Raw genomic sequence first — 53933 nt, forward strand, 5'->3', positions numbered from 1 at the left:
TAACTAACTAACTAAACTAAAACTACTATATAGTGTGTGATTTTTTTTATTTTTTATATGGCAAACCTTCATGTTGCCATTTGGAAAATCCTCCTTGCATATCATATATTTTTTTAAAACCTAAGTCAATCATTTTTTTTGCGCATTTAGCACTTCTACCACCTTTTTCACAATATAATAACACAGGCTTTTCTTTATCCAGTATCATGATATCGCTTTCAAAAGTTGGAGACATAAAGTCTATATTTTGGGCTTCAGCTATATATCCTTCTTTAAACTCGGCATCAGTTCTGACATCTACTAATTGGACCGTATCCAATTGTAATAAAGTTTGCATCTCTTCTGGAGACACCATTTTTATTTCGCCTTCAATCTCTTCTTTACAACTAAAAACTAATAAAACCATTAGGCTTAATAATAGTGATACTTTTTTCATAATTAAAAAATTTATTCGACGTCTCCTGTCCACTCATTAAACCCTCCTAAAAGGTTATAAGTTTTCTCAAAACCTAATTGATTCATAATATTGCATGCCTGTGCACTTCTACCTCCTGATCTACAATATACATAAAAGCTTTTGGACTTATCTAAAGCATCTACCTCATATACAAATCCTTGACCTTTATAAATATCTATATGTAGCGTGTTTGGTATTTTACCTTCGGCTACTTCTGCTGCTGTTCTAACATCTAGAATTACTGCATTTTCATCTTCTTTTAATTGGTTTACCCAATCCGATTGTGTTAAATCTGCCATTTCAATATACGGTTAATTTGTTGTCAAAATTAAGGTTTCTTTAATAGATAGACGTAAAAAAATCCGAAATGTTACATTTCGGATTTCATTTAAATATCAATCTCTATTATATTATACCTTAATAGAGCATCCAATAGCCTTAGTTTCTTTAACTTTAATTTCTCTACCTGTTAAAAGTGCATCAACAGCATCTTCTACATATTTGTTTTTTACCTGACTTGCATCTTGGTAATTGTCATCAATAGCTCCAATATATTTAACAATATTACCTGTTTTAGTTTTTTCTAAGATATATATATGTGGTGTTTTTGTTGCACCATATTGTGGATAAATATCTTGTCCTGCATCTAATAAATAAGGAAATGTAAATCCCTTTTGATCTGCTCTTTTTTGCATAGCCTCTATATTATCTCCAGGTTTTACATCTGTATTATTAGGCATTATGGCTATTACAGGATAACCTTTTGAAGCATATTTTTTATTTAACGCCTCTATTCTATCTTCATAAGCCACAGCATATGGACAAGTATTGCATGTAAAAGTAACTATAAACCCTTTAGCGTCTTCAAAATCTGACAAAGACACCATTTTTCCGTCTATATTTTCTAGCTTAAAATCGGTTGCTACATCTCCAATTTTGTAACCTGATTTTTCTTTTTCTGTTTTGTTAGTAAATGCGCTAACAACTACTAATAATAGTAATGCTGTTGTAATTTGGATTACTTTTTTCATTGTAAGAAATTATTTTAAGAATGTTTTTAATGTATTTTCTAAATCATTGTAATCAAAAGATTGTTCGTAAAACTCAGATTTTTCACTATTGTAAATTAAAGTTGCAGGTATTGCTCCTGACCAATCTTTATTAACTTTTGGTATCCATGTATTAGTATCAACATCATTTAATAAAACAACTTCACTTTGTAGTTTATTGTCTTTTAAAAATGGTTTTAACCTAGTATCAATTTGTTTAGGAAAATCTAGACTAACTAGAATGACTTCTACATTTTCTGAAGCATAGTCAGTATTGATTTTCTCAAAATAAGGTAACTCTTTTACACATGGAGCACACCAAGTCGCCCAAAAATTAATGACATAAGTTTTGCTTTTATCTTTAGTTTTCAGATAATCTTCAAACTGTTTGTAATTAAAAATTTTAAACTGCTTACTAATAGACTTATTCTCAATTGGCTCAACACTAATATATTCTCCTTTAGTTGATTGAGTAATTTTCACAGATTGTGCTTTACTAACAAAAGACAACGTAGCTAATAAAATTATAATAAAATATCTCATACAGTAAATTTAATAAATAATTAAATACAAAAAACATTTGAAAACTAAAATTTGATTTATATCTTTGAACTTTACAATAATTATGAACACAATTTTAAATCATACTTGGTGGTGGAACTCTCGAAACTCAACATTCGTGAACTAACGCTATTCGTATTATTTAAATAACTATACAAAAAAAGCTTGTCAGTCACGACAAGCTTTTTTTTTGTTATACTCTGAACATAATAAAAATATATCAACCAACAATTAACGTCTCTATAAAGTGACAATAAAGGAATAAATAAGACCTGAAAAATGAAAACATTTAGTCTATACACACATTACAAAAAAATATTAGCCGATACCATTACACCAGTAAGTATCTACCTTAAGATTCGGGATAAATTTCCTAACAGTATATTGCTTGAGAGTAGTGATTATCATGCTAACGATAACAGTTTTTCATACATCTGTTTTAATCCAATAGCTTCAATTAAGGTTGATGACACCTCAATTACTCAAAAATTCCCTGATGGAAGCGAAATGAAAAATAAAGTCCGTAATGTGACTGAAATGATTCATAAATTCACTAAAAGATTTAAAGTTAAATCTGAAAAAGAATTTAAATTTATTAATAACGGAATCTTTGGTTATACAGCTTATGATGCGGTTAAACATTTTGAAGATGTCGAAATTACAAAAAAACCAGATTCGTTAGACATACCAGATGTATATTATGCAGTATATCAGAACATTATTGCTATAAATCATTTTAAAAACGAAGCTTATATTTTTGCGCATTGTTTTGAAACAGAAAATAATATTGACGAAATATTACAACTTATAAAGTCTAAAAACTTTGCGTCTTATAATTTTAAAACAGACTCTGATATTAGCTCTAATTTAACAGATGACGAATATAAGTCACATGTTGAATTAGCAAAAAAACACTGTGCAAGAGGAGATGTCTTTCAATTAGTATTATCTAAAAAATTCTCGCAAGGTTTTAAAGGTGACGAATTTAACGTGTATCGTGCTTTACGTAGTATTAATCCATCTCCTTACTTATTTTATTTTGACTACGGTAATTTTAAAATTTTTGGTAGTAGCCCAGAAGCACAATTAGTAGTTAATAAAGGCCAAGCCGAAATACATCCCATTGCAGGAACTTTTAGAAGGACTGGTAATGATGAAGATGATCAAATTTTAGCTAAAAAACTTGCTGAAGATGTTAAAGAAAATGCAGAGCATGTTATGTTAGTTGACTTAGCGCGTAACGACTTAAGTAGACATGGTAGTCAAGTTAAAGTAGTTACATATCGTGAAGCTCAGTTTTTCTCTCATGTTATACATTTAGTTAGTAAAGTTACTGGTAAAGTGCATAAAAACACACCAACAATGCAAGTAGTTGCAGATACATTTCCTGCAGGAACGCTAAGTGGTGCACCAAAGCACAAAGCCATGCAACTTATTGAAAAATACGAAAAAACAAGTCGCACCTTTTATGGAGGAGCTATAGGATTTATGGATTTTGATGGTAATTATAATCATGCGATAATGATTAGGACATTTATGAGTAAAAACCACCAACTACATTGGCAAGCTGGTGCAGGATTAGTATCTAAATCTGTACCAGAAAACGAGCTTCAAGAAGTGTACAATAAACTTGGAGCTTTAACCAATGCTATACAATTAGCCGAACAGATTTAGGTTTCCACAACATAAATTGACAAAAAAATAAATCGTAAAAAACCCTAAGTTTCCGTTAAACGGAAATTAAAAAAAAGAAAAATGAAAGTATTAGTAATAGACAACTACGATAGCTTTACATACAATTTAGTTCATTATCTTGAAGATTTAAATTGCGAAGTTACTGTCAAACGTAATGACAAACTAACTCTAGATGAAGTGGATGCTTTTCAAAAAATAGTATTATCACCTGGTCCTGGTATACCTGATGAAGCTGGTTTACTAAAACAAATAATAAAAACCTATGCTCCTACTAAAAGTATTTTAGGGGTTTGTTTAGGTCAACAAGCAATTGGTGAAGTATTTGGAGGTTCGCTTATAAACCTACAGCACGTTTATCATGGTATTGCAACAGACGTTAATATAACTGTAGATGATGAAGTGTTATTTAAAAACATGGACAAAACCATTGAGGTTGGTCGTTATCATTCTTGGGTTGTTGATGCCAATTTACCAGACCAATTAGAAGCAACTTCCTTTGACAACAACGGTCAAGTCATGTCGTTAAGACATAAAGTTTATGATGTTAGAGGTGTACAATACCATCCTGAAAGTGTACTAACACCTAACGGAAAGCAAATTTTAAAAAACTGGATTAATAGTTAATATGAAACAAATACTAAATAGATTAATAAATCAAGAAAGCATCTCTACAGAAGAAGCTAAGTTATTATTAGTTAATATTTCTGAAGGTGCTTACAACCAAAGTCAAATTGCATCCTTTTTAACTGTTTACATGATGCGAAGCATTACCATTGAAGAACTTCAAGGGTTTAGAGACGCCTTATTAGAACTTTGTATATCAGTAAATTTATCAGAATTTAATGCTATTGATTTATGTGGTACAGGAGGTGATGGTAAAGACACATTTAACATTTCTACATTATCTTCATTTATTACTGCAGGAGCTGGTGTTAAAGTAGCTAAACATGGTAACTACGGAGTTTCATCTGCATCAGGATCTTCAAATGTTATGGAAGAGCTAGGAGTTAATTTTACTAATAACATAGACACGTTAAAACAAAGCATAGACCAAGCAGGTATTTGTGTAATGCATGCGCCTTTATTTCATCCAGCTATGAAAAACGTAGCTCCTATCCGAAGAGAACTTGGCGTCAAAACCTTTTTTAATATGCTAGGACCAATGGTAAATCCAGCGTTTCCTAAAAACCAAATGGTAGGTGTTTTTAACTTAGAACTACAACGTATTTACGGGTATTTATACCAAAACACAGATCGTAACTATAGTATTGTACATGCGTTGGATGGTTATGATGAAATTTCATTAACCGGAAAAACAAAAATCATTACTAATAATTCAGAAACTATGTTAAGTCCTTCAGACCTTGGTGTAGAACAAATAGAACAATCTGAAATTTTTGGAGGCTCAACGGTTAACGAAGCTGCTAAAATTTTCAAAAAAATAATCACAGGTAAAGGTACTGAAGCACAAAACAATGTAGTTTGCGCAAATGCTGGTTTAGCAATTGCAACAGTAAATAAAATTTCGCATCAAGAAGGATTTCAACTAGCAAAACAAAGCTTAGAAAGCGGAAAAGCAAAAGCAAGTTTACAAAAACTGATAGATTTAAGTAAATAATGGATATACTAACCCAAATAGTTAACGACAAACGCATTGAGGTTAACTTGCGTAAGCAACTAATACCAATCAAACAATTAGAACAATCAATATTGTTTGAACGAGAAACAGTTTCACTTGCAAAAAAATTAAAAAACAGTACCTCAGGTATCATTGCAGAACACAAAAGGCGTTCACCTTCAAAACAAGTCATAAATCACGATTTAAACGTTTTTGATGTCGCCAAAGGTTATCAAGATGCTGGCGTTTGTGGTATGTCTGTACTTACCGATGGAAAATATTTTGGAGGAAGCCTAGACGATTTACTAACCGCAAGAGCTAGTAGTAATTTACCTTTATTAAGAAAGGAGTTTATCATAGATATCTACCAAATTATTGAAGCTAAAGCTTATGGAGCTGACGTTATTTTACTGATTGCAGCTATTTTAACTAAAGAAGAAATAAAGACATTTTCAGAACTAGCAAAAAGTCTAAATATGGATGTGCTTTTAGAAGTCCACAACCAAACGGAATTACATAAATCAATAATGCCAAGTCTTGATATGCTTGGTGTTAATAATCGTAATCTAAAAACCTTTGAGGTTAGTTTAGAGACCAGTAAGCAATTAAGCGATTTAATACCTAACGATTTTGTTAAAGTATCAGAAAGCGGAATTAGCAGTATTCAAGCCATAAAAACATTACAACCTTTTGGTTACAAAGGCTTTTTAATTGGCGAAAATTTTATGAAAACTAACAATGCTGGTAAAAGTGCCAAACAATTTATCCAAACATTAAACAACTAAGACTATGAAATTAAAAATATGCGGAATGAAAAATGAGAACAACATCTTGGATGTTGCAGATCTAAATCCAAATTATATGGGTTTCATTTTTTACGAAAAATCATCACGTTATTTTAATGGTATTATTCCAGAATTACCAGAAAGCATAAAAAAAATTGGAGTCTTTGTTAATGCGACTTTTGACTATATAAAAGGGAAGGTAGACAAACATGATTTACAAGGTGTACAACTTCATGGACAGGAATCACCAGAACTATGTCAACGTTTAAAAGATTTAGACATCACTGTAATAAAGGTGTTTTCTATTAAAAACCAATTTGATTTTTCGGTTTTAGAACCTTATGAAGAGGTTTGTGACCATTATTTATTTGATACCAAAGGAAAAGAACCAGGTGGTAATGGTTACACTTTTAATTGGAATGTATTAAAAAACTACCCATCTTCTAAACCCTATTTTTTAAGTGGCGGAATTGGTTTAAAAGAAATGGATGCTATACTGTTATTTTTAAAAAGACCAGAATCTTACTTATGTTTTGGATTTGATGTTAACAGTAAATTCGAAACTGCAGCAGGATTAAAAGACACTACAAAATTAAACGACTTTAAACAAAAATTGATAGCACACAATTATGAGTTTTAATATTAACGACAAAGGATATTACGGAGACTTTGGAGGTGCATACATCCCAGAAATGCTATATCCAAACGTAGAAGAGCTACGTCAAAATTATTTAAAAATAATGGCAGAGCCTTCTTTTAAAGAAGAATTTGACCAATTATTAAAAGATTACGTAGGACGTCCTTCTCCACTCTATTTTGCAAAACGCTTAAGCGAAAAATATAATACTAAAATCTATCTTAAACGCGAAGATTTAAACCATACAGGTGCGCATAAAGTAAACAACACCATTGGTCAGATTTTAATGGCACAACGTTTAGGTAAAACACGTATTATTGCCGAAACTGGAGCAGGACAACATGGTGTAGCAACAGCAACTGTATGTGCTTTAATGGGAATGGAATGTATCGTGTATATGGGAGAAATTGACATAGCACGTCAAGCACCAAATGTTGCCAGAATGAAAATGCTAGGTGCAGAAGTCCGTCCAGCATTATCTGGAAGTCGCACCTTAAAAGATGCAACAAATGAAGCCATTAGAGATTGGATTAATAATCCTGTAAACACACATTACATTATTGGTAGTGTGGTTGGACCACATCCTTATCCAGATATGGTGGCACGTTTTCAAGCAGTCGTATCAGAAGAAATCAAATGGCAATTAAAAGATAAAGAAGGTCGTGAAAAACCAGACCATGTTATAGCCTGTGTTGGAGGTGGTAGTAATGCTGCAGGAGCTTTTTATCACTATTTAGACGATACAGATGTTAACCTTATAGCTGTTGAAGCAGCAGGAAAAGGGATTCATTCCGGAGAAAGTGCTGCAACTTCTGTCCTTGGTAAAGAAGGCATAATTCACGGAAGTAAAACCCTATTAATGCAAACTCACGATGGACAAATCACAGAGCCCTATTCCATTTCAGCAGGATTAGATTATCCAGGTGTTGGACCAATGCATGCACATTTATATAAAACTGGTCGTGCAGAGTTTATATCTATCACAGATGATCAAGCCATGACAGCAGGATTGGAATTAAGTCAATTAGAAGGTATAATTCCAGCAATAGAAAGCTCGCATGCATTTGCAGTATTTGATCACAAAAAGTTTAATCCAGACGACGTAGTTGTTATTAATTTATCAGGTCGTGGTGATAAAGATTTACAAAATTATATCGACTATTTTAAACTGTAATATTTGGGCGTTACCACAAGGGTCAGGCTTTCAAGGCTCGCTCTCTGCGAGGAGCTCAGACAGACCTTTCAATCCTTAACGCGAAACAATTAGCAAAACTAATGTGAATCTGAAACAAGTTCAGATTGACGTAACTTAATAACAAAGTAAGCCACAAACACAACGTCATACTGAACTTGTTTCAGTATCTCACTAGAAGAGTCAAAAAATAACAAAACTAGTTCCTGTATCTCATAACAATGAAAACAAGCTACACTTACATAATCACCAATAAGTACAGAACAACATTTTATGTAGGCGTAACAACAGATTTAAACAAGAGAATTACTGAACATCAAAACGGAATTGGTTCGGTGTTTACAAAAAAATATAATTTAAAAGATTTGATTTACTACGAAATATTCACCGATATTAATCAAGCTATATTGAGAGAAAAACAAATTAAAAATTGGAAAAAGGAATGGAAACTAAATTTAATTAAAGAACAGAATCCAACCCTAAAAACACTAACAATGTGAATCTGAAACAAGTTCAGATTGACGTAACTTAATAACAAAGCAAATTACAAACACAACGTCATGCTGAACTCGTTTCAGTATCACACAAGAAATAAAAACGACATAATAAACACTGCAATTGCAACACTAAAACAATGTGAATCTGAAACAATTTCAGATTGACGCAACTTAATAACAAAGCAAGCCACAAACACAACGTCATACTGAACCCGTTTCAGTATCACACAGGAAACAAAAAATTCATTTAAAAATGAACAGAATAAATCAAAAACTAAAAGAAGACAAAAAGCTATTAAGCATATACTTTTCAGCTGGATATCCAACGCTAAACGACACTGTTTCGATTATAGAAGACCTTGAAAAAAACGGAGTAGATATGATAGAAATTGGACTTCCGTTTAGCGATCCATTGGCAGATGGACCAACAATACAAGCTAGTTCTACACAAGCTTTAAAAAACGGAATGACAACAGACACGTTATTCAATCAACTTAAAGACATCAGAAAAACGGTCTCTATTCCTTTAATAATAATGGGCTATTTTAACCCTATGTTACAATATGGTGTTGAAGCTTTTTGTAAAAAATGTCAAGACATCGGTATTGATGGTTTAATCATTCCGGATTTACCTGTAGATGTTTATAATGAACAATACAAAACTATTTTTGAAAAATATGGCTTAATAAATGTCTTTTTAATCACTCCACAAACTAGTGTAGAGCGTATTAACTTTATTGATTCGATCTCTAATGGTTTTATTTATATGGTAAGTAGCGCAAGCGTTACGGGAAGTAGCTCTGGTTTTGGAACAGAACAGACCGACTACTTCAAACGTATTGCAGACATGAAACTTAAAAACCCACAAATAGTAGGTTTTGGTATCTCTGACAATAAAACATTTACTCAAGCCACAACATACGCTAAAGGAGCAATTATTGGTAGTGCATTTATAAAACACTTAACAAAACATGGCAATACCAATATTGACAATTTTACAGATTCTATTTTAAAATAAAATTCAAGTATGGCTGCAATTACGTTTAGAGAAGCAACTTTGGAAGATAAACCAAAATTATTACAATTTGAACAACAATTAATTGCCTATGAACGTCCATTTGATTCCGTTTTAAAAGAAAATTGTACTTACTATGACTTAGATTATTTAATACAGTCTAATGACACTAAATTAATTGTTGCGACAACAAACAACCATTTAATAGCCTGTGGATATGCCAAAGTTGTTAAAGCTAAACCGTATCATAACATTGACACATATACTTATATGGGTTTTATGTATGTAAATCCAAAATTTAGAGGTCAAGGTATAATTCAAGATATAATCGAGCAACTAAAACAATGGTCTATTAGTTTAAATATTTTTGAAACTAGACTTGAAGTTTATAGTGATAACGAGTCTGCAATAAAAGCGTATCAAAAAAAAGGGTTTAAAAACAGGATGATTGAAATGAAAATGACACTTAAGTAACCTTTTAAGAGAGTTTAACACTTAGGCTAAAGACTTTAACTAAGCCTTGTGAGACAATAGCTTAAGTAAACAGTATCTTTATTACGAACCAAAAAAAAATAAATTATGGGAATGATAAAAGATAGAAAGAAATTTAAAACTACTGTTAGACAAACTAATCCGACAAATCCAACAGCGAACACAAAAATGGATACAAACGATTTTGATATTGATAAAGCAACTATCAAAAAACAACAAAATAAAACGATTAGCTAATTTAAAATTAGCTTTATATTTAATGCCTATTCAGTATATTTGAATAGGCATTTTTTTATGAAACTACTTAACGATTTTAGATTAATAATATTATTGTGTTTAACTCTTGGATTAGCTCCTTTTTTTCCGGAACCACACATTTGGGGCAAAATTAAATGGATTGCTGGAGGAGCCAATGGCATGCAACTAAAAGATTGGTTTGACGTGATCTTGCATGGACTTCCTTGGGTGTTGTTAGTTAGATTAATAATTGTCACATTAACTAAAAAATAAATATGTTAAACATTGTTTTAATAGAACCCGAAATACCAAACAATACAGGAAACATAGGCAGACTAGCCTTAGCGTCTGGAAGCACATTACACTTAGTTAAACCTTTTGGTTTTGAATTAAGTGACAAGCGTTTAAAACGTGCTGGATTAGATTACTGGAAACATTTAAATGTTGTAATGTATGAATCAAAAGAAGATTTTTTTGAAATTAATAAAAACGAAAAATTTGCTTTCTTCTCAAGTCACGGAACAAAATCGCATTGGGATATTCCATTTGAAGACAATCAGTTTTTAATTTTTGGAAAAGAATCTGTTGGATTAGATAAAAACATTATTGAAACGCATTCTGATTCTCTTTACAAAATACCGCTTTACAGCGAACATATTAGAAGTTTAAACCTTGCCAATGCTGTAAGTATAGTTATTTACGAAGGTTTAAGACAGTTACAATAATAGCTTGACTGTGTCAAAATTTTACACTAACCTCGATTAACACTCCATAAAGTGAATTAGAAACTCACCTTATCTATACATTGTATGTCATTATCAAAACACCTTGTAAATGAATAATTGGTTTCAAAAATTAACCTCAAAAAAGGAAAAAAATAACTTAAAGAAAATTCTTCATAAATCTGAATTAATTAGATTGAGTGACATTGATACAAATCGTAAAATATGGAATGATTTACAAAAGAGTGGAATCAATAATTATGATGAATTTTATAATGTTTGCCTCTATTCATCAATTGTATATAATGATATATCTATTCTATTTGACAATTATCAAACCTCTGAAAGTCCGACTCAAAAGAACTTATTTGGACGTTTATTGTGTATGACAATAATTGAATTTCTTGATGACATTAATGAACTAATTGGTAAAAACTTGAGACAAGAGCTTGAATCCAATAATATGTCTGAATTTATAGACGAATTAAAAATAATTGGTAAAGAGTTTTCGTCCTTAAAAAAGGAAAATAATACTGAATTAAGAAAAATACGAAATAATTCGGCTGCCCATAAAACAAAAATGGCAAAGGATTTAATAAATTTCACGAAAGAGAACCCTTTTAAAAATTTAAATGAAATAAACACAAAAATTAGTTTAATAAATGATAAACTAACGAAGTTGAATACAACAATAATATTAAAAATAACAGAAGTACTAACTTTAAAATTTGAGAAACAGAATAATCAAAAGTAAAAAACGCTATACAATACTATATATAGTAAATTGGGTAATTGTTACTTAATCGAAAGGTTGTTGTCTACCTTTTTACAAAGTCGTAAAATCTTTAGATTAGTATTTAAAAAAAAAGATTTGGCTTGTGGTTAAACCGAAAGTATCGTTTATCTCCTGTCCTAGGCTTCCCAAATTAAACATCAAACAAACCTCAAAAAACTACTTGCTATTTTTCTTCAAGAAATTTAAATACATGTTTTCTACTTTAGTTCTAGCCCAAGGTGTACGACGCAAAAACTTAAGACTAGATTTTACAGATGGATTATCGTTAAAACATTTTATTTTAACAACGTGTCCCATATATTCCCAACCGTAATGTGCTTGCAAGTCGGTAACTATTTGCTCTAACTTAACACCATGTAAAGGGTTGTTTTTTTGAGTTTCCATTTAACTGTTTTCTATTAAACGTTTAATCTTGACTGCTTTTTCAAAATGATCTAATTGGTGTGTTTGTATCCACCAAGTTGCAGCTTCCATTAATAACTCTGGATTATCATTTTTATTTTTAAAAAACGCATAAAAGGAGACACCAACAGCATCTCCTTTTTGAGCAATTTTTTTATCACAAACTTCAATAATTTTATTTTTTAAATTTTGTGTCATCTTTTATTTAGCTATTAGATCGTCTATCATTACTTCTATTTCTAGTTTTATTTCTACTTCTGTTGCGACCACCAGAATTTGAAGTAGATTTAGATTTGTTTTTTTCGCCTTTAGGCTTATTATTTCTTGATTGATTACGTCTGTTTTGTCCTGGTTTAATAGGTGCAGTTGACGCATTTGGATCTGGCTCAAAACCTTCTAAAATCTCAACAGGTAATTTCATACCTATTAACTTTTGGATATCACGTAAAAAAGTAGTTTCGTCTGCACTAACTAAACTTATAGCTTCACCATTGGCTCCTGCACGACCTGTACGACCAATTCTATGAACGTAGTCTTCTGATATATTAGGAATTTCATAATTAATAACGTGTGGTAATAACGGAATATCCAAACCACGTGCAGCAATATCTGTTGCTACTAAAACACTAACACTTCCACTTTTAAAACCTGCTAAAGCTTTAGTACGTGCACCTTGACTTTTATTTCCATGGATTGCTGCTGCTTTAATACCATCACTAATCATTTTTTTGACTAGTTTATTGGCTCCATGTTTTGTACGTGTAAAAACTAAAACTTGCTTCCAATTACCATCTGTTATTAGCTTAATAATTAGATCTGTTTTTTTGGCTTTTGCTACACGATAAATTTTTTGCTTAATTGCATCAACTGTTGAGTTTTCTGGAGTAGCTTCAACTTGAACAGGACGATTTAAAATACCTTGTGCTAATTTTTTAATGTCTTTAGAGAATGTTGCCGAAAACATTAAGTTTTGACGTTTGTCTGGCATTAGCTTCATGACACGTTCAATATCACGTAAAAACCCCATATCTAACATGCGGTCAGCTTCATCTAAAACAAAAATCTCAACGCGTTTTAACGATAGTAAACCTTGGCTTTCTAAATCAATTAAACGACCAGGTGTTGCTACTAAAACATCGACACCTTGACGGATTGTAGCTGCTTGTGGCTTTTGATTAACACCTCCAAAAATAACAGCACTACGCAAATTTAAAAACTCGCTATACTCTTTTACATTAGCATAGACTTGTGCTGCTAACTCACGTGTTGGCGTTAGTATTAATGCACGAATTGGTCTAAACTTTTGTTTAGGGTTTTCTGATAATATATGTAATAATGGTAATGTAAAACCTGCAGTTTTACCAGTTCCTGTTTGTGCAGACGCTAAAACATCATGTCCTTCTAAAACTGGAGGTATTGCTTTTGCTTGAATTGGACTTGGTGTAGTGTATCCTTTTTTACTAATTGCTTTTAGTAAGGCTTCAGATAGGCCTAAAGATTGAAATGACATAAATACTGTTTATTGAGATAAACACTATGTATTAGGTTACCTCTTTTATTTGATGCAAAGGTAGCGCTAATTAATGGTATTATTATTTTAATTGACTATTGTTTAATTATTAACCGAATGATATTCGATTTAATACTCTTTTTTTGTACATTTATTTAAAAGTTTTAAATATGAGTTTTCTTGCCAAATTATTTATAGATAATCAAGTTAGAAATATACTTAACGTAAACCAAGTATATAGTAAGCTAGCAGACATTAATGGTCGTCCAGTTTCAAGGACCATGGGTCACAAACTTGAATTTGCTATAGAATCTACATCAGATGATACTTTTTTTTACGAAAGTATGTTTTCTGCAACTAGTAAATGTCAAGGCGAAATTGTCTTTTATAAACGTGATGGAATAAGCACCATGTTTAAAATGGAATTTGCAAATGCACAAATATTGGACTTACAAGAATCCTTTAATGCGTCTAACAACCTACCGTTACACATGAATATTGCTATTGGTTGGGGAATAATGAAAATGAGAGGTGTCATACACCAAGAACCTTGGAACCCTAATAATCCTTTTGTAGAAATTGAACCGACAACAAGACAAGAAGAAGAAAAAGAAGTTACAAGATATTTTGTAACTGATGTTGAAGGAAATGAACTAGACGAATACAAAACGGGAGAAAAAATTATTTTAAATATTGAAACCAAAAACCGAATTGGTGATAGTATCACAATATCATTAAATGATAAATCTCACGATTTCAAATATGGTGGACAAATACTTGAAAATGATAAATTAAGTAATTATGTTATCAATAATGATTTAGAACAAATAGAATTAGACGTTATCAACATACAATAAAATGGCAGTAAATACTTTTAAATTAGAATTTGAAGATGGAGTAACTAAAACTTTAGACGTTGTAGTTGTTAGCCCTACAGATATTATCATGTTTGTAGCAGGAACACAAGATCCTGTTAATATATCCGCTTTAAAACATCAATCAAACCACAACTATTGGAAAGCTAGTAAAGACAATCTTTGGGGTAAAGTTTTAGAACTAAAACCACAATTTCATGACCTAAACATCGAAGCCAATTTTTTTAGTTGGAGTGGAGATAATAGTCAAGATGAAAGAAATAAAGCTGCCGAGAGGTTACTAGACTTAATGACAAGAGAGTATCCTAAATTTAAAAACAAAGAAACACATTTGCATTTAATTGGACATTCTCATGGAGGAAATGTTATCAATCAATTTACCGAATTAATAACAACCGACAGTCGTTTTCCTAAACTATGGGAAGTAAAAAGCATAACCTATTTATCAACTCCGTTTTTTAAAGAAAAGCACCAGCTTAACCATGCCAAATTACACGAAGATTGCCAAATTATTAATGTTCATAACGATTACGACATCACACAAAGGTTTGTAGCAGATTTCTCTTTAAATAATTTAGAAAAATTAATACATGGCTTTGATGCTTACGAGTTTTATAAATCCAAACAAAGAATAGACTTAATTATGTCTTCTGGTGTTTTTGCTCCTTTAACTTCAATATCTATTGTTAGCGATTCTAAACATGGTGTATTAATATGGCAAAGAGTATCATTGTTACTAGATAGCGTAAATGATATTTTAGATCTAATCATTGCAATGATTAATAATCCTGAATTAAAAAATTTAAGTGCAGAAAAAGGTGAAATAACCAAACTTCTAACAGACTTAAAATCTTGGATTCCAACAGCAAAAACAAGACTAAACAATAGAGTTACTCAATACCAACAAAAAATAGAAAACATTAATAGTAGTAGTGAAGAGGAAGGTTTCTGGGGACAACTTAAAGATAACTTAGGAAAAGCTGGTGACAGCATAAGTAATAGTTTTAGTGACACGTTTGAGACTACAGATTTGATAACTGATTTAAACATGGAAAGGCCTTTAAAGGTGATCAATAAAATACTTTTTATTGACAAAGGTCTTGAAGATGCATATTTATTAGGGTTATTAGAAAGAATATTTACAGAACAAGCAGGAGTTACAGACACTATTGATAATACGTCTTGGGATCCAAAAGACCAAATTAACGGAAAGTTTGATGTCATTGACGTACCTATAACTGAAGAGGATGTATATCACTCAAGAGGATTAAAATCTAAGTTTGAAAAATTTGTATCAAGTGCCGAAAAAAGTATTGAAGACGGAAACCTTAAAGAGTTTTTAATCATATTAGTCAGTCAAATAATATCTAGCGAATCTATTGAAGATAAAGGTACTGCACTATGGTGGGCAGATTTATTATTTAAAGATGAAGCTGACGACGAGTTTAAAAAATTGAGAAGAGATTATCTTCCTAACTATACCAAATTAATAAAAAAATATGAAGCACATTTAATAGCTCCACAAGACAAGCCTAAAGAAGAAGAATCTAAAAAAGATAAAAATAAGACTCCAGATGCATTTACTGAAGCTGCTAAACTAAAATTTAACTCTGATCTAATTGCTATAAACAACATCTCTAAACAACAATGGGAAACCATAGTCAAAGAAGAGAAAGAAAAAAACAGAGAAGATGAAGAAAAAAACCCACCATTACCACCAGTAATAGGAAGTTTAGCTCACTTTGCAACAGTCTCTCATGGTTTAAGTCATACAAGATTATGGGACAAAGTAGAAGAAGGATTAAAAAGTAGTTTTAGTTCTGGTAAAAATCCAGGCTATAAAGGATAAGCATGAAAAAAGCACTCAAGTACCTATTGTTTATTCTTTTATCAGTAGCATTTTCTATTTTTATATTCTATTTGTATGTCGAAGATAATACTGTAGAGGTTTTTGGATTATATTACATTGCGCCTCCTGCTGGTTTATTAACTGGAATTATTTTTTTACTGATCAATCATTTCTTCCTTAAAAAACAGACTAATAAAACAACTTATTACCTAACAAGAGCGTTACTATATGTGTTACTTTATGCAATAATTTGCTCTATCTTATTATTTGGAGGAGATATTATTTATGAGCTTTCCAATTAATTTAAATGTAATAAGACTTAAAACAATAACTTTATGAAACAGTTTTTTACCATAATAGCATTATTAATTGTTTCATTAGTTAATGCACAATCTACAAGAAAAATCATCAAGGATTTTGATGGAGATAAATGGATTGACACAGTATTTATAGATTCTGAAGCCAAAAAATTATTTAGTGTACTGTCATCAAATAACTACCAAAGGGTATCAAGCTTTAAAATTAGAAGCTTAAATTTTGGAAACACACTAGTAGACACTAAAGATGGTTTTGAGTTTTGTAATGATTATGATCGTTCTGGTTGGATAAACACATTTACTTACAATCCTAAAGAAAAGAAAATGCAACTAATAAAAATAAGTCGCACTGACTACGATTTAAGTAGTACAACTTATGGCGAAGCTGTGCGTGATGGTAGCGGAAAATCAAGCATTAATCTACTTACCAACACATACATTGGTGATTTTTATTATGTCAAAAATGATAAACTAAACAAACTTCCTACTATAAAAGCTACTATGGTTTTTACGGACACATACCTTTACTGTTTTAGTGATCAAATTAATTTTGATTTTGAAAAACAATGTGTTGAACTGTATGAAAAAGCTAAAAAAGAACAATAATTATAATACAGTAAAATTACTGTATCAAGTCTTTTACCTCATCAAAATTTAAACCTCCATAATTACCACTACTCATTAATAATAATGATTTATTATTAAAATTTTGAGAGAATAAATAGTCTTTAAAATCGTCTGGATTAGTATATATAATTAAATCGTCACGCTTAAAAGCGTCTGCTATTTGTGTTTCTGTGACGTGATCTAATTTTTTAATTTCTACAGCATGAGGACTGTAAAATACAACTGCAACATCTGCAGCATCTAAAGCACCTTTATATTCGTTTAAAAACTCTGCATTTAAACTACTATAAGTATGTAGCTCTAGACAAGCAACCAAAGTTCTGTTATTATACTGTTCTTTAACAGCGTTAGTTGTTGCTTTTACTTTACTTGGCGAGTGTGCAAAATCTTTGTATGCAACACTAGTATTACTTTCTGCTATTTTCTCTAAACGTTTACTGGCTCCTTTAAAGGTTGAAATCGCTTCGTAAAAATCATCTTCGTCAATTCCCATATGTTGACAAATCCATTTTGCTCCTGCTAAATTATTTAAATTATGCTGTCCAAAAATTTCAATTGGCATTGGTCCTTCAGGAGTTTCCAGCAAAGTTTCGCCATTTTCTACAGTATACTGAGGTGTGTGATAAGCAATTTTACGTATAGGATTTTCTGAAGCTTCAACAACACGTTTTACTTCAGCGTCTTCTTCGTTATAATTAATACTTCCTCCTTTTACAATGCTATCTACAAAAATACTGAATTGCTCAACATAATTATCGTATGTAGGAAACACATTAATATGGTCCCAAGCAATTCCGCTTAACAATGCAATGTTAGGTTTATATAAATGAAACTTTGGACGTCTATCAATTGGGCTACTTAAATACTCATCACCTTCTAAAACAATAAAATCGTTATCCTCTGTTAATTTAACCATAACATCAAATCCTTCTAGTTGTGCACCAACCATATAATCTACATCACGATCATGGTAATGCATCACGTGTAAAATCATTGAAGTGATAGTGGTTTTACCATGACTACCACCAATTACAACTCTTGTTTTATGTTTAGATTGCTCATACAAAAACTCAGGATAACTGTATATTTTTAAACCTAAATCTTGTGCTTTTAAAAGCTCAGGATTATCAGCTTTAGCATGCATACCAAGTACAATCGCATCTAAATTAGCAGTTACTTTTTCTGGGAACCATCCAAAGGCTTCAGGCAATAATCCTTTAGCGTCTAATCTAGATTTAGAAGGTTCAAAAATAGTATCATCACTTCCTGTAACTTGGTAACCTTTATTGTGTAATGCTAGTGCTAAATTGTGCATCGCACTTCCACCAATAGCTATAAAATGTACATTCATTATCCTTGTTTTGTAGAGTATTCAAAGATAATAATTACTTGAACAAGTAAAACCTTTTTTGTGATATACTATAAATCTTCTTTAAAATCCTGAAACACTTCTATTTTAGGTAATTCGGCAATAGCCAAATTAATGTATTTTAAAGCATTTGTAGTATCGCTTTTATGTTTATAAATCTGTGCCAATCTGTAATTAGCCCAAGCTTTAGGAACACCATCTTTTGCCGAGTGATTTTGTAAATACACCACTAAACATTGTTTACCTTTATCTAATTGCACATTGTAATCTGCACACACTTTTCCTATTTGATAATGTAAACTATTACGTTGATGTTTAATTTGTGAAGCTTCAATATTGGTTATTGCTTTTTCTGGTTGTTTTTCTTTTTCATATAAAGCAGTTAATTTTTCATAACAGGTTAAAGAGCCTCCAACTTTAATAGCTTTTAAATAATATTTTTCGGCTAATTCTGGCTCATCATCATATTCATAAATATAACCTTTTGCTAAATAACCATCTACTTTTGACAAAGCCTCTAATTGGTTAGCGTATTTTAAAGATTTACTTTTGCTTCCTCCTATTATTCCTGGTAATTGCATATACAATTCCACTAAAGCCCAACGCGTTTCAATATGATTTGAATCTAATTCGGCTGCTTTTAAAAAAGACGATTTAACATCTCCTATAATACCCAAAGCAGAAACTTTGCTAACAGATAAAGCTTTCATCCCTAAGGCTCCTCCATATTTATAATGGTAATTAGCAGTTTTTGGCTTGGCTTTAATTAACTTTTTATATTCTGCAGCAGCTTCGTCCCATTTTTTTTGATGTCCATAAGCATCGCCTAGCAACTCAATTGCTTTTAAATTATCGGAATTAGACTTTACAAAAGCGTTTAAAATCTTTTCAGCTTTACTAAATTGTTTTTTATTGATGTAGCCTTCTCCTAAATCTACTGTACTTTGAGCAAAAATAGCAATAGGTAATAATAAGGCAATTAATAGTGATTTCATATTGAATATTAAAGGTTTACAAAAATAGCATTCTATTGGTATTGTTTTTGATTTAATTGAAAAAATATTAACTAACTTTAAATCCGTAACACGTTACTCATTCAAACGTACACTTTACGCAATTGTACTTTAACAACATAAAATGCTAAAGTATATTGCTTAAAAATTAACAAAATGAAGCATATATCCACACTTTTAATGATTTTACTTTTTGCTACGTCACATGCTCAAAACAACAACTATTCCAATTTATGGCATCAGGTAGAAACGCATGAAATTAATGGTTTACCAAAAAGTGCTATTAAAATAGTTGATAATATATATAATAAGGCTGTAGCCGAAAACAATACAGACCAACGCATTAAAGTACTGCTTTTTAAAAGCAAATTTGCTTTATTACTTGAAGAAGATGCGCAACTTAGTGTTGTTAATAATTTTAAAAACGAAATAAATAACAGTCAAGCACCAACAAAAAATGTACTTCAAAACATGCTGGCTACATTATACTGGCAGTATTTTAACCAAAATAGATACAAATTTTATAGACGTACAAAAACCGAAAATAAAGCAGACCAAATTGATTTTAGAACATGGGATTTAAACACTTTATTTTTTGAAATAAAAACGTTGTATGACCAATCTTTACAAAACGGATTAATATTACAACAAACACCAACATCCAAATTTGATGCTATTATTACAAAAGGAAAAGATAGTCAAGTATACAGACCAACCCTTTTTGATTTTTTAAGTCATAATGCGTTAACCTTTTATGGCACTTCAGAGACTCAAATCACTCAGCCTGCTTATAAATTTTCAATTGATAATCCAGAATTATTGAGCAATGCCAATGCTTTTTCCAAGTTAAAAATAACCTCTAAAGACACTACATCTTTACAAATGCAAGGTCTAAAAGCCTACCAAAACTTGATTAAATTTCATTTAAAAGACAAGACTCCTTTTGCCTTAACCGAAGTTAATATAAGCCGACTAGATTACGTTTACAATAATGCTGTTTTAGACAATAAAGACGACCTATACCTACAAGCCCTTAAAACCGAAGCCAACCAATACAAAACACACCAAGTCTCAGCTTTATACAATTTAAAAATAGCTTCATTATTTGCTCAGCAAGGTTTTGCTTATAATAAAGACAGTAATCCAGAAGTTAGATTTAAAATTAAAGAGGCTATTAATTTATCTCAACAAGTAATAAACGACTTTCCTGATAGTAAAGGTGCGCAATTATGTGAAACACTAAAAACGCAATTACTTTATCCTTCTTTAAATATTACAGCAGAACAATTTGTGCCAAACAACACACATTCTAGATTTTTAATAAATTATAAAAACGTTGAGAATATAACCTTTGATGCTTATAAATTAACAAGAAAACAACGAGATGAATTTTCGGATATATATAAAGAAGATGAAAAGAAAGCCTTTATAAAAAAGCTTAAAATTGAAACCACTTGGGATTCTGATTTAAAAAACGAAAACGATTACCAACAACACACTACCGAAGTTTTAGTACCAAAATTAAATAACGGTCTTTATCTAATTGTTGGACAATCTACAGACTTAGAAAATAACTTTTTTGCAACTACATTAACACAAGCTACCAACATAGCTATTGTAAATTATGAGGATCAAAACCAAGAATTTTACCAAGTAATCAATCGCAATAACGGGAAGCCTTTAGCTAATGCAAAAGTTAGTATTGATTATAAATATCGTGATGAGTTTTTAAAAACAATCCAAACCACAACTAGCTCTAAAGGAATTATCTTTATTAATAAAACTACTGAATATAATAGAAATCAAATAGCTCTTACAGTACACACAAAATCAGATACTGCATATTTTGGCGATTATTATCTAAACAGATATTACAAAAAAGACAAAAACAACGACACTAATTATCGTGCTTTTATTCTTACAGATCGCAGTATTTATAGACCTTCACAAACCGTTTATTTTAAAGCGATAGCTTTAAAAAACAAAAACGATAAAACTGAGGTAATGACTAACAAAAAAGTGGACGTTACTTTGTATAATACTAATAACGAAAAAGTAAGCACATTAAATTTAACAACCAATGATTTTGGATCAGTTTCTGGCGAGTTTATTTTACCTAACGATGGTTTAACAGGTAATTATAGTATTAAAATTAGTAATAATAACGTGTATGGAAACACATCTATTGCTGTAGAAGAATATAAACGTCCAAAATTTGAGACTAACTTTAAACCTATTACCGAAACTATAAAAGTCAACGATAGTGTTACTGTAACTGGTGAAGCTATTGCATTTGCAGGCTCAAAAATTACTGATGCAAAAGTAATATATCGTGTGGTTAGGAATGTACAATATCCTACCTGGTACAGATGGTCTAGACCTAATTATACAACTAGTGAGTCACAAGAAATCACTCATGGTGAAACTACTACAGACGCAAATGGAAATTATAATATTGTATTTAAAGCCATACCTGACTTAAAATCTGACAAAGCAAATTTACCAATTTTCAGCTATCAAGTTTTTGCAGATGTTACAGATATTAATGGAGAAACTAGAAGTACAGAAACGACAGTTAGAGTTGGTTACCATACACTAACAGCAAACATTATTGTTAATTCAAGTATTGATAAATCTAAAAAAGACAATCAAATTACCATTATAACACAAAACTTAAATGGTCAGTTTGTAGCAGCAAAAGGAACCTTGAAAATATACAAATTAGAGGCTCCTGACAACGTACTAAGAGACAGACCTTGGACTGCACCAGATTATCCTGGATTTACAAAACAGACTTTTAAAGATTACTTTCCACATGATGCATTTACCAATGAAGACCAACCAGACCAATGGATAAAAGGAAGTCTAGTTTTTGAGACTGACTTTAACACCAAAAAACCAACAACTATTGATTTAAAAAATATTAAAAAATGGTTATCTGGAGCTTATATTATAGAGCTTGAAACTAAAGACAAGTTTGGACAAGTTGTTAAAAATAAAGCTAAAACTACATTATTTTCAGACAAAGATAAAGCACTAGCAGATCAACAATTAATTACTGTAACTACTGATAAAAACAGTTATAAAGTTGGTGACAATGTCACGTTAACTTTAGCAACTGCAGCTAAAAACATAACGGTTACTGTAAGCATTGAACGTGATTATCAAATAAAAGAAAACCATATTATAAACCTAAATCAAAACAAAAAAAGCATTACAATACCTGTTGACAAAAACGATTTAGGTGGATTTGGCATCCATTATAGTTTAGCTGCTTTTAATAGTTACAAAGCAGGAAGCATGACTATTAATGTACCTTATCCAAAAACCGATTTAGAAATAGAAACTTTAACCTTTAGAGACAAATTACAACCAGGAGCAGACGAGACTTTGAGTTTTAAAATTAAAGGTACAAAAGGCGAAAAAGTAGCATCTGAGTTTTTAGCAAGTATGTACGATGCCTCTTTAGACGAGTTTAAATCTCACTATTGGAATTATTCTAACTTTACACCAAGTAGTTATTACACGTCTTATAATCGTAATAATGGTAATAGTTTTGGCAACACCTATTTTAGAGTTGACAGACAATATAATTACCCACAATTTAATAATACTAAAAACTTTGATCAGTATAATTGGTTTGGGTTTACCATGAATAATAATAGTTGGGCTTACAGACAATATGTAAATAGATTAAGAATAAACAGAATTAAAACCTCTTTTGATAATACAGTAAAAAAGGGATTTGTTACTGGAACTATTACTGATGAAAATGGATTACCTCTTCCAGGTGCAAATGTAATAGTTAAAGGAACGTCTATTGGAACTACTACAGATTTTGATGGTGATTTTATTATTAAAGCTATAACAGGAGATATATTAGTTTTTAATTATGTTGGCTATCAAACTATTGAAAAAACAGTTGGAGCAGATAATGTTATTAATATTAGTATGAATACCGATGACAATACTTTAGATGAAGTCATTGTTGCTGCTTATGGTTCTAATAAAAGAATGAAGTCTTCCAGAAAAATGGCTGCACCTGCTGCAGAAATGGATATACTTGAAGAAAGAGCTTCTGGAATACAAGTTGAAGATTCAGAAATGAGTTCAGGTTACCTAAATGGTAATGAAATTAATATTAGAGGAGCTGAATCAATAAATGATTTATCCAACCCTTTAGTTATTGTTGATGGTGTAATTTATAATGGAGATTTAGCCTCATTAAACACTAAAGACATATTAGAAATGTCAGTCTTAAAAGGTGATGAAGCTACTGCATTATATGGTAGTAAAGGTGCTAACGGAGTTGTCATAATTACTACAAAAAACGGAAACAAAGAAGACTTTTCTAACGTTAAAGCTAGAACCAACTTACAGGAAACTGCTTTTTTCTTTCCGCAATTAGCAACCGATAAAGATGGAAATGTCTCTTTTAATTTTACAACTCCAGAAGCTTTAACCAAATGGAATCTTAATTTATTTGCTCATGACAAACAAGGTAATTATGCTAAAAGCACATTACAAACAGTGACGCAAAAGGATTTAATGGTAATACCAAATGTGCCACGTTTTTTACGTCAAGGTGACCAAATACAAATTAGTACAAAAATTTCTAATCTTAGTAAAAAGGATGTCTTAGGTACTGCTGTGCTTCAATTGTTTGATGCTTTGACTGGCAAATCTATAGATGCTGACTTATCAAACTCTGTAAATCAGCAATCGTTTTCCGCGAAAGCGAAAGGAAATACACAAGTCACGTGGACGCTAACAATTCCTGATAACATTAGTGCAATTCAATATAAAATATTAGCAAAAGCAGGTCAATTTAGCGATGGAGAACAAAATGTACTTCCTGTTTTAACCAACAGAATGCTAGTCACAGAAACGCTTCCTATGTGGATTAAAAGTAACGAGAGTAAAACTTTTACATTGGATAAGTTAAAGACCTCAACTTCTTCAACTTTAAAACACCACAAATTAACCTTAGAAATGACCAGTAATCCTGCTTGGTATGCTGTACAAGCTTTACCATACTTAATGGAATATCCATACGAGTGTAATGAGCAAACCTTTAGCCGATTTTATGCTAATGCATTAGCTAGTCACATTGTTAATAGCAACCCAAGAATTAAAGCGGTATTTAACCAATGGAAAAACACGGATGCTTTACTTAGTAATTTAGAAAAAAATCAAGAGTTAAAGTCCATTTTAATTCAAGAAACACCTTGGCTACGTGATGCACAAAGTGAAACGGAACAGAAAAAACGAATGGCTTTATTATTTGATTTAAATAAAATGACCAATGAGTTAAATAGTGCTAGAAAAAAACTACAAAACAACCAAATGGATAATGGTGGCTGGTCATGGTTTGGAAACTACCATGCTAATCGCTTCATTACACAACACATTATAACTGGTTTTGGTCACCTTAAAAAACTTAATGTGGTTAGTAATAAAGAGGAAGATATTACTGATATGGTAAAAAAAGCATTAGACTTTTTAGATAATAAATTTGAAAAAGAATATAATGATTTAACAAAATTTACCAATGATGTAGATTATACCAAAGACCATTTAAGCTATACGCAATTACATTATTTATATATGCGAAGTTTTTTTCCTGAGTATAAATTATCAAAAAAGCATCAAGATATACACAAGTATTATTTATCACAAATTAGAAACTATTGGTTAAAACGTCCTTTATATGCAAAAGGAATGATGGCGTTGATTATGCATAGACATGACGATCAGGAGACAGCAAAATCAATTATAAAATCTTTAAAAGAAAATAGTATTACCTCTGAAGAGTTAGGAATGTATTGGAAAGAAAACACCAATTCTTACTACTGGTACCAAGCCTCTATCGAGACACAAGCCTTAATGATTGAAGCTTTTACCGAAGCTGGTCCAACACTACAAAATGAAGTAAAAAACCTTGAGGACATCAATAATCTTAAAATATGGTTACTTAAAAACAAACAAACTAATAAGTGGAAAACAACAAAAGCAACTACTGAAGCAGTCTATGCATTACTACTTCAAGGAAATGATTGGTTAAGCGTCACAGAAATGGTTGATGTAGTTTTAGGTGGCGAAAAAATAACACCAGAAACCTTAGAAAACGTTAAGATTGAAGCTGGAACTGGTTATTACAAAACCTCTTGGTCAGGAAAAGACATTACTCCTAAAATGGCTGAAGTTAAGCTGACAAAAAAAGGTAACGGTATTGCTTGGGGAAGTTTATACTGGCAATATTTTGAGGATTTAGATAAAATAACTTCTGCTGAAACACCATTAAAAATCAAGAAACAATTGTATTTAAAAACTAATACTGCTACTGGTGAGGTAATCTCTAAAATTACAGAAAACACAAAATTAAATATTGGAGATTTAATAAGAGTTAGAATCGAACTACGAAGTGATCGTGCAATGGAATTTGTACACATGAAAAATATGCGAGCTGCAGGTTTAGAACCTATTAATGTGCTTAGTAAATACAAGTACCAAGATGGATTGGGCTATTATGAAGCAACTAAAGATGCGTCAACCAACTTCTTTTTTGATTATTTACCAAAAGGAATTTATGTGTTTGAATATGATTTACGCGTCAACAATGCAGGAAATATGAGTAATGGAATAACAACCATACAGAGTATGTATGCTCCAGAATTTAGTAGTCACAGTGAAGGTGTGCGTATTGAGGTGGACAAAATAGATTAAGTATAGAAAAAAAATTATTAATCATGAAAAATTTCACAATAACAAACCTAGTACTAATAATTATATGCTCAAACATATCTTTTTCTCAAACCCAAAAACCACAAACACCACAACCACCTTTTAATTATATAATTGAAGAGGTCACATTTATAAATAAAGAAGCAGATAGCATAACATTAGCAGGTACATTGACACTGCCAAAAAATATTAAAAATCCTGCAACAGCCATTTTAATAAATGGCTCTGGTGGACATGACAGAGACTGTACAATGATGAATCATAAGTCTTTTTGGGTTATAGCAGATTACCTAACTAATAACGGTATTGCGGTATTACGTTTTGACGAACGTGGTATTGCTAAATCTGAAGGTGATTTTAGTAAAGCAACCACTTTTGACTTAGCAAATGATATAGAATCTGGTATAAAATACTTAAAATCTAGAACAGATATTGATACATCAAAAATTGGATTAATTGGTCATAGTGAAGGAGGATTAATTGCACCAATTGTAGCCTCAACTAATACAGATGTTGCTTTTATAATCATGCTTGCAGGACCAGGTGTAAAGGGTCAACATATATTACAGTCTCAAAGTGAAAAAATAGCAAAACTACAAGGTGCAACAGATGAAGGTATTGCATTTAATAACACTTTAACCTCTATTGCATATAAAGCAATGTTCTCTGAAACAGAAGTTGAAAAACAAAAGACTGCTATTGAAACTGCTTTACAAAATTTTAAAAATAAATTAGACACTGAAGATAGTCCTTTTAAAGTCTATATAAATGAGTACACTATCAACCAATTAAAAACACAGCTATCTAACCCTTGGTTACAAGCTTTTATTAAAACAGACCCAAAACCGTATCTTGAAAAAACGACTTGTCCAATTTTAGTTTTAAACGGATCAAAAGATGTACAAGTTTTACCAGAAATTAATTTACCTGAAATTGAAAATCATCTTAAAACAGCTAAAAATAAAGATGTAACAATTAAATTATTAGAAGGCTATAACCATTTATTTCAAACTGCTAAAACTGGCCTTATGGATGAATATTTCACTAACAAAGAAACCTTTTCTACTATTGTTTTAAAAATAATGACTGATTGGATTAATGCTAGGTTTTAGAGTAATTCTTGATATTATATAAAATAGGTTATGTGTTACAAAGCTGAAACAAAAACGATATACATAAAAAAAAAGCTTTCATATGGAAGCTTTTTTTTATGTAATATAGTTCAATCTCTAGTTAAGCATTTTCCAAAGTGTATCCTTCAATTCTGTTAATCCTTGTTGTGCTACACTTGAAATAAACTGGTAAGGTATTGGTAATGATTTATCTAATTCTGCTTTCATTTCAGCTTTAAGTTCATCATCCAACATATCTGATTTTGAAATTGCAATCATGCGATCTTTATCTAACATTTCTGGATTATAACGTCTAAGCTCGTCTAACAAAATTTCGTATTGTGCATTAATATCTGGTGCATCTGCAGGTATTAAAAACAGTAATATCGAGTTACGCTCTATATGACGTAAAAAGTAATATCCTAATCCTTTACCCTCTGCTGCTCCTTCTATAATACCTGGTATATCAGCCATTACAAAGGTTTGATAGTCACGATATTTTACAATACCTAAATTAGGTTTTAATGTTGTAAACTCATAATCAGCAATTTTTGGTTTTGCAGAAGTTACTACAGATAATAATGTTGATTTTCCTGCATTTGGAAAACCTACCAATCCTACATCTGCTAAAACTTTTAACTCTAAGGTTATAAAGTTTTCTTCAAGTGGCATACCTGGTTGTGCATATCGTGGTGTTTGATTGGTTGGTGTTTTAAAGTGCCAGTTTCCTAATCCTCCTTTTCCTCCTTCTGCAACAATACGCTCTTCTCCTTCTTCTGTAATTTCAAAAAGAATTTGATCCGTTTCAGTATCTCTAACAACTGTACCTAATGGTACATCCATATAGATATCTTCTCCATCTGCTCCAGAGCTTCGGCTTTTACTACCATGTCCACCATGTCCAGCTCTGACGTGACGTTTAAATTTTAAGTGTAATAGTGTCCAAAGGTTTGGATTACCTCTTAATATAACGTGTCCACCACGTCCACCATCTCCTCCATCTGGTCCTCCTTTTGTAATAAATTTTTCGCGATGTAAATGCACAGACCCTTTTCCTCCGTTTCCAGAAGTGACATGCATTTTTACGTAGTCTACAAAATTTCCTTCAGTCATAATTTAGTTAAAAAGTTAAAAACGTTAACAGCTAAAAGTTTTCACTAATACTTATTAACTCAAACAAGATTGTTTGTATTACAGTTTGTCTATAACTGTGTTAAGACGTACTGTTATGTCTTCAATACTACCTATTCCGTTAACACCAAAATATTTATTTTGTGCTGCGTAATAGTCTTTTAATATTGCAGTTTCGTTGTAATATACTTTAATACGATTACGGATGATAGCCTCATCAGAGTCGTCTTTTCTTCCACTAGTTTTACCACGCTCTAATAAGCGTTGTACTAAAACCTCATCTTCAACTTCTAAAGCTACCATTGCGCTAACTTCAGAATCTTTTTCTTCCATGATTTGATCTAAGGCTTTGGCCTGAGCTTCATTTCTAGGAAAACCATCAAATATAAACCCTTTAGCATCTGCGTTACGCTCTACTTCTGCTTTAAGCATATCAATAGTTACTTGATCAGGCACTAAATGTCCTTTATCCATGTATGATTTTGCTAAAGTCCCTAAAGCTGTTTCGTTTTTAATATTATACCTAAACACATCTCCTGTAGATATGTGTATTAAATCATATTTTTCTTTTAAAAAATTAGCTTGTGTTCCCTTTCCTGCTCCTGGAGGTCCAAATAGCACTAAATTAGTCATGTGTTGTGTTGTTTTTAATTGGTATACTGCTGGTAAATCACGTCCTAATCCATCATAATCTAATCCATAGCCTACAATAAATTTATTTGGTATTTCTAGTCCAACATAGTGCAACTTAAAATCTTTTTTATAGGCTTCTGGCTTATAAAATAAGGTTGCTATTAATAATTGTTTTACGTTTTCGTTTTTAAATATACGATGTACTTCATGAAGGGTATTACCTGTGTCAATAATATCTTCTAAAATCACAACTGTACGACCTGTTAGATCTTGAGTCAAGCCTATTAAGCGCTGGATGTCTTCTGTTGATTTTACACCTTCATAAGATGCTAACTTAATAAAAGTCACCTCACATGGCTTTGGATATTTTTTTACAAAATCACTTACTAACATAAATGACCCATTTAAAATACCAATAAAAACAGGCACTTCGTCACCTAAATCTTCTGCTACTTGAACTGCCATTTTTGTGACTACATCATTTATTTCTTGTTCAGAAATAAATGGTTTAAACTGTTTGTCGTGAAGTGTTATTGTTTGCATTTTATAAATTTAAACCGCAAATATACGTAATTGTGACTGCTTTACAGATATTTGAATTCGATTTTTAGGTGGTGTTTTGGTTTTAAAATGTATTTTTGTTGCTAACACGATTTAGTACCAATGAATTATTTTTCTTCAGACTTTAAATTAGGTATTTTAGGAGGTGGCCAATTAGGTAAAATGCTACTTTATAATACCCGAAAATTTGACATTCAAACTTACGTTTTAGATCCAAGTAACGAGGCACCAAGTCGTATGGCTTGTAATACTTTTATCCAAGGTGACTTAATGGATTATGATACAGTTTACAATTTTGGAAAACAGGTTGATGTTTTAACTATTGAAATTGAAAATGTTAATGTTAATGCTTTAGAAACTTTAGAAGAGGAAGGTATAAAAGTCTTTCCGTCTGCTAAAACATTAAAGCAAATACAAAATAAAGCGACTCAAAAATTATTTTATCAGGATCATAATTTACCGACTGCTCCTTTTAGCAGATATGCTTATTTATCTGAAATTGAAGACGCTATTAGTAATGACGCATTAAGTTTTCCGTTTGTTTGGAAAGCAGCACAATTTGGTTATGATGGTAATGGTGTAAAAATTGTACGTCAACTTTCTGATTTAAATGATTTGCCTAAAGGCGAATGTATTGCCGAACAATTAGTCCCTTTTAAAAATGAATTGGCTGTTATTGTTGCTAGAAGCGCAAATGGAGAAACTAAAACGTATCCTGTTGTAGAAATGGAGTTTCATCCAGAAGCTAATCAAGTGGAATACGTTATTTGTCCTGCTAGAGTAAGTCCAGAAATAGCCCAAAAGGCACAAGATGTTGCGTTAAAAACCTCTAAAGCTTATAATCATGTTGGTTTATTAGCTGTAGAATTATTTTTAACCGAAGATGACACGATTTTAATTAATGAAGTTGCACCTAGACCTCATAATTCTGGTCACCAAACCATTGAAGCTAGCTACACCTCTCAATTTGAACAACATATTAGAGCTATTCTAGGCTTACCATTAGGCTCAACAGATAATACTGTTGCTGGTGTTATGGTTAATTTAGTTGGAGCTGAAGGACATACTGGACAAGTCAAATACCAAAACATTGAAACCATAATGGCTATGAATGGTGTTACACCACATATTTATGGTAAACAACAAACACGTCCTTTTAGAAAAATGGGACATGTTACAATAACCAATAAAGACTTGAATACAGCACGTCAAATTGCTGAAGAAGTAAAAAGCAGTATTAAAGTTATCAGCATTTAAAATTTAAATCCACGGGATAACGGAATATGCTGACCGTTAGTCATGACAACCTCTAAACTATTATATTGCTTAATGTAATTTTTATTAATAATATTTGAGCGATGACACTTAACAAAGTTTGGAGGTAATTGCTTTTCGATTTCCGATATTTTACCTCTTACAAACTCTTTTCCTGATGTGGTAAACAGATTAAGATAATGTCCATCAGACTTTACACAAATTAACGCTTCTAAATACACTTTAGATTTGTTTTTAAGTACAATGTGATCGTTTATAACTAATGCCTTTACTGTTTCTAACTCGGTTTTAGTTTTTTGATTTTCTAAATTTAAAGACTGATTTTCTTTATCCAACTGAGACTTTATTCTGTCTGTTTTTTTCCATCGCACAAAAGAGTATAACGCTAATAAGAAAACTAAAAACAATAAAACACTGTATACGATCTTATTATTATTAAATGTCTTTTTGAATGAAGATAATTCTTCTATTTTTTTATCTTTTTCTTTTGTTTGATGCACAACATCAATTTCATAAAAATTACTGTTTTTACGAAAGTCGTCAACTAAGCTGTCATATTTAGCTAAGTATAGCTTTTGGATTTCAGAATTTTTAAAATCTGCAAGACTATCGTAAGCTCGTTTTTTTAGGCTGTGAACAATTCTATTTATTTTAATTAAATACTTTTGATTGGGTATTTTAGAAGCTTCATCAAGGTGATTTATGGCTAAAAAATAATTGTTTTTGTATATTTCATTGACACCTAGATTAATTTTAGCGTAAGATTGGTTTAGATAATCATTATTTTGTTTTGCAATAAAATAAGATTCGTTTAAAAATCTAGAAGCTTCTTTATAATTATTTAATTGAATATTAAAACTACCTAAATTTAACAACACACCTGTTTTAAAGTTTTGATTTTCTTTATAATAACTAGACTTTTGAAGCCTTAACATTTTACTGTAACCCAAATTATATTTCATAGAATCTATAAAATTTACAGTGGCTAATTCTTTATTTACTATTGAAGACCATTTGTCGTTTTTATCTTGATTTGATAATTCTTGCAGTTCATTTAAAAAACGGTTAGTTTCCTTAAAATAATTATGCTTATTTGTTTCAGTTTTATGAACTTGTAATAAAAGCTCTTTAAACTCATCTTCATTTAGTGTTCTAGAAGCTTTTTCTTGCTCATATATTTTATAATATCTTGAATATGCAGAATCTTCACAATTGATTCTTTGGTAAATTTCAGCTATTTCAAATTGTGCTTTAGAGCTAAAAGGTTTGTCTTTTTGTAGTTGTTTTAAAGACACAATTTGTTGTAGCTCTTTCTCATAAAAATATTCGTAAGAGATAGAGTCTAATGGAATTTGCTGAGCAACAACAAATTGTGTAAATAATATAAAGATTATTTTTTTCAATTAACCACCACAAGTTATTAATCCTACAACTCCTCCTGTTCCGGTTTGCTTAGGTGTTACGACTTCTTCAAGAGAGGAATCGTCATTAATAAAAAAGGCATACAAACCTTTTTTTATATTAGAATCTTCAAAACTGGTGTAAATGACAGCTTCTTCTTTACCTTCTAAAACAGCACCTCCTTTACCATCAGATATTTGAAAAATAACATGATCTGGATTAGAGTGTACTTTAACATTATTTACTTTAAATTGTCTAGAATTAACATCTTTAGAATCTACGTTAAAAAAAGTTATTTTTATTCTATTTTGTACATCACTACAAATTTCTACTTTGGCATTAAATGGTTTCATTTTTTTCATTTTTAATTGGTTAAGTGTTAGTTTTTTTTTAAAAAAAAATTGAATCAAATATATTAAGTTATATTCTAAATTATTACAGACCTGTATATTATTGTTAGATTAATCTTAATAATTATCAATTCAATAATATATTAATTACAGGATAAATTTGAGTCAAAATCTAAGCGACTTATTGTAATTATTGTTAAACTCTGCTGCTATTTACTTTTTGATTTTGAATATATTTTAAAAGGAATACCAACACGTAATCTAGCAGTAAAGTCCTTATTTATTTTTGTATTGTAAATAGAATTATCAAAACCAATATCAATACCAAGTACAACACCTTTGTCTTCTTTTCCTGTTGCTTTAAAAATTGGACCAATTAAAGCAGTGAAATTGTTTTTATAAAACACTTCGTCAGGCTTTTGTATTAAATAATTATGTCTAAGATTTAAGTTTACCCCAAATTTTTGAGTTTTACCAAAAAACAATGCTCCATAAGCACTAAAACTACCATAACTCATAGTGTTGTCTATAGTATTAAAATTTCCTTTTAATGCATTATCTTCAATATTACTTTCGTCAATTATATTTTGGTTTTCATCTATTTTTGGTGTTCCATTTAGCAAATTAGAACTTAAAAATGATCCATTATGAAATGCTGTACCTGCTTTAAAAAACAATAATCTTTTATTATTTTTAGTAGTGTAATTATAATTAATCTGAGCAGTGATTTTTAGTTTGTTTTTAGATTTATCAAACTTTAAACTATCGTTTAAAGACACATATAATACATTATCTATATTAGCTTCTTCAAACTTGTAGCTTTCATTAGTTATTGAGAAATCTCCATCAAACCAATGTAAAGAATACCCATAAGTGATGTCGTTTTTTTTATCGAAGCTTGTTAATTCTTCCACAATGTAATTTATAGCTTTAACAAACTCTTCACCTCCAGATTTTTCTAACTCGTTTAAAGACCTACCATTTTTCAACACAAAAGCTGTGTCTGATAAAAAATTGGAATTATAAAGTGACTTATTATGATAATTGGTTGATGTTAGATTTGTATTTACATTTTTGAAAATAGAATTAAATGTCTCTATCTCTTTTTTTATAGCAATTAAACTATCTTTTTTATGATAATAAGTTGCTTTACTTGTATCCAGTATACTTAGTAAAGTATTTATTGTTTTTAATTTTTTGGCATAAGAAAGTTTAATCTTCATTAACGAATCAACAAATTTTAATCGTTTCATGCTTAGTTTTTCAGCTTCGTTATCGTTGTAAGAAGTTGAAGAATTATTAGGTTTATAGATATAACCCAATGTCGCGCCAACACCACTACTCCAAGTATTGTTATTATACAAATTAAATGGAGATGAGGATCCTTTGGCGTGAATACCAATTTTAAAGAAATGACTGTATGACGAACTTAGTTTAGTAACACTATTAACAGATACAGTTTCTTTAGAGTCATTTTTTTGATAACCAATAGAAGATCCATTTGAAGCTAAATCCGAGTTAGCAAATACAACAGTATTAAATATTTTATTAATATTATCGTCTAATAATTGAGGCTGTATAGCAATACCATTGGAATTTTCGCCAAAATCATATTCTGAAACCTTGTATAATAACAGTTTTTCATAGGTAGACACAACTGTATCATTAGCAGGAACCTTATATGGTTTATTGTTATTGATGTGATCATATTTATTGCCCTGTGCTAAACTCAAAACACTGTTTAATAGAATGAAGAATATGATACTTGTTTTTTTTTGCGTTTTCATCTTATCTTTAAATTTAATATTATCAAAGGTTATATCTCTATTAGCATTTAAGCAATCATCTGTTTATATCATTCTAGACTTATGACTGATTGTTTCTATTATAGAAAAAGCATCAATCCAATTAAAATTATTATTTTCTATTTGTTTCCAAAAAAGCCTTCTATTGATCTAGAAAACCCAACCTGTAAAAACATACTTCCGTCATTAGATACACCTCCAATCTCTCCTGTAGAAGGATAATTTGAAAACACTTCTAAATACAATCTATGGGTATGATCTCTTTTCCACTCGAAGAAAAAACCTGATGCAACATAATTTGGTATATTACCATTTAGATTAATAAGTGGCTCTCCAGGTTCTTCTCTAAAAGAAAACACTTCTGCTGAGTTCTCATCAAAATAGTTTTCCATTATACCTAAGATTATATGATCCCTTTTTGCAGTTCTTGTATTACGGTAATACGAAAATTTTAAACCTGCTCTCAATTGTGTATAAGATGTAGAAGACTTCCCACCTTCACCAATTTCCTCAGGATCAATCCAGTTGTTTGAAGAAAAACTATGAGTTCCCATTTCATATCTACCATATAGTTTAATATTTTTATGACCACCAAATATTTCTGCTCCATAGCCATGACTAGTGTTAAAATCAGTGAAAATAGGTGAAAAACCTGGTTCAAATCTTCCGTATATATTACCTCCTCCATTTTCTACTTCATATCCAACTTTAAAAGCTAATCTTAAATCAACTGTTATTGCAGAAACAGTAGTCTCTTCTTCTGTAGTTTGTTCATCTCCATTATAATCCACAGCGGTTCTAACACTATTATAGGATAGTGGAAAAGCTGAAACACCGTAACCAAAATCAAAATTTATATGAAAATTATTACCTGTATATAAGTCTTTACCAGGTAATCCCATTTTGTTATAAATAACACCACCTAGTAGATATAAAATACTAGCCGAAGATGCAGCAGAAGCAGCTGCTATTGCATTATTTTCTTTTTTCTGGTTAGCAATTCTATTGTTATAAGCGTTAATCTTTTCTTGTCTAATTCGTTCTTGCTCTTCTCTTCGTTTTCTTTCTGCTTCAGCTGCTGCTGCTTTTTCTCTTTCTTCTTCTTTAGCACGTTCTAAATCTTCTTCCTCTTGTTTTTTATTTTCTGCTATAAGTTTTTCGGCTTCTTCCTCCGCTTTTAACTGTTGTTCTTGATCCGCTTTTTCTTGTTCTTCTTTCTCCTTTTCTTCTGCTTTCTTTTTATCTTCAATTTCTTTTGCTTTATCGCTTTCTATTTTGTTTAAATAGTTTTGTAAAGCACTAAAACCTGTAAACTTGACATTGTAAAGCTTAGCATTTTTTATTGTATAACCTTCCTTCCATATTTTTTTTACATTGTCCTCACTTACTCCTGGCCATAATTGGTCCCAATCTGGACTTCCAGGTATAAAAGACACAGAAATTTCGTTTTCAAGTTTTACAGTTGTAATTTTTCTAGAGCCTTGATAAATGTCAAACGAGACATTAATTAATCCTACCTCTACCTGATTAAATATTTTGTCTCCAATATCTTTTCTATAGTATTTTTGGTTATTATATACAATAAAATCTCCTTCAGATATTTTTTTTGTTCTTGAGCTAAAAAGTGGTTCACCAAGAAAGGCATCATACTTACAAGCAAAATTTAAGTTTAAATCTTTCCCGTTGTTATTATTGGTTTTATAATTAATATTTTGTTGGTATGTTTTTTCGTATTTCTGAGCAAATAAAAAGGAAAACATTAGCTGAAATATGCTAACAATTAAAATAGACTGTAACTTCATTGGATAGTATTTTAGTTTTTTGGATATTTTACATTATGCTGATCAACACTTCAAAACTCCAACAAAATCAAGGGTTATAAAAATAAATGTCGTGAAATGCAGTAGATATATCATGAAATGCAATCCAACTTTCAGAAAAAATCAAGACAAAAAAATTATGATAAGACAGAAATTAATTAAACGTTATAAAAACGTATTTTTGAAATAATTTTAAAATCAAACACAACTAACAAACACACAAGATGAATAAAGTAGCTGTAATTATGGGAAGCAATAGTGACATGCCAGTCATGCAAGATGCTATTGATATTTTAAATCATTTTAATATTGAGATTGAAGTAGATATAGTATCTGCACATCGTACTCCCGAAAAATTATTTAACTTTAGTAAAAACGCACATAAAAATGGCATTAAAGTCATTATTGCTGGTGCTGGAGGTGCAGCACATTTACCAGGTATGGTTGCTTCGCTTAGCCCATTACCTATTATAGGTGTACCAGTTAAGAGTAGCAACTCCATAGATGGATGGGACTCTGTATTATCAATATTACAAATGCCAGGTGGTGTACCTGTGGCAACTGTAGCTTTAAACGGAGCAAAAAACGCTGGTATATTAGCAGCTCAAATAATTGGAGCTTCAGATCCTTCTGTATTAGAAAAAATAATAGACTATAAAGAAGCCTTAAAAGCAAAAGTAGAGCAAGCTGCAAAAGACATAAAATAGTAAAAACAGAAAACCCCAACACTTAGTTGGGGTTTTCAATCGCTATTAATCTTTTCTAAATGAGGAAATTTATACTCACATCAAAAAAACTATTTACAAAGTTGCTTCATATCCTTGTATTTGAATAATTGTTAAGTAGAGAAATAAGCGAATTCGATTAAACACAAATAAAACTGTTGAATTGCGATCTGAAATCCACAAAAAAAGCCCCAAACTAAGTTTGAGGCCTCCATCGCTATTATTTTCTATATTATGAGTAATAAACACTCACATTTAAAAAACAGTTGCAAAAACGTCACTTTTCATTTAAATGAAGAGAAATGTTAAAGTTTTTTCATATTATTAGTTAAAACGTAATATTTATACGTTTAAATACGTATTTAACAAAAAAAAGCCTCAGAAGTATCTGAGGCTTTTTATCGCTATTAATCAATAATTTTTAAGTGAGTAACCAACTCACGGGAAAAAATCTTTGCAAAAATACACATTTAAATCATTATTAAGCAATAAAAAACTTAATTTTAACATCAAAAAATTTATTTTTAAGAAAAATGAACATATTAATAGACCATTTTACAACAAATTATAACTCAGCGCCTTTTGATTTAATTCAAAATAAGGATTTCAAACCAGCCATATTAAAACTTATAGAAGACACAAAAAAAGAGATTGATGCAATTGTTACAAACACTGCTCAACCAACTTTTGAAAATACTATTGAAGCACTAGAGTTTTCTGGACAGCAATTAGATCGCGTTACTAGTATCTTTTTTAATTTAAATTCGGCTGAAACTAATGATGAAATTCAAAAAATAGCTCAAGACATCTCTCCTATTTTATCAGAGTTTGGTAACGACATTACTTTAAACAACGACTTATTTAAAAAAGTTAAGCATGTTTTTGATAATAAAGACCAATTAAATCTTACAACAGAACAAAGTACTTTACTAGATAAAAAGTATAAAAGTTTTTCCAGAAATGGAGCTAATTTACCTGAAGACAAAAAACAAGAATTAAGAGCAATTGACAAGCAATTAGCAAGTTTAAAATTAAAGTTTGGCGAAAACATTCTTGCCGAAACAAATGCTTTTGAAATGCTAATTACAAATCAAGAGGACTTATCTGGTTTACCCGAAGGTGCTATTGAAGCTGCAAAACAATTAGCCGAAAGTAAAAACAAAGAGGGTTGGCTAATCACTTTAGATTACCCAAGTTACATACCTTTTATGACTTATGCTGATAATAGAGCATTACGTAAAAAACTATCTTTAACTTTTGGTGCTAAAGGCTTTAATAATAACGATTACGACAATCAAGAACATGTTTTAAAAATTGCTAAGTTAAGACACCAACGCGCTAACCTGTTGGGATATAAAACACATGCAGATTTTGTACTTGAAGAGCGTATGGCACAGACACCAGAAAAAGTAACTTCGTTTTTAAATGAGTTATTAGAAAAAGCTAAACCTGCAGCTGAACGTGAGTTTACTAATCTTCAAAATTTTGCTAAAGAATTAGATGGTATTGACGTATTAGAGAAATGGGACTCAGCTTACTACTCTGAAAAATTGAAACAAAAATTATTCAATTTAGATGATGAACAATTAAAACCTTATTTCAAACTTGAAAATGTTATTGAAGGCGCTTTCCTTGTGGCTAATAAATTATTTGGACTTCAGTTTAAAAAAATTGAAACCATAGACAAATATCATGAAGATGTGATGACTTTTGAGGTTTTAGACGATAACAATAATCTTGTGTCATTATTTTATGCAGATTTTTTTCCAAGACCTGGAAAACGTAATGGAGCTTGGATGACTTCTTTTAAACCTCAATATATTAAAGATGGTGTCAACCAAAGACCACACATATCTAACGTATGTAATTTTACTAAACCAACAAAAAGTAAACCTTCTTTATTAACCTTTAATGAGGTAACAACATTGTTTCATGAGTTTGGTCATGGCTTACATGGTATGCTAGCCAATACAACTTATCCAAGTTTATCTGGTACAAGTGTCTATTGGGATTTTGTTGAATTACCTAGTCAAATTCTTGAAAATTGGTGTTATGAGAAAGACGCTTTAGAGCTGTTTGCTAAACATTACCAAACTAACGAGGTCATACCAATGGATTTAGTTAATAAAATTAAAGAAAGCGCAACGTTTCATGAAGGTATGCAAACCTTACGTCAGATTAGTTTTGGATTATTAGATATGAGCTGGCATGGTACAGATCCATCATTAATTGAAGATGTTAAAGCCTATGAAACTAAAGCTTTTGAAAACACTAATTTATATCCTGAGGTAAAAAGCAATTGCATGAGTACTGCTTTTGCACATATTTTTCAAGGAGGCTACTCGTCGGGATATTATAGCTACAAATGGGCAGAAGTATTAGATGCAGATGCTTTTGAGTATTTTAAAGAAGAAGGGATTTTTAATAAAGAAGTGGCTGCTAAATTTAAAGATCACGTCCTATCTCAAGGAGGAACAGAAAACCCAATGACACTTTACAAACGTTTTAGAGGTCAAGAACCTAAACCTGAAGCACTTTTAAAGCGTGCTGGTTTAATAAAATAACAGATTAAAAAAGAAGGTTATTAACTTAGCCTTCTTTTTATTTTAAATAAACTTTCAATAATTATTGAAAGTTTAAAATTAATTGATATATTTGTGACATGGAATATTTAGAGGCAAAAAATAAATTTATTAGTACTTGGGGAAGTTTAGGTTCACTTTGGGGAATCAATAAAGCTATGGCTCAAATACAAGCGCTTTTATTTATTTCGACCAAACCATTATCTATGGAAGAGATTATGGAAGATCTTAAAATATCTAGAGGAAACACTAGCATGAATTTAAGACAATTAATGGATTGGGGAATTGTGACTAAAACATTAGTAGCAGGTGAGCGTAAAGAGTTTTTTACAACCGAAAAAGATGTTCAAGAATTAGCTAGGATTGTTGCTGTTGAACGTAGTCGAAGAGAAATTAAACCTGTTGTTAAAGTTTTAGAAGAGGTGTCGACCATTAAAGATGATGGAACTGCTAAAACAAAAGAGCTTATTAAACAAACCAAAGCACTTCATGAACTAACAGAAACTATGGACATTATGATTAATAAATTAGTAAATCAAAAACAAAATTGGATTACAAAATCTTTATTAAAACTATTTAAATAAAAAATTTAATAAAAACTTTCAATATTTTCTGAAAGTTTTAAATAAACTAAAATTATGAAAAATCTATTTAAAGTAAACCTACTCACTTATTTGTTTGTCCTATTACTATTTTTAATAGAACCAATATATGGAGCTCTTGCTCAATTAGCTTTAGGTATAATACAACTAATTATAGCAACATACATAAAGAGTAAATCCACAAAATATTCAAAAAAAAATCAAAATTTATTAAGTAACTACTGGATATTGATAGCGATTTGGCTTATCGCTTATGTCTTATTTGCAAATCTATTAACGCTTGAAAAATACAATTATCTATTTATGTTCATAATACCAATGTGTATTGGGCTGTATTTTGTGATTCTAAATTACCTAATATCAAAAACGTGTAAAGTATAATTTTAGATTATGAAAAATCTATATCAAATAAATTATTGGTCAGTTATATTTACAATTCTGCTTAGTTTGACCTTTTGGGGAGGAATAATAGCATTACCCGTTTTAGGAATTATACAAATAGTAATCAGTGTAATTATAATCAATAGATTTAAAGCTTTAGATCTAACAAACCGAGTACTATTTATTAGCTACATAATCATAACGATAACTCTAATTATATTTTTAAACAACTGAAAGTTGAAGAATTAACAGTTTTATTTATGTGGTCCATAATGTCGTTATTCTTAGCTTTTTTCCATCTATATATCACTTATAATATCTCAAAATCATGAAAACAATAATCATAGCAGGTGGTTCAGGCTTTTTAGGTCAAACACTAAACAACCACTTTACAAAACAAAATTATAAGGTTTTAATTTTAAGCAGAAATCCAAAATCTAAAAATGAAATATTTTGGGATGGCACAACATTAGGTCCTTGGACTAAACATTTAGAAAACGCTGAAGCATTAATTAATTTGGCAGGTAAATCTGTTGATTGTCGCTACACAGATAAAAACAAAAAAGCAATCTACAATTCTAGAATAGACACAACAAATTTATTAGGATTAGCTGTAAACCTATGTAATAATCCTCCAAAATATTGGTTTAATTCTTCTACTGCAACAATCTACAAAGGGTCTTACAATAAACTAAATACAGAACAAAACGGAATTATTGGTGACGATTTCTCTATGAATATCGCAAAGTCCTGGGAAGCTACTTTTAATAACATAATCACACCAAAAACAAAAAAAGTAATATTACGCACTTCAATTGTTTTAGGCAAAAAAGGAGGTGCAATCATACCATTAAGACAATTGACAAAATTTGGTTTAGGTGGTAAACAAGCTTCAGGAAAACAAAAAGTAAGTTGGATACATGAAGACGATTTTACAAATGCAATTCAATTTTTAATGGACCAAAATTTAGAAGGTGTATTTAACCTTTGCGTACCAGAACCAACAGATAATAAAACATTAATGTATAGCTTAAGACAAATATTAAATATTCCTTTTGGTGTATCTCATCCTATTTGGCTATTAATACTAGGAGCATTTTTTTTAAGAACGGAAACTGAGCTTGTTACTAAAAGTAGAAACGTAATACCAGAAAAACTTCTTAAAAATGGTTATACTTTTAAATATAAAAACATACAAACGGCATTAAAAGATTTATTGTAGAATATGAATTAAAAAGAATAATTATATGCATTATTGTAGGTTTAACATTTAAACAACTATAGGTATTAAATTATTACCTGTAAAAAATAGTAATTATTTTGTTCTAATTTTACTACATTTAGCCTGAAAAAGAAAAACAAAAATGATATGCCTAACCATAAAATAGATCCTAATAAATGGATTGATTTATACAGTGACTATCTGTTTAATTACACTATAACACGTGTAAATGACCGAGTTATTGCTCAAGATTTAGTCTCTGAAACTTTTTTAGCAGGTCTAAAAAGTATGAAAAATTTTAAAGGAGAAGCAAGTGAACGCACTTGGTTAGTTTCAATTTTAAAAAGAAAAGTCATTGACTATTATCGTAAAATAAACTCAAACAAAGGTAAGGCTGAAGTTAGAATGTCATATAATAGTGATAATGAAACCGAAGGTGATTGGCTAGAAGAACGTGTTGCAGATCCATTTGACAAAACTGCAGAAGACCAAATAGAAAACACAGAACTAGCAGATGCTATTGACAGTTGTCTATCTAAACTTCCAAAAAAACAAGCTAAAATATTTGAAATGAAAACCATTTTAAATTATGAAACAGAAACAATTTGTAATGAATTGGAAATCACTTCGTCTAATCTATGGGTCATAATACACAGAGCACGAGTATCTATGGCAGATTGTTTACAAAATAATTGGTTTTAAAAAATGATGAAAAAATTTATGATTTCTTGTGAGGAATCCGGACACATTTGTGACAAATCACAATACCATGAAGCAACGTTATGGGAAAAAGTGAAATTTAAATTTCACACCCTATTTTGTGCTATGTGCAAACAACACTCTAAAAACAACACAAAACTTACAGCTTTAATTGATAAAGTAAAGGCTAAAAACTTAACCTCTTCAGAAAAAAACTCTATAAAATCTGCTTTCAATAAAGAATTAGACAAGCATCAATAACATCCAAATTATTGGCAAGGCTTCGACCCAAAATGAGGCATAATATTTATTTCTATTATTACCAGAAAAATAAATAAACATAGCTAATATAAGACTTATTACAAACGTAATAAGCAAATAGTTACTTTGGATGTTATCTTTAAAATATTCTAAAAAGTAAAATAGTAAGACCAATCCAAAACCTACAACTTTGGTACGTTTTATTCCTATTTTTTGTGGTATGGTAGCTAACTTAATACTATCATATCTTAAATCTCTGATCTCAAAAGGCAACATTAAAGCCATCACAAAAACAAAATGTTGTGCAACTGTAATAATAACCGTTTCACTAAAAGCAACTTTATTATTTACTAAAGGTAATACAACTGTTACACCACTCCAGACTAAGGCAATTACATAAACTTTTAAACCACTAATATCTCTTAAATTTTGTTGTGTATCTAAATACCAAGTTTTAGGTAAAAAAGGTATGGCATATAAAAAAGTTATTACAGCAAAAATCGCAATGATAATTAATGTTTCTTCCTGTAATTTTAAAGTAAAAAAGCACATTAAAAGAAAACATAGTAAGCTAAAAACCTGTATCACTTTTAACCACTTAGCAAGACTTCTGTGATGCCATTTGGCTATACCAAAATACTTTACAAAATTATAACCTGTAATAGTAGCAAAAAAGTTAAAAAACAATACGTTAACATCATAACTAACACCAAATCTTTTTAAAGTCACTACACTTAAAGCATACACTGCAAAAGCAACATGTATACTGCTATTTAAGTAAAAATCTAATAATTGTTTTAACCACTTCACAGCACAAAAATAATTAATCTGTTAATAAAGGTGTCGATTAGTTGAAAACTTTCAATTTTTAACAAAATTTTACTGTTAGTTTTCGTTAATTTTGCAAACATTAAAAAAGCAACTATAATTTTTTGTCAGTCCTATTAAATTAGGACATTAACAACACAACTCACAATGAATACAAACGCTTTCGCATTACGTCACATTGGACCTAGAGAAGAGGATCAAAAACTAATGCTTCAAACAGTAAATGCAGATTCAATTGAACAATTAATTTCTCAAACTGTACCTGCTCCAATTCGTCTTGAAAAAGATTTAGATTTAGACGAAGCAATGACAGAATACGAGTACACTAACCACATCAACAATCTGTCAAAACTTAACAAAACATACAAAACTTATATTGGTTTAGGATATCATCCAACAATTTTACCTGCTGTTATACAACGTAACATTTTAGAAAATCCAGGTTGGTATACTGCATACACACCTTATCAAGCAGAGATTGCTCAAGGTCGTCTAGAAGCATTACTAAACTTCCAAACCATGATTACGGACTTAACAGGAATGGAGCTAGCAAATGCCTCTCTTTTAGATGAGAGTACTGCTGCTGCAGAAGCCATGAGTTTATTATTTTCGGTTAGAGCACGTGACCAGAAAAAAGCAGGTATTAACAAGTTTTTTGTTAGTGATGCTATTTTACCACAAACTTTATCTTTATTACAAACACGTGCGACACCAATTGGTATTGAGCTTGTCATTGGTAGCGAAGCAGACTTTGACTTCACATCAGACTTTTTTGGAGCCTTATTACAATATCCAGGAAAAGATGGTCAAATTACTGATATCAAAAGTTTTATTGAAAACGCAAATGCCAATAATATAAAAGTAGCTGTTGCTGCAGATATTTTAAGTTTAGTTAAACTAGAAGCTCCAGGTAAATTTGGAGCTGATGTTGTCGTTGGTACTACACAACGCTTTGGTATTCCAATGGGTTATGGAGGACCACACGCAGCTTATTTTGCAACTAAAGAAGCTTACAAACGTGATATTCCTGGACGTATTATTGGTGTAACTAAAGATGCTAATGGTAACAGAGCATTACGTATGGCTTTACAAACCAGAGAACAACACATCAAACGTGACAAAGCAACCTCTAACATTTGTACAGCGCAAGTATTATTAGCAGTTATGGCTGGTATGTATGCAGTTTATCATGGACCAAAAGGATTAACTTTTATTGCAAATCAAGTACATAATGCAACGTCAACATTAGCCAATGCCTTAACTAAAATGGGTGTTGAGCAATTAAACACTTCATTTTTTGATACACTTCAGGTTACAGCTAATGCTTCAACTGTAAAAACAATTGCAGAAAAGCACGAGGTTAACTTCTATTATCCTAATGACAATACGGTTACAATCTCAATCAACGAGACAACTTCTGTAAAAGATATCAATCAAATTATAGCAATTTTCGCTGAAGCGGAAACAAAGCCGACTGTAACAATCGATAGTTTTACAGAGGCAAACAATATACAAGACAGCATACAACGTCAATCTGAGTTTTTAACTTTAGACGTGTTTAACACGCATCATTCTGAAACCGAATTAATGCGTTACATAAAAGGTTTAGAACGTAAAGATTTAGCCTTAAACCACTCTATGATTTCTCTTGGATCTTGCACAATGAAGCTTAATGCTGCTTCAGAAATGCTACCATTAAGTTCTCCAAATTGGGGAAGCATCCATCCATTTGTTCCTTTAGATCAAGCTGAAGGTTACCAACAAATGCTAAAAGCATTAGAAGATCAATTAACTGAAATTACTGGTTTTGCAGGTACCTCATTACAACCTAACTCTGGAGCTCAAGGTGAGTATGCTGGATTAATGGTTATTAGAGCGTATCACGAATCTAGAAACGATCATCATAGAAACATCTGTTTAATACCTAGTTCTGCTCACGGAACCAACCCTGCAAGTGCAGTAATGGCTGGAATGAAAGTTGTGGTTACTAAAGCTGATGAAGATGGTAATATTGATGTAGAGGATTTACGCGAAAAAGCCGAATTGCATAAAGACAATCTAGCTGCTTTAATGGTAACTTACCCATCTACTCATGGTGTTTATGAGTCTGGAATTAAAACTATCACACAATTAATACATGATAATGGTGGTCAAGTCTATATGGATGGAGCCAACATGAATGCTCAAGTTGGATTAACAAATCCTGGAAATATTGGCGCAGACGTCTGTCACTTAAACTTACACAAAACATTTGCTATACCTCATGGTGGTGGTGGACCAGGTGTTGGACCAATTTGTGTTGCAAAACAATTAGTGCCATTTTTACCTGGAAATCCAGTTGTAAAAACTGGTGGAAACCAAGCTATAACAGCTATTTCTGCAGCTCCTTTTGGGTCTGCTTTAGCATGCTTAATATCTTATGGCTACATTAAAATGTTAGGTGCTGAAGGATTAAAAAAATCAACCGAAATAGCTATACTAAACGCTAATTATATCAAGCACAGATTACAAGGTGCTTATGAAACCTTATATTCTGGAGAACAAGGTCGTGCTGCGCATGAGATGATAATCGATTGTCGTCCATTTAAAGAGCATGGTATTGAGGTTGTTGATATTGCAAAACGTTTAATGGACTATGGTTTTCATGCTCCAACTGTATCTTTTCCAGTTGCAGGAACCATGATGATTGAACCAACAGAAAGCGAAAGTAATGCTGAAATGGATCGTTTTTGCGATGCTATGATTTCTATTAGAAAAGAAATTGATGCAGCAACTAAAGATGACAATAATAATCCGTTAAAAAATGCACCACACACTTTAGCTATGTTAACTAACGATGAATGGCTATTACCATACTCGCGTCAAACCGCAGCTTACCCACTTGATTACGTGATAGACAGTAAGTTCTGGCCTTCAGTACGTCGTGTGGATGATGCTTATGGTGACCGTAATCTATTTTGTACATGTGCTCCAATAGAAGAATATGCAGACGCTAATTAAGCGTTGGACATCGTAAAAAAATAACCAATTAAAATTGCCTTTAATTATTACTGCTTATCTTAGCAGTTAAATTATTAAAGGCAATTTCTTTTTATGAATATTAAGATTACAGGTACTGGAAGTTTTATTCCAAGTACCATAGAAAAAAATGAAGATTTTTACAATCATGAATTTTTAAATGCAGATGGTTCAAAAATAAATAGCCCTAACGAAGTTATTGTCAAAAAATTTAAAGCAATAACAGGTATTGAAGAAAGACGCTATATAAAACCAGAATTACTAAATTCTGATATCGCTTTTTATGCTGCTGAAAAAGCAATTACTAATGCTAAAATAGATAAAGAAAGTATTGACTATATTATTGTAGCACATAATTATGGAGATGTAAAACATGACTCTGACCAAAGTGACACAGTCCCTAGTTTAGCCTCTCGTGTTAAGCATTTACTTCAAATTAAAAATCCAAAATGTGTAGGTTACGACCTACTTTTTGGTTGTCCTGGTTGGATTGAAGGTGTTATTCAAGCCAATGCTTTTATTAAGTCTGGTATAGCCAAACGCTGTTTAGTTATTGGTACAGAAACATTATCTAGAGTTATAGACAAACACGATCGCGACTCAATGATTTATAGCGATGGAGCTGGTGCTGTCATTGTAGAACAATCTGATGAAGAAGGAGGAATTATTGCACATGAGTCAGCAACATTTGCATTAGACGAAGCCCATTTCATATATTTTGGAGAAACCAATAAACCAGAATCTACAAGTCAACGTCGATACATAAAAATGTATGGTCGTAAAATATACGAGTTTGCTCTAACAAACGTCCCTTTAGCCATAAAATCATGCTTAGAAAACAGTGGCTATGGCATCAAAGATATAAAAAAGATATTGATACATCAAGCTAACGAAAAAATGGACGAAGCTATTGTTAAACGTTTTTACAAATTACATGACATGGACATGCCAGAAGGTATCATGCCAATGAGTATTAACACACTTGGTAACTCTAGCGTTGCAACTGTCCCAACATTATATGATTTAATTTTAAAAGGAAAACTAGACAATCAAAACATTAATAAAGGTGATATTATTATTTTTGCAAGTGTAGGTGCTGGTATGAATATTAATGCTATCGTTTACAAATATTAATGATCACTAATTTCAATAGGTTTTCGCTGTAGCGGAAATTAAAATGAAACATATTAATGTACGAACAAACTTTTCCGCATAAGCGTTATAAATTAACGTATCAATTTTTAGAAAAACATATATCAAAATCTGAATCACTTTTAGATTTAGGTGTCAAAAATCCGTTTACTAAAATATTAAAAGACAATAATTATAATGTCGAAAACACTAAAGGTGAAGATTTAGATTTTGATGTTTCAAGCATCAAGAATTCTGAAGCCACAGTCGTTACAGCTTTTGAAATTTTTGAACACTTACTTAATCCCTTTACTGTTTTACAAAATATTAAGGCAAATAAATTAGTCATAAGTGTACCTCTTAGATTATGGTTTGCTTCTGCTTATAGAAGTAAAACAGACCAATGGGACAGACATTACCATGAGTTTGAAGATTGGCAATTAGACTGGTTACTAGAAAAAACGGGATGGAAAATTATTGATAGAAAACAATGGACCAACCCAACTAAAAAACTTGGAATTAGACCAATATTAAGATGGTTTACACCAAGATATTATATTATTTATGCCGAAAGAATTTCCAAATAAATAATATGAAGTTTTCAATTATCATTCCTGCACATAACGAAGAAACATCTATTGGATTAACACTTCAATCATTGGTTGATCAAACATTAGCTCCACATGAAATTGTGGTCGTTAATGACAATTCAACTGACAAAACCAGGAGCATTGTTGAAGAATTTCAAAAGCGTTTCAAATTTATAAAATTGGTAAATGTCACCTCGTCAAACAAGCATTTACCAGGTACAAAAATCATTAATGCGTTTTATAAAGGCTTCGCTAAAGCCAACAAAGACTATGATATTATTTGTAAGTTTGATGCCGACTTGATATTTCCTTCAAATTATCTTGAAACTTTAGCATTCCATTTTAATAAAGATAAAACTATCGGTATGGTTGCTGGCTATTGCTACATTAGAAAAAATGATGATTGGATTTTAGAATCTATTACAAGTAAAGACCACATTAGAGGTGCTTTAAAAGCATACAAAAAAGAATGTTTTGAAGACATAGGACAGCTTAAAACAGCAATGGGTTGGGACACCATAGATGAGCTTTTAGCGAAATTCAACAACTGGAATATCGTTTTAGATGACTCTTTACATGTTAAGCACTTAAAACCAACAGGAGCTAGTTATAATAAAAGTGCTAAATACCTTCAAGGTGAAGCGATGTACAAAATGCGTTATGGATTTATATTAACTTTAATTACTGCTTTAAAAATGGGCTTTAAAAAGAAAAGTTTCCGCTATTTCAAAGATTACATTATTGGATATTTAAAAGCTAAAATAAACAAACCAGATTACTCAGTAACTAAAACCGAAGGAGAATACATTAGAAAATTACGCTGGAATGGAGTAAAACAAAAGCTTAAAGCTTAGTATAAAATTTAAAAGCTCCAACCTTTATAACTACTAGAAGCTTCTAATTTATCTTCTGTATCATCATCTAATTCTGAGAAAAAATCAATTCCTGTCAATTGCTCTATCTCATCAACAGAAGTAACAAATTTATACAATGGTAAATCAGACTCTTGATGATCCATTAAAAAAGCAATAACTTTAGTTTGCCCTGAATTATTGTCTATCAATACTTTATAAAACTGATTAGGAACAGCAACTTTTTCTGCACCAATAGTTTTCATTTTCCCTTTTAAAATCCCTCCAGTAACTACAAAAACACCATCATATTTTTTAGCCCAATATCTTGTTTTTTGCTCCAATCTATTCCAAACACCAGCATTAAAATCATGTGTTTGGGGCGAAATATTACTAGTCAAAAACGTTTCGTCATGTGCTGCTTTAGTATACTTCCTATCTCCTGCAGGACACAAATGACCACGATCATATCCTGATTTTTTATAATTACGCCAATGTGCTGCTCCTGTTTTTACAGCATCATCAATTTCAAAATAAGGACGTTTAAAATCAGCATTACTTAAATGCGTTTTTTTAAGCTCATAAGCAACCCATTCGGCTTGTTCATGTGGCTCGCTATAGCTTAAACTATAACCATCATGATGTACAATTTGACCAGTTGTACTAGTAGGCAAAAAATATTGATTAGTATCAGTTTTTACTGTTTCACCATGCAAAACGACTTCTGCTTTGTCTTTAATGTCAAGATATTCTTTAATCCCATAAGTTGCAATTATAACTAAAGCAGTTAGCAAAGAATATTTGGTTTTACTAGTCATTTATTACTTCACAAATTTAAGCGTCGTTTTTACTCCTGAGGTTTCTATTATTTCTGCAATATAAATTCCAGAAGATAATACTGACATAGACACTTCTTGAGTTGTAACAGAATCAAATGATTGTATAGCTTGTCCTAAAATGTTATATATTTTCAGGCTTTTTATTGCTTGTAAATCTTCTATTCCGTCTAACACTAAATGATCATTACTAATATTGTAATACACAGCAATATCATTCTGATTAAAATCTGTGTTTGATAACGTTTCTGAAGCTTGATAGACTATAGAAAATCTTGCTTGATCCATAGTATCTGTAAGATATAACGTCATTGGTGTTGTCGTGATATCGTAAAACATATTACTCTGATTGTCTTTTAAATAAATAGATTCGTTTGCTGGAAAGTTTAAAGTTTCACTTATTTTAAACGTATAATCTCCTGTGTTACTAATGTTTATTCCTAACGGAATTTCTTCTGAAACATCAAAACTATTTAATCCTTGAATACACAATTCTTTATCTGGAATAGTCCAGTATATTTGATTGGATAGCGTATTAAACCTTTCGCTATCATAACCTCTGTCATAAGCTGGACTTGCATTTTGGTCATATCCTAATGCAATAGTCATTGTATTGTCTGAAGCGTCTTTAAACTGAAGCTTGTACTTTATACGACTGTCCGTTGTTGTGGCTTGTGCAGAACGGTAAAATGTAGACTCGCTTAACGATTCTCTTGCAAATTCACGTTGACTATTTGTAAATTGAATGTTTCCACTATTAGCAATTTTAACAAAAAACCCTTGTCCTACTGCTACAGAATTTTTTGGTGCGCCTTTGGAAGACGTTCCGCCTGCTGCTGGTGTTGGCGCCTCTACTGAGGTTAACAAATTATAAGTCGCATAACCGCCTTGATAATCTGCTAATACGTGAGAACTATTTGTTTCAAAATGCTCATAAAAATATAAGGAACCATCTGTAATAGGATTATTGTCATTTATAAATTGTGTAGCTCCAATTGCTGATGGATATGGATTACCTACTAAAATCTGGTTTCCTGCTAAAGCGGGAATCGTTATATCTCCATCGTTTGCTGTACCGTTAAACCAATAAGATTCGCCTGATGGAGCTCCACTTCCTGAACCTTTCATAGTATATCCAATACCTGGTATTAATCCTGTGGTTGGTGTTATTTGTTGCCATCCAGCATAATTATCTAGTAAATCATTAAAAGTATACAACCAATAACTACTAAGCTCTATTGGAGTAGCTGATGGGTTGGCATCATAGCCTGTTGTAAATCCAACTGCACCTGAAGCGGTTTCTAGATAACTAACTTGCCAATCTCCTGATCTATTTACTGGTGAAGACCAAAAATTATAATTATATAAATTTGTAGTCCCTTCTTGCGTCATTTTTAAAATTCCGCTTCCTGTATTTAAGCTTGTCCCTGTGTGGTTTTGTATTAATTGCGCTTCGCCTGAAAACTGAATCGTTCCGTTGTTATTAACGCCATTTTCTACTTCTAATAATAATCCATCTACAACTTCAAAAGTAGCACCTGCTTCTACTTCTACTTCTCTTACAAAAGCATCTGCATTTAAAAGTGCTAAACTACCTGCTTTAACCGTTAGTTTTAAACAAGAATCTGATGTATCTGGTGCATTTAAGGCTCCTGAACCGTTAAAATATGCTGAACCATCCCAAACGATTTGATCTAAGTAACGTAATGTAAAATAATCTCCATCTGAAAAAGCAACATTTGATGCTGAAGCTGATGTCCCTGAAACTGTTAAATCATATGTGGTTGGTGATGTAAAATTACTATCATTACTAACGACTAATTGTAGTGGTTGGCAACTTTGCTTACCTGTTAAATCTATTGCTGAAATATCAAAACTAACAGATACTGTACCTAAATCACCGACTTTACTAACTCGCCATTTTGAATTTAATTGTTCTCTGTAATTAGTTGTTTCTGTTGAAAAATTATAAGTGGGATCTTTAGTCTCTTCTCCCCAAAATAAATAATCTCCATTAGATAATGTTGATGGTGTATTTATTCTAACTATTCCTGTTCCTTGTGAGTCTGTATGACTTGAACCGTCTGAAGCTTGACCGATTCCTGCAACGTCATGATCAAAGTTTCCGTTGGCAGCATTGTCTTGTTGGTAGAAGTCATTTGCTGTTAAGGCTTGATTAAATTTTGCTGACAAATAATTATCTATAATTATACGTTGAGCCGCATTAACTTTTTGTTTAAAAACAACCAATTCGGTAACATCTCCTCTAAACCCACCTGTTCCTGAAGTTGCTGCTCCTAAATTAAAGCGTTGAGAACTATGCGAATTATAAGTAGACGTTCCTGGTCTAGATTGTAACAAATTTTCATTTCTATAAAGTTGCTTACCAGTAGATGGATGTGCATCATAAGACCAAATAGAGTAATTTAATAAACCTGTTAAGCCACCTACTTGTATTCTTGCAGTCTGCGAACAACATGTACCAATGTCATAATACACAGTTCCATTCCATGGAATATGATTAGAAAACCTAGTAGAACCTACCAATGGATCAGTCGTGTAAACACTAGATGTTTGAGAGGTATTATCTGCTTTTGCTACAATAAATGATGATGCTTGATTTATAACAAAATTAGATGTTGTTAGAGTTAAACCGGTTCTTAACCTTTGACTTCCTCCAAATGAAACCTCTCCATAACCATTAACTGCTGCTGTATTTAATGTTGGTCGTCTTGTACCTGTTTCACTAATATCAAATGCAGGTAATCCTGCTGAATTTGTCCAAGTATCGATTAAAGTTCCTGAAGTTGACAATCCATTATCTGGTCTATACCATATAATTAAGTCTGAAGTACCTTGATTTGAACCAACTCCACCTGGACCTGATTGAGAAAATATTGTAAACGGTAATAATAATGCTAAGGTTATTATAGTTAAAGGGATATTTTTAAGCATACTATAATTGATATTTTGTTAATTAGGTAATTATTGCTTCACAAATTTAAGCGTCGTTTTTACTCCTGAGATTTCTATTATTTCTGCAATATAAATTCCAGAAGATAATACTGACATAGATACTTCTTGAGTTTTAATAGTATCAAACGATTGTATAGCTTGTCCTAAAATGTTATATATTTTCAGGCTTTTTATTGATTGTAAATCTTCTATTCCGTATAATACTAAATTATCATTACTGATATTGTAATACACTGTGTTATCATTCTGATTAAAATCTGGGTTTGATAAGGTTTCTGAAGTTTGATAGACTATAGAAAATCTTGCTTGATCAGTAGCATCGGTAAGATACAGCGTTACTGGTGTTGTCGTGATATCATAAAATGTATTATTCTGATTGTCTTTTAAATAAATAGATTCGTTTGCTGGAAAGTTTAAAGTTTCGCTTATTTTAAACGTATAATCTCCTGTGTTACTAATGTTTATTCCTAACGGAATTTCTTCTGAAACATCAAAATTATTTAATCCTTGAATACACAATTCTTTATCTGGAATAGTCCAGTATATTTGATTGGATAGCGTATTAAACCTTTCGCTATCATAACCTCTGTCATAAGCTGGACTTGCATTTTGGTCATATCCTAATGCAATAGTCATTGTATTGTCTGAAGCGTCTTTAAACTGAAGCTTGTATTTTATACGATT

Annotated in this window: 49 protein-coding genes; 30 read left to right on the forward strand and 19 right to left on the reverse strand. The window is 31.1% G+C overall.

From position 1 onward, the window contains the following. Positions 1 to 46 precede the first annotated feature (46 nt). From ITB9_RS07835 to ITB9_RS07850, 4 genes are all read right to left on the reverse strand, one after another. Complete coding sequence (locus ITB9_RS07835) at positions 47 to 436, reverse strand: rhodanese-like domain-containing protein (RefSeq protein WP_054851792.1); 390 nt, start codon at positions 434 to 436, stop codon at positions 47 to 49. A gap of 11 nt (positions 437 to 447) precedes the next feature. Continuing rightward, on the reverse strand, positions 448 to 756 hold the full coding sequence (locus ITB9_RS07840; protein WP_028291462.1) for a rhodanese-like domain-containing protein: 309 nt from the start codon (positions 754 to 756) through the stop codon (positions 448 to 450). Between the two features lie 111 nt (positions 757 to 867). Next, a complete protein-coding gene (locus ITB9_RS07845; protein ID WP_054851793.1) occupies positions 868 to 1488 on the reverse strand; it encodes a thioredoxin family protein in 621 nt (206 codons plus the stop codon). A 9-nt stretch (positions 1489 to 1497) separates the two neighbouring features. Continuing rightward, positions 1498 to 2049, reverse strand: coding sequence for a TlpA disulfide reductase family protein (locus ITB9_RS07850; RefSeq protein WP_054851794.1), 552 nt, complete (start codon positions 2047 to 2049; stop codon positions 1498 to 1500). Between the two features lie 297 nt (positions 2050 to 2346). Here ITB9_RS07850 and ITB9_RS07855 point away from each other — a divergent pair, with 297 nt between their 5' ends. The 13 genes from ITB9_RS07855 (at position 2347) to ITB9_RS07910 (ending at position 11711) form a co-directional block, all read left to right on the forward strand. Further along, positions 2347 to 3741, forward strand: coding sequence for an anthranilate synthase component I family protein (locus ITB9_RS07855; protein ID WP_054851795.1), 1395 nt, complete (start codon positions 2347 to 2349; stop codon positions 3739 to 3741). An 81-nt stretch (positions 3742 to 3822) separates the two neighbouring features. Further along, positions 3823 to 4386: an aminodeoxychorismate/anthranilate synthase component II gene (locus ITB9_RS07860; RefSeq protein ID WP_028291466.1), complete on the forward strand. Its 564-nt coding sequence runs from the start codon at positions 3823 to 3825 to the stop codon at positions 4384 to 4386. A gap of 1 nt (position 4387) precedes the next feature. Beyond that, positions 4388 to 5380 carry an anthranilate phosphoribosyltransferase gene (gene trpD, locus ITB9_RS07865; RefSeq protein ID WP_028291467.1) on the forward strand — a complete coding sequence of 331 codons (993 nt, stop codon included), beginning with the start codon at positions 4388 to 4390 and terminating at the stop codon, positions 5378 to 5380. Then, the gene (gene trpC / locus ITB9_RS07870; protein WP_028606763.1) at positions 5380 to 6165 is read left to right on the forward strand and encodes an indole-3-glycerol phosphate synthase TrpC; all 786 of its coding nucleotides are present in this window, start codon (positions 5380 to 5382) and stop codon (positions 6163 to 6165) included. The genes trpD and trpC overlap by 1 nt, the downstream gene beginning before the upstream one ends. A gap of 4 nt (positions 6166 to 6169) precedes the next feature. After that, the gene (locus ITB9_RS07875) at positions 6170 to 6805 is read left to right on the forward strand and encodes a phosphoribosylanthranilate isomerase (protein ID WP_028291469.1); all 636 of its coding nucleotides are present in this window, start codon (positions 6170 to 6172) and stop codon (positions 6803 to 6805) included. Then, positions 6795 to 7976: a tryptophan synthase subunit beta gene (trpB, locus tag ITB9_RS07880; RefSeq protein ID WP_054851796.1), complete on the forward strand. Its 1182-nt coding sequence runs from the start codon at positions 6795 to 6797 to the stop codon at positions 7974 to 7976. The genes ITB9_RS07875 and trpB overlap by 11 nt, the downstream gene beginning before the upstream one ends. Positions 7977 to 8215: 239 nt before the next feature. Next, positions 8216 to 8494 (forward strand): GIY-YIG nuclease family protein, encoded by a 279-nt coding sequence (locus tag ITB9_RS07885; protein WP_054851797.1) that lies wholly within the window; start codon positions 8216 to 8218, stop codon positions 8492 to 8494. Positions 8495 to 8744: 250 nt separating this feature from the next. Further along, entirely contained in the window at positions 8745 to 9509 is a 765-nt protein-coding gene (trpA, locus tag ITB9_RS07890; RefSeq protein WP_054851798.1) for a tryptophan synthase subunit alpha, read from the forward strand. A 9-nt stretch (positions 9510 to 9518) separates the two neighbouring features. Then, positions 9519 to 9980 carry a GNAT family N-acetyltransferase gene (locus ITB9_RS07895; RefSeq protein WP_054851799.1) on the forward strand — a complete coding sequence of 154 codons (462 nt, stop codon included), beginning with the start codon at positions 9519 to 9521 and terminating at the stop codon, positions 9978 to 9980. A 105-nt stretch (positions 9981 to 10085) separates the two neighbouring features. After that, positions 10086 to 10235, forward strand: coding sequence for a hypothetical protein (locus ITB9_RS15610; protein WP_187294260.1), 150 nt, complete (start codon positions 10086 to 10088; stop codon positions 10233 to 10235). Positions 10236 to 10292: 57 nt separating this feature from the next. After that, a complete protein-coding gene (locus ITB9_RS07900) occupies positions 10293 to 10508 on the forward strand; it encodes a hypothetical protein (protein WP_054851800.1) in 216 nt (71 codons plus the stop codon). Between the two features lie 2 nt (positions 10509 to 10510). After that, the gene (locus ITB9_RS07905) at positions 10511 to 10960 is read left to right on the forward strand and encodes a tRNA (cytidine(34)-2'-O)-methyltransferase (protein ID WP_054851801.1); all 450 of its coding nucleotides are present in this window, start codon (positions 10511 to 10513) and stop codon (positions 10958 to 10960) included. Between the two features lie 109 nt (positions 10961 to 11069). Continuing rightward, entirely contained in the window at positions 11070 to 11711 is a 642-nt protein-coding gene (locus tag ITB9_RS07910) for a hypothetical protein (protein ID WP_054851802.1), read from the forward strand. A 198-nt stretch (positions 11712 to 11909) separates the two neighbouring features. Here ITB9_RS07910 and ITB9_RS07915 read toward each other — a convergent pair whose 3' ends face one another. Genes ITB9_RS07915 through ITB9_RS07925 form a run of 3 tightly spaced genes read right to left on the reverse strand, consistent with a single transcriptional unit; the run spans position 11910 to position 13665 of the window. Next, entirely contained in the window at positions 11910 to 12137 is a 228-nt protein-coding gene (locus ITB9_RS07915; RefSeq protein ID WP_054851803.1) for a VF530 family DNA-binding protein, read from the reverse strand. After that, positions 12138 to 12353, reverse strand: coding sequence for a DUF6500 family protein (locus tag ITB9_RS07920; RefSeq protein ID WP_028291480.1), 216 nt, complete (start codon positions 12351 to 12353; stop codon positions 12138 to 12140). It abuts the gene before it with no gap. A gap of 7 nt (positions 12354 to 12360) precedes the next feature. Beyond that, positions 12361 to 13665, reverse strand: coding sequence for a DEAD/DEAH box helicase (locus tag ITB9_RS07925; RefSeq protein WP_054851804.1), 1305 nt, complete (start codon positions 13663 to 13665; stop codon positions 12361 to 12363). A gap of 170 nt (positions 13666 to 13835) precedes the next feature. On the opposite strand from ITB9_RS07925, the gene tssD reads away from it, so the two are divergent. The 4 genes from tssD to ITB9_RS07945 are packed head-to-tail and all read left to right on the forward strand — an operon-like array spanning position 13836 to position 17312. After that, positions 13836 to 14522 (forward strand): type VI secretion system tube protein TssD, encoded by a 687-nt coding sequence (tssD, locus tag ITB9_RS07930; RefSeq protein WP_054851805.1) that lies wholly within the window; start codon positions 13836 to 13838, stop codon positions 14520 to 14522. 1 nt (position 14523) lies between these two features. Further along, positions 14524 to 16389, forward strand: a complete 1866-nt coding sequence (locus ITB9_RS07935; RefSeq protein WP_054851806.1) for a hypothetical protein — start codon at positions 14524 to 14526, stop codon at positions 16387 to 16389. A 2-nt stretch (positions 16390 to 16391) separates the two neighbouring features. Further along, positions 16392 to 16691, forward strand: a complete 300-nt coding sequence (locus tag ITB9_RS07940; protein WP_036600546.1) for a hypothetical protein — start codon at positions 16392 to 16394, stop codon at positions 16689 to 16691. 33 nt (positions 16692 to 16724) lie between these two features. Then, positions 16725 to 17312: a hypothetical protein gene (locus ITB9_RS07945; RefSeq protein ID WP_054851807.1), complete on the forward strand. Its 588-nt coding sequence runs from the start codon at positions 16725 to 16727 to the stop codon at positions 17310 to 17312. A gap of 16 nt (positions 17313 to 17328) precedes the next feature. Here ITB9_RS07945 and murC read toward each other — a convergent pair whose 3' ends face one another. Continuing rightward, on the reverse strand, positions 17329 to 18684 hold the full coding sequence (gene murC, locus ITB9_RS07950) for a UDP-N-acetylmuramate--L-alanine ligase (RefSeq protein ID WP_054851808.1): 1356 nt from the start codon (positions 18682 to 18684) through the stop codon (positions 17329 to 17331). Positions 18685 to 18752: 68 nt separating this feature from the next. Next, the gene (locus ITB9_RS07955) at positions 18753 to 19697 is read right to left on the reverse strand and encodes a lipopolysaccharide assembly protein LapB (protein WP_054851809.1); all 945 of its coding nucleotides are present in this window, start codon (positions 19695 to 19697) and stop codon (positions 18753 to 18755) included. A gap of 174 nt (positions 19698 to 19871) precedes the next feature. Here ITB9_RS07955 and ITB9_RS07960 point away from each other — a divergent pair, with 174 nt between their 5' ends. Next, positions 19872 to 26441 (forward strand): alpha-2-macroglobulin, encoded by a 6570-nt coding sequence (locus ITB9_RS07960; protein WP_261975585.1) that lies wholly within the window; start codon positions 19872 to 19874, stop codon positions 26439 to 26441. A 23-nt stretch (positions 26442 to 26464) separates the two neighbouring features. After that, positions 26465 to 27571 (forward strand): S9 family peptidase, encoded by a 1107-nt coding sequence (locus ITB9_RS07965; protein ID WP_054851811.1) that lies wholly within the window; start codon positions 26465 to 26467, stop codon positions 27569 to 27571. Positions 27572 to 27688: 117 nt separating this feature from the next. Here ITB9_RS07965 and obgE read toward each other — a convergent pair whose 3' ends face one another. Together obgE and ITB9_RS15355 are read right to left on the reverse strand one after the other, a co-directional pair. Further along, the gene (obgE, locus tag ITB9_RS07970; protein ID WP_028291492.1) at positions 27689 to 28684 is read right to left on the reverse strand and encodes a GTPase ObgE; all 996 of its coding nucleotides are present in this window, start codon (positions 28682 to 28684) and stop codon (positions 27689 to 27691) included. A gap of 78 nt (positions 28685 to 28762) precedes the next feature. Continuing rightward, positions 28763 to 29878, reverse strand: coding sequence for an adenylate kinase (locus ITB9_RS15355; RefSeq protein WP_082396118.1), 1116 nt, complete (start codon positions 29876 to 29878; stop codon positions 28763 to 28765). 120 nt (positions 29879 to 29998) lie between these two features. On the opposite strand from ITB9_RS15355, the gene ITB9_RS07980 reads away from it, so the two are divergent. After that, positions 29999 to 31153 (forward strand): 5-(carboxyamino)imidazole ribonucleotide synthase, encoded by a 1155-nt coding sequence (locus ITB9_RS07980; protein ID WP_054851812.1) that lies wholly within the window; start codon positions 29999 to 30001, stop codon positions 31151 to 31153. Here ITB9_RS07980 and ITB9_RS07985 read toward each other — a convergent pair. From ITB9_RS07985 to ITB9_RS08000, 4 genes are all read right to left on the reverse strand, one after another. Next, the gene (locus ITB9_RS07985; protein WP_054851813.1) at positions 31150 to 32574 is read right to left on the reverse strand and encodes a LytTR family DNA-binding domain-containing protein; all 1425 of its coding nucleotides are present in this window, start codon (positions 32572 to 32574) and stop codon (positions 31150 to 31152) included. The two genes, ITB9_RS07980 and ITB9_RS07985, sit on opposite strands and share 4 nt — an antisense overlap. After that, positions 32575 to 32934: a hypothetical protein gene (locus tag ITB9_RS07990; RefSeq protein ID WP_148638413.1), complete on the reverse strand. Its 360-nt coding sequence runs from the start codon at positions 32932 to 32934 to the stop codon at positions 32575 to 32577. 197 nt (positions 32935 to 33131) lie between these two features. Continuing rightward, positions 33132 to 34655 carry a hypothetical protein gene (locus ITB9_RS07995; RefSeq protein WP_148638415.1) on the reverse strand — a complete coding sequence of 508 codons (1524 nt, stop codon included), beginning with the start codon at positions 34653 to 34655 and terminating at the stop codon, positions 33132 to 33134. Between the two features lie 191 nt (positions 34656 to 34846). Continuing rightward, entirely contained in the window at positions 34847 to 36529 is a 1683-nt protein-coding gene (locus ITB9_RS08000; RefSeq protein ID WP_148638417.1) for a hypothetical protein, read from the reverse strand. A 242-nt stretch (positions 36530 to 36771) separates the two neighbouring features. Between ITB9_RS08000 and purE the strand changes: the two genes are divergently transcribed. The 6 genes from purE (at position 36772) to ITB9_RS08035 (ending at position 43019) form a co-directional block, all read left to right on the forward strand. Further along, positions 36772 to 37254: a 5-(carboxyamino)imidazole ribonucleotide mutase gene (gene purE / locus ITB9_RS08005; RefSeq protein WP_054851817.1), complete on the forward strand. Its 483-nt coding sequence runs from the start codon at positions 36772 to 36774 to the stop codon at positions 37252 to 37254. Between the two features lie 551 nt (positions 37255 to 37805). Then, positions 37806 to 39836 carry a M3 family metallopeptidase gene (locus ITB9_RS08010; protein ID WP_054851818.1) on the forward strand — a complete coding sequence of 677 codons (2031 nt, stop codon included), beginning with the start codon at positions 37806 to 37808 and terminating at the stop codon, positions 39834 to 39836. Between the two features lie 98 nt (positions 39837 to 39934). Continuing rightward, positions 39935 to 40438, forward strand: coding sequence for a GbsR/MarR family transcriptional regulator (locus ITB9_RS08015; RefSeq protein ID WP_028606746.1), 504 nt, complete (start codon positions 39935 to 39937; stop codon positions 40436 to 40438). Between the two features lie 727 nt (positions 40439 to 41165). After that, positions 41166 to 42059, forward strand: coding sequence for a TIGR01777 family oxidoreductase (locus ITB9_RS08025; protein ID WP_054851820.1), 894 nt, complete (start codon positions 41166 to 41168; stop codon positions 42057 to 42059). Positions 42060 to 42206: 147 nt separating this feature from the next. Beyond that, entirely contained in the window at positions 42207 to 42761 is a 555-nt protein-coding gene (locus tag ITB9_RS08030; RefSeq protein ID WP_028606743.1) for a sigma-70 family RNA polymerase sigma factor, read from the forward strand. Positions 42762 to 42764: 3 nt separating this feature from the next. After that, positions 42765 to 43019, forward strand: a complete 255-nt coding sequence (locus ITB9_RS08035) for a hypothetical protein (protein WP_028291505.1) — start codon at positions 42765 to 42767, stop codon at positions 43017 to 43019. Here the strand turns inward: ITB9_RS08035 and ITB9_RS08040 are convergent. After that, on the reverse strand, positions 43002 to 43829 hold the full coding sequence (locus ITB9_RS08040) for a hypothetical protein (RefSeq protein ID WP_054851821.1): 828 nt from the start codon (positions 43827 to 43829) through the stop codon (positions 43002 to 43004). The two genes, ITB9_RS08035 and ITB9_RS08040, sit on opposite strands and share 18 nt — an antisense overlap. Before the next feature lie 165 nt (positions 43830 to 43994). Here ITB9_RS08040 and gcvP point away from each other — a divergent pair, with 165 nt between their 5' ends. From gcvP to ITB9_RS08060, 4 genes are all read left to right on the forward strand, one after another. Next, complete coding sequence (gene gcvP, locus ITB9_RS08045) at positions 43995 to 46847, forward strand: aminomethyl-transferring glycine dehydrogenase (RefSeq protein ID WP_054851822.1); 2853 nt, start codon at positions 43995 to 43997, stop codon at positions 46845 to 46847. A gap of 93 nt (positions 46848 to 46940) precedes the next feature. Continuing rightward, entirely contained in the window at positions 46941 to 47999 is a 1059-nt protein-coding gene (locus tag ITB9_RS08050) for a 3-oxoacyl-ACP synthase III family protein (RefSeq protein ID WP_054851823.1), read from the forward strand. Between the two features lie 56 nt (positions 48000 to 48055). Beyond that, entirely contained in the window at positions 48056 to 48583 is a 528-nt protein-coding gene (locus tag ITB9_RS08055; protein WP_054851824.1) for a methyltransferase, read from the forward strand. A 5-nt stretch (positions 48584 to 48588) separates the two neighbouring features. Further along, positions 48589 to 49440 (forward strand): glycosyltransferase family 2 protein, encoded by an 852-nt coding sequence (locus ITB9_RS08060; protein ID WP_054851825.1) that lies wholly within the window; start codon positions 48589 to 48591, stop codon positions 49438 to 49440. An 8-nt stretch (positions 49441 to 49448) separates the two neighbouring features. Here ITB9_RS08060 and ITB9_RS08065 read toward each other — a convergent pair whose 3' ends face one another. The 3 genes from ITB9_RS08065 to ITB9_RS08075 all read right to left on the reverse strand — a co-directional run. Further along, entirely contained in the window at positions 49449 to 50255 is an 807-nt protein-coding gene (locus ITB9_RS08065) for a DNA/RNA non-specific endonuclease (protein WP_054851826.1), read from the reverse strand. A 3-nt stretch (positions 50256 to 50258) separates the two neighbouring features. Beyond that, positions 50259 to 53228 carry a T9SS type A sorting domain-containing protein gene (locus ITB9_RS08070; RefSeq protein ID WP_054851827.1) on the reverse strand — a complete coding sequence of 990 codons (2970 nt, stop codon included), beginning with the start codon at positions 53226 to 53228 and terminating at the stop codon, positions 50259 to 50261. 30 nt (positions 53229 to 53258) lie between these two features. Beyond that, positions 53259 to 53933, reverse strand: a 675-nt coding sequence (locus tag ITB9_RS08075) for a T9SS type A sorting domain-containing protein (protein ID WP_148638419.1), incomplete at its 5' end; no start/stop codon positions are given.

Origin of the sequence: Olleya sp. ITB9, assembly GCF_001315805.1 — a bacterium.
Lineage (GTDB): Bacteria > Bacteroidota > Bacteroidia > Flavobacteriales > Flavobacteriaceae > Olleya > Olleya sediminilitoris.

Coding starts and splice junctions, on each gene's coding strand:
- ITB9_RS07850 (WP_054851794.1), bottom strand. CDS start 2,049: ATGAGATATTTTATTATAATTTTATTAGCTACGTTGTCTTTTGTTAGT.
- ITB9_RS07945 (WP_054851807.1), top strand. CDS start 16,725: ATGAAACAGTTTTTTACCATAATAGCATTATTAATTGTTTCATTAGTT.
- trpA (WP_054851798.1), top strand. CDS start 8,745: ATGAACAGAATAAATCAAAAACTAAAAGAAGACAAAAAGCTATTAAGC.
- ITB9_RS07925 (WP_054851804.1), bottom strand. CDS start 13,665: ATGTCATTTCAATCTTTAGGCCTATCTGAAGCCTTACTAAAAGCAATT.
- trpB (WP_054851796.1), top strand. CDS start 6,795: ATGAGTTTTAATATTAACGACAAAGGATATTACGGAGACTTTGGAGGT.
- ITB9_RS08055 (WP_054851824.1), top strand. CDS start 48,056: ATGTACGAACAAACTTTTCCGCATAAGCGTTATAAATTAACGTATCAA.
- gcvP (WP_054851822.1), top strand. CDS start 43,995: ATGAATACAAACGCTTTCGCATTACGTCACATTGGACCTAGAGAAGAG.
- ITB9_RS07965 (WP_054851811.1), top strand. CDS start 26,465: ATGAAAAATTTCACAATAACAAACCTAGTACTAATAATTATATGCTCA.
- ITB9_RS07885 (WP_054851797.1), top strand. CDS start 8,216: ATGAAAACAAGCTACACTTACATAATCACCAATAAGTACAGAACAACA.
- ITB9_RS07875 (WP_028291469.1), top strand. CDS start 6,170: ATGAAATTAAAAATATGCGGAATGAAAAATGAGAACAACATCTTGGAT.
- ITB9_RS07835 (WP_054851792.1), bottom strand. CDS start 436: ATGAAAAAAGTATCACTATTATTAAGCCTAATGGTTTTATTAGTTTTT.
- ITB9_RS07960 (WP_261975585.1), top strand. CDS start 19,872: ATGAAGCATATATCCACACTTTTAATGATTTTACTTTTTGCTACGTCA.
- purE (WP_054851817.1), top strand. CDS start 36,772: ATGAATAAAGTAGCTGTAATTATGGGAAGCAATAGTGACATGCCAGTC.
- ITB9_RS08070 (WP_054851827.1), bottom strand. CDS start 53,228: ATGCTTAAAAATATCCCTTTAACTATAATAACCTTAGCATTATTATTA.
- ITB9_RS07900 (WP_054851800.1), top strand. CDS start 10,293: ATGAAACTACTTAACGATTTTAGATTAATAATATTATTGTGTTTAACT.
- ITB9_RS08065 (WP_054851826.1), bottom strand. CDS start 50,255: ATGACTAGTAAAACCAAATATTCTTTGCTAACTGCTTTAGTTATAATT.
- ITB9_RS08050 (WP_054851823.1), top strand. CDS start 46,941: ATGAATATTAAGATTACAGGTACTGGAAGTTTTATTCCAAGTACCATA.
- ITB9_RS07990 (WP_148638413.1), bottom strand. CDS start 32,934: ATGAAAAAAATGAAACCATTTAATGCCAAAGTAGAAATTTGTAGTGAT.
- ITB9_RS08035 (WP_028291505.1), top strand. CDS start 42,765: ATGATGAAAAAATTTATGATTTCTTGTGAGGAATCCGGACACATTTGT.
- trpD (WP_028291467.1), top strand. CDS start 4,388: ATGAAACAAATACTAAATAGATTAATAAATCAAGAAAGCATCTCTACA.
- ITB9_RS07905 (WP_054851801.1), top strand. CDS start 10,511: ATGTTAAACATTGTTTTAATAGAACCCGAAATACCAAACAATACAGGA.
- ITB9_RS07855 (WP_054851795.1), top strand. CDS start 2,347: ATGAAAACATTTAGTCTATACACACATTACAAAAAAATATTAGCCGAT.
- ITB9_RS08015 (WP_028606746.1), top strand. CDS start 39,935: ATGGAATATTTAGAGGCAAAAAATAAATTTATTAGTACTTGGGGAAGT.
- ITB9_RS08000 (WP_148638417.1), bottom strand. CDS start 36,529: ATGAAGTTACAGTCTATTTTAATTGTTAGCATATTTCAGCTAATGTTT.
- ITB9_RS08030 (WP_028606743.1), top strand. CDS start 42,207: ATGCCTAACCATAAAATAGATCCTAATAAATGGATTGATTTATACAGT.
- ITB9_RS15610 (WP_187294260.1), top strand. CDS start 10,086: ATGGGAATGATAAAAGATAGAAAGAAATTTAAAACTACTGTTAGACAA.
- ITB9_RS07910 (WP_054851802.1), top strand. CDS start 11,070: ATGAATAATTGGTTTCAAAAATTAACCTCAAAAAAGGAAAAAAATAAC.
- obgE (WP_028291492.1), bottom strand. CDS start 28,684: ATGACTGAAGGAAATTTTGTAGACTACGTAAAAATGCATGTCACTTCT.
- tssD (WP_054851805.1), top strand. CDS start 13,836: ATGAGTTTTCTTGCCAAATTATTTATAGATAATCAAGTTAGAAATATA.
- ITB9_RS07915 (WP_054851803.1), bottom strand. CDS start 12,137: ATGGAAACTCAAAAAAACAACCCTTTACATGGTGTTAAGTTAGAGCAA.
- ITB9_RS07845 (WP_054851793.1), bottom strand. CDS start 1,488: ATGAAAAAAGTAATCCAAATTACAACAGCATTACTATTATTAGTAGTT.
- ITB9_RS07980 (WP_054851812.1), top strand. CDS start 29,999: ATGAATTATTTTTCTTCAGACTTTAAATTAGGTATTTTAGGAGGTGGC.
- ITB9_RS07920 (WP_028291480.1), bottom strand. CDS start 12,353: ATGACACAAAATTTAAAAAATAAAATTATTGAAGTTTGTGATAAAAAA.
- ITB9_RS15355 (WP_082396118.1), bottom strand. CDS start 29,878: ATGCAAACAATAACACTTCACGACAAACAGTTTAAACCATTTATTTCT.
- ITB9_RS07935 (WP_054851806.1), top strand. CDS start 14,524: ATGGCAGTAAATACTTTTAAATTAGAATTTGAAGATGGAGTAACTAAA.
- ITB9_RS08060 (WP_054851825.1), top strand. CDS start 48,589: ATGAAGTTTTCAATTATCATTCCTGCACATAACGAAGAAACATCTATT.
- ITB9_RS08010 (WP_054851818.1), top strand. CDS start 37,806: ATGAACATATTAATAGACCATTTTACAACAAATTATAACTCAGCGCCT.
- ITB9_RS08025 (WP_054851820.1), top strand. CDS start 41,166: ATGAAAACAATAATCATAGCAGGTGGTTCAGGCTTTTTAGGTCAAACA.
- ITB9_RS07940 (WP_036600546.1), top strand. CDS start 16,392: ATGAAAAAAGCACTCAAGTACCTATTGTTTATTCTTTTATCAGTAGCA.
- ITB9_RS07955 (WP_054851809.1), bottom strand. CDS start 19,697: ATGAAATCACTATTAATTGCCTTATTATTACCTATTGCTATTTTTGCT.
- trpC (WP_028606763.1), top strand. CDS start 5,380: ATGGATATACTAACCCAAATAGTTAACGACAAACGCATTGAGGTTAAC.
- murC (WP_054851808.1), bottom strand. CDS start 18,684: ATGAATGTACATTTTATAGCTATTGGTGGAAGTGCGATGCACAATTTA.
- ITB9_RS07860 (WP_028291466.1), top strand. CDS start 3,823: ATGAAAGTATTAGTAATAGACAACTACGATAGCTTTACATACAATTTA.
- ITB9_RS07840 (WP_028291462.1), bottom strand. CDS start 756: ATGGCAGATTTAACACAATCGGATTGGGTAAACCAATTAAAAGAAGAT.
- ITB9_RS07895 (WP_054851799.1), top strand. CDS start 9,519: ATGGCTGCAATTACGTTTAGAGAAGCAACTTTGGAAGATAAACCAAAA.